55 protein-coding genes and 1 riboswitch (1 of these 56 running past the window's edge) are annotated in these 56,042 nt (G+C 70.4%); of the genes, 34 read left to right on the top strand and 21 right to left on the bottom strand.

Annotated features, from left to right (window positions below):
• From J5X86_RS45830 to J5X86_RS45800, 7 genes are all read left to right on the top strand, one after another.
• Positions 1-918: the 3' portion of an MFS transporter gene (locus tag J5X86_RS45830; protein ID WP_208522542.1), read on the top strand. The gene continues 309 nt to the left of window position 1, outside the view; the window shows 918 of its 1,227 coding nt (coding positions 310-1,227); the start codon falls outside the window, past its left edge; it ends in the stop codon at positions 916-918.
• Entirely contained in the window at positions 887-2,059 is a 1,173-nt protein-coding gene (locus tag J5X86_RS45825; protein ID WP_208522541.1) for an acetoin utilization protein AcuC, read from the top strand. Before J5X86_RS45830 ends, J5X86_RS45825 begins: the two co-directional genes overlap by 32 nt.
• A 136-nt stretch (positions 2,060-2,195) precedes the next feature.
• Positions 2,196-3,011, top strand: coding sequence for a phosphatase (locus tag J5X86_RS45820; RefSeq protein ID WP_208522540.1), 816 nt, complete (start codon positions 2,196-2,198; stop codon positions 3,009-3,011).
• A 131-nt stretch (positions 3,012-3,142) separates the two neighbouring features.
• Complete coding sequence (locus J5X86_RS45815; protein WP_014053989.1) at positions 3,143-3,352, top strand: helix-turn-helix domain-containing protein; 210 nt, start codon at positions 3,143-3,145, stop codon at positions 3,350-3,352.
• A gap of 128 nt (positions 3,353-3,480) precedes the next feature.
• On the top strand, positions 3,481-3,579 hold the full coding sequence (locus J5X86_RS45810; RefSeq protein ID WP_003948845.1) for a 30S ribosomal protein bS22: 99 nt from the start codon (positions 3,481-3,483) through the stop codon (positions 3,577-3,579).
• Between the two features lie 210 nt (positions 3,580-3,789).
• Positions 3,790-4,833: an NAD-dependent epimerase/dehydratase family protein gene (locus J5X86_RS45805; protein WP_043235281.1), complete on the top strand. Its 1,044-nt coding sequence runs from the start codon at positions 3,790-3,792 to the stop codon at positions 4,831-4,833.
• 14 nt (positions 4,834-4,847) lie between these two features.
• Positions 4,848-5,894, top strand: coding sequence for a lysophospholipid acyltransferase family protein (locus J5X86_RS45800; protein ID WP_119990559.1), 1,047 nt, complete (start codon positions 4,848-4,850; stop codon positions 5,892-5,894).
• A gap of 185 nt (positions 5,895-6,079) precedes the next feature.
• On the opposite strand, the gene J5X86_RS45795 is transcribed toward J5X86_RS45800, so the two are convergent.
• From J5X86_RS45795 to J5X86_RS45780, 4 genes are all read right to left on the bottom strand, one after another.
• Complete coding sequence (locus J5X86_RS45795; protein ID WP_208522539.1) at positions 6,080-7,318, bottom strand: DUF5667 domain-containing protein; 1,239 nt, start codon at positions 7,316-7,318, stop codon at positions 6,080-6,082.
• Between the two features lie 204 nt (positions 7,319-7,522).
• The gene (locus J5X86_RS45790) at positions 7,523-8,329 is read right to left on the bottom strand and encodes an ECF subfamily RNA polymerase sigma factor, BldN family (RefSeq protein ID WP_078642804.1); all 807 of its coding nucleotides are present in this window, start codon (positions 8,327-8,329) and stop codon (positions 7,523-7,525) included.
• Positions 8,330-8,824: 495 nt separating this feature from the next.
• The gene (locus J5X86_RS45785; RefSeq protein WP_208522538.1) at positions 8,825-9,748 is read right to left on the bottom strand and encodes an HAD family phosphatase; all 924 of its coding nucleotides are present in this window, start codon (positions 9,746-9,748) and stop codon (positions 8,825-8,827) included.
• A 142-nt stretch (positions 9,749-9,890) separates the two neighbouring features.
• Positions 9,891-10,169 carry a glutaredoxin family protein gene (locus J5X86_RS45780; RefSeq protein ID WP_208522537.1) on the bottom strand — a complete coding sequence of 93 codons (279 nt, stop codon included), beginning with the start codon at positions 10,167-10,169 and terminating at the stop codon, positions 9,891-9,893.
• A 351-nt stretch (positions 10,170-10,520) separates the two neighbouring features.
• On the opposite strand from J5X86_RS45780, the gene J5X86_RS45775 reads away from it, so the two are divergent.
• The 5 genes from J5X86_RS45775 to hemB are packed head-to-tail and all read left to right on the top strand — an operon-like array spanning position 10,521 to position 16,435.
• A complete protein-coding gene (locus tag J5X86_RS45775) occupies positions 10,521-11,321 on the top strand; it encodes a redox-sensing transcriptional repressor Rex (protein WP_078642807.1) in 801 nt (266 codons plus the stop codon).
• On the top strand, positions 11,318-12,787 hold the full coding sequence (locus J5X86_RS45770) for a glutamyl-tRNA reductase (RefSeq protein ID WP_208522536.1): 1,470 nt from the start codon (positions 11,318-11,320) through the stop codon (positions 12,785-12,787). The genes J5X86_RS45775 and J5X86_RS45770 overlap by 4 nt, the downstream gene beginning before the upstream one ends.
• A complete protein-coding gene (gene hemC, locus J5X86_RS45765) occupies positions 12,784-13,773 on the top strand; it encodes a hydroxymethylbilane synthase (RefSeq protein WP_119990563.1) in 990 nt (329 codons plus the stop codon). Before J5X86_RS45770 ends, hemC begins: the two co-directional genes overlap by 4 nt.
• Positions 13,770-15,434, top strand: a complete 1,665-nt coding sequence (locus J5X86_RS45760) for a uroporphyrinogen-III synthase (protein ID WP_208522535.1) — start codon at positions 13,770-13,772, stop codon at positions 15,432-15,434. Before hemC ends, J5X86_RS45760 begins: the two co-directional genes overlap by 4 nt.
• Positions 15,431-16,435 carry a porphobilinogen synthase gene (gene hemB / locus J5X86_RS45755; protein WP_208522534.1) on the top strand — a complete coding sequence of 335 codons (1,005 nt, stop codon included), beginning with the start codon at positions 15,431-15,433 and terminating at the stop codon, positions 16,433-16,435. The genes J5X86_RS45760 and hemB overlap by 4 nt, the downstream gene beginning before the upstream one ends.
• Before the next feature lie 9 nt (positions 16,436-16,444).
• Here hemB and J5X86_RS45750 read toward each other — a convergent pair whose 3' ends face one another.
• Positions 16,445-17,488 carry a LysR family transcriptional regulator gene (locus J5X86_RS45750; RefSeq protein WP_208522533.1) on the bottom strand — a complete coding sequence of 348 codons (1,044 nt, stop codon included), beginning with the start codon at positions 17,486-17,488 and terminating at the stop codon, positions 16,445-16,447.
• A gap of 141 nt (positions 17,489-17,629) precedes the next feature.
• On the opposite strand from J5X86_RS45750, the gene J5X86_RS45745 reads away from it, so the two are divergent.
• Positions 17,630-18,688, top strand: a complete 1,059-nt coding sequence (locus J5X86_RS45745) for a YncE family protein (protein ID WP_208522532.1) — start codon at positions 17,630-17,632, stop codon at positions 18,686-18,688.
• A gap of 100 nt (positions 18,689-18,788) precedes the next feature.
• On the opposite strand, the gene J5X86_RS45740 is transcribed toward J5X86_RS45745, so the two are convergent.
• Entirely contained in the window at positions 18,789-19,409 is a 621-nt protein-coding gene (locus tag J5X86_RS45740) for a nucleoside/nucleotide kinase family protein (protein WP_208522531.1), read from the bottom strand.
• A 231-nt stretch (positions 19,410-19,640) separates the two neighbouring features.
• On the opposite strand from J5X86_RS45740, the gene J5X86_RS45735 reads away from it, so the two are divergent.
• On the top strand, positions 19,641-20,522 hold the full coding sequence (locus tag J5X86_RS45735; RefSeq protein ID WP_208522530.1) for a D-alanyl-D-alanine carboxypeptidase family protein: 882 nt from the start codon (positions 19,641-19,643) through the stop codon (positions 20,520-20,522).
• Positions 20,523-20,593: 71 nt separating this feature from the next.
• On the opposite strand, the gene J5X86_RS45730 is transcribed toward J5X86_RS45735, so the two are convergent.
• Positions 20,594-21,202 carry a hypothetical protein gene (locus J5X86_RS45730; RefSeq protein ID WP_208522546.1) on the bottom strand — a complete coding sequence of 203 codons (609 nt, stop codon included), beginning with the start codon at positions 21,200-21,202 and terminating at the stop codon, positions 20,594-20,596.
• Between the two features lie 208 nt (positions 21,203-21,410).
• Here J5X86_RS45730 and J5X86_RS45725 point away from each other — a divergent pair, with 208 nt between their 5' ends.
• Complete coding sequence (locus tag J5X86_RS45725) at positions 21,411-22,907, top strand: alpha/beta hydrolase (RefSeq protein WP_208522529.1); 1,497 nt, start codon at positions 21,411-21,413, stop codon at positions 22,905-22,907.
• A 93-nt stretch (positions 22,908-23,000) separates the two neighbouring features.
• Here the strand turns inward: J5X86_RS45725 and argS are convergent, their stop codons facing one another.
• Positions 23,001-24,788, bottom strand: a complete 1,788-nt coding sequence (gene argS / locus J5X86_RS45720) for an arginine--tRNA ligase (RefSeq protein WP_208522528.1) — start codon at positions 24,786-24,788, stop codon at positions 23,001-23,003.
• A gap of 156 nt (positions 24,789-24,944) precedes the next feature.
• On the opposite strand from argS, the gene lysS reads away from it, so the two are divergent.
• Entirely contained in the window at positions 24,945-26,696 is a 1,752-nt protein-coding gene (gene lysS, locus J5X86_RS45715; protein WP_208522527.1) for a lysine--tRNA ligase, read from the top strand.
• Positions 26,697-26,755: 59 nt separating this feature from the next.
• Here the strand turns inward: lysS and J5X86_RS45710 are convergent, their stop codons facing one another.
• The 3 genes from J5X86_RS45710 to J5X86_RS45700 form a co-directional block, all read right to left on the bottom strand.
• Positions 26,756-28,213 carry a DUF2637 domain-containing protein gene (locus tag J5X86_RS45710; RefSeq protein ID WP_208522526.1) on the bottom strand — a complete coding sequence of 486 codons (1,458 nt, stop codon included), beginning with the start codon at positions 28,211-28,213 and terminating at the stop codon, positions 26,756-26,758.
• Positions 28,214-28,301: 88 nt separating this feature from the next.
• Positions 28,302-29,003 (bottom strand): hypothetical protein, encoded by a 702-nt coding sequence (locus J5X86_RS45705; protein WP_208522525.1) that lies wholly within the window; start codon positions 29,001-29,003, stop codon positions 28,302-28,304.
• A 135-nt stretch (positions 29,004-29,138) separates the two neighbouring features.
• Positions 29,139-30,071 carry a DUF3558 domain-containing protein gene (locus J5X86_RS45700; RefSeq protein WP_308124932.1) on the bottom strand — a complete coding sequence of 311 codons (933 nt, stop codon included), beginning with the start codon at positions 30,069-30,071 and terminating at the stop codon, positions 29,139-29,141.
• 163 nt (positions 30,072-30,234) lie between these two features.
• On the opposite strand from J5X86_RS45700, the gene J5X86_RS45695 reads away from it, so the two are divergent.
• A complete protein-coding gene (locus tag J5X86_RS45695; RefSeq protein ID WP_208522524.1) occupies positions 30,235-31,428 on the top strand; it encodes an RtcB family protein in 1,194 nt (397 codons plus the stop codon).
• Positions 31,429-31,536: 108 nt separating this feature from the next.
• Here J5X86_RS45695 and J5X86_RS45690 read toward each other — a convergent pair whose 3' ends face one another.
• The 4 genes from J5X86_RS45690 to J5X86_RS45675 form a co-directional block, all read right to left on the bottom strand.
• Complete coding sequence (locus J5X86_RS45690) at positions 31,537-32,775, bottom strand: cytochrome P450 (protein WP_208522523.1); 1,239 nt, start codon at positions 32,773-32,775, stop codon at positions 31,537-31,539.
• A gap of 64 nt (positions 32,776-32,839) precedes the next feature.
• Complete coding sequence (locus J5X86_RS45685) at positions 32,840-34,246, bottom strand: NAD(P)/FAD-dependent oxidoreductase (protein ID WP_208522522.1); 1,407 nt, start codon at positions 34,244-34,246, stop codon at positions 32,840-32,842.
• Positions 34,236-34,472, bottom strand: coding sequence for a ferredoxin (locus tag J5X86_RS45680; protein WP_208522521.1), 237 nt, complete (start codon positions 34,470-34,472; stop codon positions 34,236-34,238). The genes J5X86_RS45685 and J5X86_RS45680 overlap by 11 nt, the downstream gene beginning before the upstream one ends.
• A 185-nt stretch (positions 34,473-34,657) precedes the next feature.
• On the bottom strand, positions 34,658-35,413 hold the full coding sequence (locus J5X86_RS45675) for an SDR family NAD(P)-dependent oxidoreductase (RefSeq protein WP_208522519.1): 756 nt from the start codon (positions 35,411-35,413) through the stop codon (positions 34,658-34,660).
• Positions 35,414-35,668: 255 nt separating this feature from the next.
• Between J5X86_RS45675 and J5X86_RS45670 the strand changes: the two genes are divergently transcribed.
• On the top strand, positions 35,669-36,925 hold the full coding sequence (locus tag J5X86_RS45670; protein ID WP_208522517.1) for a PepSY domain-containing protein: 1,257 nt from the start codon (positions 35,669-35,671) through the stop codon (positions 36,923-36,925).
• Here the strand turns inward: J5X86_RS45670 and J5X86_RS45665 are convergent.
• A complete protein-coding gene (locus J5X86_RS45665) occupies positions 36,915-37,247 on the bottom strand; it encodes a YnfA family protein (RefSeq protein ID WP_078642826.1) in 333 nt (110 codons plus the stop codon). The two genes, J5X86_RS45670 and J5X86_RS45665, sit on opposite strands and share 11 nt — an antisense overlap.
• A gap of 117 nt (positions 37,248-37,364) precedes the next feature.
• Between J5X86_RS45665 and J5X86_RS45660 the strand changes: the two genes are divergently transcribed.
• Positions 37,365-37,901: a DinB family protein gene (locus J5X86_RS45660; RefSeq protein ID WP_208522516.1), complete on the top strand. Its 537-nt coding sequence runs from the start codon at positions 37,365-37,367 to the stop codon at positions 37,899-37,901.
• Between the two features lie 59 nt (positions 37,902-37,960).
• Here J5X86_RS45660 and J5X86_RS45655 read toward each other — a convergent pair whose 3' ends face one another.
• The gene (locus J5X86_RS45655) at positions 37,961-38,512 is read right to left on the bottom strand and encodes a hypothetical protein (protein ID WP_232546254.1); all 552 of its coding nucleotides are present in this window, start codon (positions 38,510-38,512) and stop codon (positions 37,961-37,963) included.
• Positions 38,513-38,628: 116 nt separating this feature from the next.
• Between J5X86_RS45655 and hemL the strand changes: the two genes are divergently transcribed.
• From hemL to ccsB, 7 genes are all read left to right on the top strand, one after another.
• Positions 38,629-39,945 (top strand): glutamate-1-semialdehyde 2,1-aminomutase, encoded by a 1,317-nt coding sequence (gene hemL, locus J5X86_RS45650; protein WP_119990596.1) that lies wholly within the window; start codon positions 38,629-38,631, stop codon positions 39,943-39,945.
• Between the two features lie 8 nt (positions 39,946-39,953).
• Complete coding sequence (locus J5X86_RS45645) at positions 39,954-40,640, top strand: histidine phosphatase family protein (protein ID WP_174893822.1); 687 nt, start codon at positions 39,954-39,956, stop codon at positions 40,638-40,640.
• A 235-nt stretch (positions 40,641-40,875) separates the two neighbouring features.
• Positions 40,876-42,060: a hypothetical protein gene (locus J5X86_RS45640; protein WP_208522515.1), complete on the top strand. Its 1,185-nt coding sequence runs from the start codon at positions 40,876-40,878 to the stop codon at positions 42,058-42,060.
• Between the two features lie 106 nt (positions 42,061-42,166).
• Positions 42,167-42,784: a TlpA disulfide reductase family protein gene (locus J5X86_RS45635; RefSeq protein WP_208522514.1), complete on the top strand. Its 618-nt coding sequence runs from the start codon at positions 42,167-42,169 to the stop codon at positions 42,782-42,784.
• Between the two features lie 5 nt (positions 42,785-42,789).
• The gene (locus J5X86_RS45630) at positions 42,790-43,554 is read left to right on the top strand and encodes a cytochrome c biogenesis CcdA family protein (RefSeq protein ID WP_078647574.1); all 765 of its coding nucleotides are present in this window, start codon (positions 42,790-42,792) and stop codon (positions 43,552-43,554) included.
• A gap of 3 nt (positions 43,555-43,557) precedes the next feature.
• Positions 43,558-45,399: a cytochrome c biogenesis protein ResB gene (locus J5X86_RS45625; RefSeq protein ID WP_208522513.1), complete on the top strand. Its 1,842-nt coding sequence runs from the start codon at positions 43,558-43,560 to the stop codon at positions 45,397-45,399.
• Positions 45,396-46,490, top strand: a complete 1,095-nt coding sequence (gene ccsB / locus J5X86_RS45620; protein WP_078642832.1) for a c-type cytochrome biogenesis protein CcsB — start codon at positions 45,396-45,398, stop codon at positions 46,488-46,490. The genes J5X86_RS45625 and ccsB overlap by 4 nt, the downstream gene beginning before the upstream one ends.
• Before the next feature lie 104 nt (positions 46,491-46,594).
• Here the strand turns inward: ccsB and J5X86_RS45615 are convergent, their stop codons facing one another.
• Entirely contained in the window at positions 46,595-47,080 is a 486-nt protein-coding gene (locus tag J5X86_RS45615) for a PLD nuclease N-terminal domain-containing protein (RefSeq protein ID WP_208522512.1), read from the bottom strand.
• A 90-nt stretch (positions 47,081-47,170) separates the two neighbouring features.
• Between J5X86_RS45615 and J5X86_RS45610 the strand changes: the two genes are divergently transcribed.
• The 3 genes from J5X86_RS45610 to J5X86_RS45600 all read left to right on the top strand — a co-directional run bounded on the left by J5X86_RS45610 (position 47,171) and on the right by J5X86_RS45600 (position 50,298).
• A complete protein-coding gene (locus tag J5X86_RS45610) occupies positions 47,171-48,622 on the top strand; it encodes a menaquinone biosynthesis decarboxylase (RefSeq protein WP_014054036.1) in 1,452 nt (483 codons plus the stop codon).
• The gene (gene mqnP, locus J5X86_RS45605) at positions 48,619-49,542 is read left to right on the top strand and encodes a menaquinone biosynthesis prenyltransferase MqnP (protein ID WP_208522511.1); all 924 of its coding nucleotides are present in this window, start codon (positions 48,619-48,621) and stop codon (positions 49,540-49,542) included. The genes J5X86_RS45610 and mqnP overlap by 4 nt, the downstream gene beginning before the upstream one ends.
• Before the next feature lie 81 nt (positions 49,543-49,623).
• Complete coding sequence (locus J5X86_RS45600; RefSeq protein WP_208522544.1) at positions 49,624-50,298, top strand: UbiX family flavin prenyltransferase; 675 nt, start codon at positions 49,624-49,626, stop codon at positions 50,296-50,298.
• Positions 50,299-50,309: 11 nt separating this feature from the next.
• Here J5X86_RS45600 and J5X86_RS45595 read toward each other — a convergent pair whose 3' ends face one another.
• On the bottom strand, positions 50,310-50,486 hold the full coding sequence (locus tag J5X86_RS45595) for a hypothetical protein (RefSeq protein WP_162953078.1): 177 nt from the start codon (positions 50,484-50,486) through the stop codon (positions 50,310-50,312).
• Positions 50,487-50,598: 112 nt separating this feature from the next.
• Here J5X86_RS45595 and J5X86_RS45590 point away from each other — a divergent pair, with 112 nt between their 5' ends.
• From J5X86_RS45590 to J5X86_RS45570, 5 genes are all read left to right on the top strand, one after another.
• Positions 50,599-51,060: an Lrp/AsnC family transcriptional regulator gene (locus tag J5X86_RS45590; RefSeq protein WP_014054040.1), complete on the top strand. Its 462-nt coding sequence runs from the start codon at positions 50,599-50,601 to the stop codon at positions 51,058-51,060.
• Positions 51,061-51,106: 46 nt separating this feature from the next.
• Positions 51,107-52,285, top strand: coding sequence for an aminofutalosine synthase MqnE (gene mqnE, locus J5X86_RS45585; RefSeq protein ID WP_078642837.1), 1,179 nt, complete (start codon positions 51,107-51,109; stop codon positions 52,283-52,285).
• 206 nt (positions 52,286-52,491) lie between these two features.
• Complete coding sequence (locus tag J5X86_RS45580; RefSeq protein WP_078647575.1) at positions 52,492-53,016, top strand: GNAT family N-acetyltransferase; 525 nt, start codon at positions 52,492-52,494, stop codon at positions 53,014-53,016.
• A gap of 115 nt (positions 53,017-53,131) precedes the next feature.
• The gene (locus tag J5X86_RS45575; protein ID WP_078642838.1) at positions 53,132-53,398 is read left to right on the top strand and encodes a DUF4229 domain-containing protein; all 267 of its coding nucleotides are present in this window, start codon (positions 53,132-53,134) and stop codon (positions 53,396-53,398) included.
• 377 nt (positions 53,399-53,775) lie between these two features.
• Positions 53,776-55,101, top strand: a complete 1,326-nt coding sequence (locus J5X86_RS45570; protein WP_107439117.1) for a dicarboxylate/amino acid:cation symporter — start codon at positions 53,776-53,778, stop codon at positions 55,099-55,101.
• Positions 55,102-55,162: 61 nt separating this feature from the next.
• On the opposite strand, the gene J5X86_RS45565 is transcribed toward J5X86_RS45570, so the two are convergent.
• Positions 55,163-55,483 (bottom strand): multidrug efflux SMR transporter, encoded by a 321-nt coding sequence (locus tag J5X86_RS45565; RefSeq protein WP_078642840.1) that lies wholly within the window; start codon positions 55,481-55,483, stop codon positions 55,163-55,165.
• 31 nt (positions 55,484-55,514) lie between these two features.
• Positions 55,515-55,584: riboswitch (guanidine-III (ykkC-III) riboswitch) on the bottom strand.
• 2 nt (positions 55,585-55,586) lie between these two features.
• Positions 55,587-56,042, bottom strand: a 456-nt coding sequence (locus J5X86_RS45560) for an alpha/beta hydrolase family protein (RefSeq protein ID WP_243983142.1), incomplete at its 5' end; no start/stop codon positions are given.

The following is a 56,042-nucleotide window of genomic DNA, read 5'->3' as shown; positions in this document are numbered from 1 at the left end:
GCGGCGGCCCTCGCGGTGTTCGGACTGACCGTCGGGGCGCTAGACGCGTCGATGAACATGCTCGGGGTGAGCCTGCAGCGCGCGTACGGCCGCAGCATCATGCTCGGCTTCCATGGCGCGTACAGCCTGGGCGGGATCGCCGGGGCCTCGCTGGCCTGGGTGGGCGCGCACTGGGACCTGCCACTGCCCACGCTCTACGCGCCGCTGGTGGCCACCCTGGTGCCCGTCGCACTGATCGCCAGCCGCTGGTACGTGGACCGCCAAGCCGACCACCTGGCCCCCCACCAAGCTGACGACCAAGCTGACGACCACGGCGCCGCCGTGAGCATGCGGGCGCTGCTGCCGCTCTGTCTCGTCATGGCCTTCGCCTATATCGGGGACTCCACCGTCTCCAACTGGAGCGCCAAGTATCTGGAGGACGTGCTGCACAGCTCCGAGCAGCTGGCCACGGTCCCGTACAACGTCTATATGGTCACCACGCTCCTCGGCCGCTCCTTCGGCGACTTCGGGGTGCGGCGCTTCGGCGCGGTCGCCGTGGTCCGGGCCGGCGCCCTGCTCGCGGGCGCCGGTTTCGCGGTGGTCGCGGCGGCGCCCAGCCCATGGGTGGGGATGGGCGGGTTCACGCTGCTGGGGCTGGGGTTGTGCGTCCTGGTGCCGCAGACCTTCGCGGCCGCGGGGCGGCTCTTCCCCGGGGCGTCCGATGCCGCCGTCGCCCGCCTCAATATCTTCAACTATGTGGGCTTCCTCATCGGCTCACCGCTCGTCGGCGCGCTGGGTGGTGCGTGGAACTATCGGGCGGCGATGCTGGTGCCGATGGCGCTCGTGCTGGTGACGATCCGGTACGCGAGGTCGTTCACCCCTGTACCAGCCGGATACGGTGACGGGCATGAGCGGCCGCGCACAGTTGATGTGGGATGAGGAAGTAACCGGATACGACTTCGGCGCCGGGCACCCGATGGACCCGGTGCGGCTCGCGCTGACCATGCGGTTGGTGCAGGCGTACGGGCTGGACCGGGCGGTCCAAGTGGTGGCGGCCAAGCCGGCCGGGGAGTCGACGCTGCGCCTGGTCCACGGGCAGGAGTACATCGAGGCCGTACGGCGGGCCTCGGCCGCCCCGGAATCGGCGGACGGTTCGTACGGCCTGGGGACGATCGACGATCCGGCCTTCGCGGGGATGCACGAGGCGTCCGCGCTGATCGCCGGGCAGTCGGTCGGCGCCGCCGAGGACGTATGGCGCGGCGAGGCGCTGCACGCGGTGAACTTCGCGGGCGGGCTGCACCATGCGATGCCCCGGGGCGCGTCCGGGTTCTGCATCTACAACGACGCGGCGCTGGCGGTCGCGCGGCTGCTGGAGCTGGGCGCGGAGCGGATCGCGTATGTGGATGTGGACGTCCATCACGGGGACGGGGTCCAGGCGGCCTTCTGGGACGATCCGCGGGTACTGACGATCTCGCTGCACGAGCACCCCCGGACCCTGTTCCCGCAGACCGGCTGGCCGGAGGAGGCGGGCGGGGAGGGCGCCGAGGGCTCGGCGGTCAATGTGGCGCTGCCGGCCGGGACCTCGGACGAGGGATGGCTGCGGGCCTTTCACGCGGTCGTGCCGGAGCTGCTGGCGGCGTTCCGTCCGCAGGTGCTGGTGACCCAGCATGGCGCGGACACCCATGTCGAGGACCCGCTGGCCCACTTGGCGGTGACGGTCGACGCACAGCGGGCGGTCGCCGAGAGCTGTCACCGGCTGGCGCACGACCACGCGGACGGGCGCTGGGTCGCGCTCGGGGGCGGCGGCTATGCGGTGGTGGACGTGGTGCCGCGGTCCTGGACGCATCTGGTCGCGATCGCGGCGGGGCGGCCGGTCGAGCCCGCCACGCCGGTGCCGGAGGAGTGGCGGCAGGAGGTGTACCGGCGGACCCGGATGGACGCGCCGCGGCGGATGACGGACGGGCGGGAGCCGAGCTGGCGGGAGTTCGCCGAGTCCGGGTACGACCCGGCGGACCGGTTGGACCAGGCGATCCTGGCGACGCGCCGGGCGGTTTTCCCGCACCACGGGCTGCTTCCGTGAATCGCGCCACGGAAAGCCTCTCCACGCCGATCGGGAACGCCCGGACGAGGCTCTGACCAAACGGGCGTTACGCCAACCGTGGGGTCTGCCGGCATAACGGGGCGGCCGGCGGGCCGCGTCCGTCAGCATCGGTGATGTGTTGAGTACTGCCGCGCTGCGCGCGCATCTGCTGGCGGCGCGGCTCGCCGGACCCGTGGCGACGAGCCGGGAGGAGAGCCTGCGCCGCTATCGGCTTTTCGCCGCCCGGGACCCTCGGGTGCTGCTCGGTCTGGAGCCCGAATACGACTGGTCCTTTACGGAATTGCTCAGCCTGATGGGCGCCAAATGCGGGGTTTCGGTCGACCCGGCCAACGTTTCGGGGCCGGATGTGATCGATCCAGAGCTGACGATCGCCGCGCTGCATGCCTTCGCGGACCGGCTGCGCGCCGCCGCCCAGGACCGGCTTCCCGTGCTCCTCGGCACCGGCCATCCCCACCGTCTCCTCGGGTTCTACGCCGCGTTGGCGTCGGCGCTCTCGGCGGCGGGCTGCCGTGTCCTCACTCCCGCGCACGGTAGATGTATCGACATAACGACGCGGTTCGGCGTACGTACCCACCGGCTCGCCTACGTACGAGGTATTGCGATGGTGCAGGCGCCCGGCGCTCGCCCGTCCGTGAGTGAGCCGGGCGCCCACACCCACTCGCCGCTCCCGGTTCGGGTCGCGCTCGGCTCTGCCGCGGAGTCCGGCGGCCCGCTGCCGGGACTGGTCATCGGGGACCACGGATGGGTCTGCGGTGCAGGTCAGCTAGGCTTTGAGGCCATCGGGCTCGGGGATACGGACGACCCCGCGCTGTTCGTCGGGGAGGCCGAGGGACGGGTGTCCGTCGCCGTTCCGCTTGATGACGCTGTGCGGTCTGGTTACTACCGGCCGCTTACTCGCTATGTACTCAATCGAGCGTGTCTGTCACAGTAGGCGTCCGATCGCTACTCCTCTTCCCCACTTGCATCACCCGCCCCTAATCTGGGGTGGAGCGCGCATGCGACCAGGAGTCACCGGAGGGGAAGCCGGTGCCCGACATGTGCGGAAGGTTCAGGTGTTGTGTCATGGCTGCTGGCGAACGGCCTCTGAACGAGGTTCAGTTTCTGACCGTGGCGGAAGTCGCCTCGGTGATGCGAGTGTCCAAGATGACCGTGTACCGCTTGGTGCACAGTGGTCATCTGCCGGCGATCCGGGTGGGCAGGTCTTTCCGGGTCCCAGAGCAAGCGGTTCATGAATACCTCCGCGAATCGTATGTGGGGGTGGAGTCCGCCTAGGCGCTTTCCGGGCCCGGGGAGGACCCTCGGATTACGTGGTTCGCTCGGCGCCGGGTAGGCTGGCCCGATGTAGGTCGTGTGGGCTCGGACGCCCCGCACCGAGTGAATCGAAGTGAGCGAGGGTAGTCGTGGGCTCTGTTATCAAGAAGCGGCGCAAGCGGATGGCGAAGAAGAAGCACCGCAAGCTGCTCAAGCGCACGCGCGTCCAGCGTCGCAACAAGAAGTAAGCAAGCGACGCTGTGTTCGTCCCGCAGCCCTTCCACCACCGGTGGAAGGGCTGCGGTGCGTATGTGGCACGGGTCTGAGCCATGGCGGCCCCTCCGGCCCCGGCTTAAAACGCGCAGCGCGCGGCGAGTGGTCATCACAGCGCAACGTCGAGCGGTTACGGTGTTCCGCACAGCCCAGCTCGGACGAGGGTGGGAAGGAAGGCGCTGATCTTGGGAAAGGTCGTGCTCGTCACCGGGGTCGCCCGCCGGCTGGGAGGCCGTTTCGTCCGGCGCATACAGCGCGAACCCGATGTGGAGCGGGTGATCGGCGTGGACGCCGTGCCGCCCGAACACCACCTCGGCGGCGCCGACTTCGTCCGGGCCGATATCCGTCACCCCACGATCGGGAAACTGCTCGCCGAATACGGTGTCCACACGGTCGTCCACATGGATATCAACGGGACTCCGCTGGGGGCGCGCGGCAATCGCGCCTCGATCAAGGAGACCAATGTCATCGGCACCATGCAGCTGCTCGGCGCCTGCCAGAAGGCCCCGTCGGTGCAGCGGCTGGTGGTGAAGTCCAGCACCAATGTGTACGGCTCCGCGCCCCGCGACCCCGCCGTCTTCAGCGAGACCACCCCGCCCAAATCCCTGCCGAGCGGCGGCTTCGCCAAGGACACCGTCGAGGTCGAGGGATATGTCCGCGGTTTCGCCCGGCGCCGCCCCGATGTCGCGGTGTGCGTGCTGCGCTTCGCCAACATCCTGGGGCCCTGCGCGGACTCACCGCTCGCCGAGTACTTCGCGCTGCCCGTGCTGCCCACCGTCATCGGCTACGACCCACGGCTGCAGTTCGTCCATGAGAAGGACGCCATCGAGGTGCTGCGGATCGGGGCCTCCGAACCGCGCCGGTCCACGCTCAACAGCGGCACGTTCAATATCGCCGGAGACGGGGTGCTGCTGCTCTCCCAGGCCGCCCGGCGGCTCGGCCGCCCGACCCTGCCGCTACTGCTGCCCACCCTGCGATGGGCCCGCACCGCGCTGCGGTCCCTCGGCATCACGGACTTCTCGCCCGAGCAGGTCCGGCTGCTCACCCACGGCCGGGTCGTGGCCACCAACCAGATGCGCGAGACCCTGGGATTCGAACCCGAGCACACCACCGCCGGTGCCCTCGCGGACTATGCGCACAGCCGCGGCCCCGGGCTGCTCCCGCCCGAGACCCTCGCCCGTACCATCGATCGGCTCGCCGCGCTGCTGCCCGCGGGCGCCCAGACGTGAGGAGCGCAACCACCATGGCGGACGCCAAGGTCATTCCGTTTGGTGAGGAGCCCCGGTCTTCCCGGAGGAAGGTCCCTCGGCTGGGGCGCGGCGGCCGCTCCCAGGGCTCGCTCAAGCCCGTACCGCAGCAGCGCGACGAGGCGCTCGAACAGCGCCCCCAGACGGCGGCCGCGGCCGTGCCGCCCCTGCCGCCCGGCCCGCCCAAGCAGGCCCCGGGCAGCGGCGACTGGGAGCGCAAGCTGGCCCACGGGCTGAGCTTTCTGCGCCGCCGGATCACCGGGGACTACGAGGTCGACGACTTCGGCTACGACCACGATCTGACCGAGCAGGTCCTGATGTCCCTGCTCCGCCCGCTGTACGAGAAGTACTTCCGGGTCGAGGTGAAGGGGATCGAGAACATCCCCGACAGCGGCGGTGCGCTCGTCGTCGCCAACCACTCCGGGGTGCTGCCGCTGGACGGGCTGATGCTCCAGGTCGCGGTGCACGACAACCACCCGGCCCAGCGCCATCTGCGGCTACTCGCGGCCGATCTCGTCTTCGTACTGCCGGTCGTCAACGAGCTGGCGCGCAAGGCGGGCCACACCCTCGCCTGCTCCGAGGACGCCCAGCTACTGCTGGAGCGCGGCGAGGTGGTCGGGGTGATGCCGGAGGGCTTCAAGGGGATCGGCAAGCCGTTCTCGGAGCGGTACAAGCTGCAGCGCTTCGGGCGGGGCGGCTTCGTCTCGACGGCGCTGCGCGCGGGGGCGCCGATCGTGCCGTGCTCGATCGTGGGCGCGGAGGAGATCTATCCGATGGTGGGGAACGCGAAGACCCTGGCCCGGCTGCTCGGCCTGCCGTACTTCCCGGTCACGCCGACCTTCCCGCTGCTGGGGCCGCTGGGCGCGGTGCCGCTGCCGACGAAGTGGACGATCCAGTTCGGCGAGCCCATCCCCACCGACGGGCATCCGCCGGAGGCGGCGGACGACCCGATGCTGATGTTCAACCTGACCGACCAGGTACGAGAAACGATCCAGCACACGCTCTACAAGCTGCTGGTGCAGCGGAGGTCGGTCTTCTTCTGAGGCTTGCTCCTGCGGGGGTCGTGATGCGGCGTGGCCACGCGGCCGGAAGAGGGGCCGAGCTGCTGGTGCGGCGGCGGTCGGTCCTTTTCTGAAGGCTCGCCCGGCGGGCGGTGCTTTCTGAGGCGTGGCGTGGTCTGAGGGCGGGTGGTGGGCGGTATCGCGCACCACCCGCCCTCAGGACGTCGTCACCTCGTGTCGTCGCCGTCGATGCTCAGGCCCGGCAGCAGGTCCGGCAGCAGCGGGGGGATGGTGATGTCCGGCTGGGACGACGTCTTGCCGCCCGGGTCGCCCTTGCCCGTGGACGGGCTGGGGCTCGCGCCGCCGAGCGGCGGGTCCAGCAGGCCCCCGGCCCCGCCCACCAGGCCGCCGCTCTGGTCGTGGGCGCTTGCCGAGGACGACGGGTGCGGGTGGGTGGCGGTCTCGCCGGTGCGGCTGCCGCTCGGGGTGGCCGAGGTGGACGCCGGACGGTCGCCCGGGGTCACCCCGTCGGCGCGTTCGGGCGCGTTGCCGGTCTGGCCGGACTGGCCTTGCTGCTCCTTCTTCGTGGGCAGCAACGCCCGCAGCGGGCCGACCTCTTGGTCTATGGCGTCGAAGACCGAGCTCACCTCGTCGCCGACGTCCATGAGCTGGACCGGCAGCTGATCGCGCAGTCGGCTCCAGCCGCCGCGATGGGCCTGGGAGAAGGTGGACAGCTGCTGGATCGGGCCGAGCGAGCCGTCGCGCTCGTAGACCTGATGCAGCAGCCGGTGGCCCTCGGAGGCGTCATGGCGCATACCGGCCAGGGCCCGGCGGATCTCACCCAGCGAGTCATGGTCCAGATCGCCGGTGCGGGTGCGCTCCATCAGGCGGCGCGCCTCGCTCATCCGCGTCGACGCCTGGTCCAGATAGATCCGGCCCCGGTCGGCGTCGCCGTCCGCCATCTCCAGCTTGAGGTCCTCCATGCCGCGCTTGAACCCGTAGAGGGTGTCGCCCGGCAGCGCGTCCGAGCTGGCCGCGGCGACGCCGCCGAAGGCACCCGCCGCGACGCCGACGGTGAGCCCCCCGGCCGCAAGCCCCTTGGACCAGCGGGAACGGGGGCGCAGTCTTGCCACCGGGGGTTTGGCGCGGTGGGCGCCGCCGGTGCGGCGGCGCTGCTCGGGTACGCGTGGCGCGCCCTCGGCGAAGGCCGCCTCCATGGCGGCGAGCAACTGCGCCCGCTGGGTGACGCGGACCTCCGGGTCCAATGTCGGTGCCGGCAGCTCGCCCAGCCCGCTCGCCAGGGCCAGCAGCCGTCTCCGCTCGGCGCTCTCCGCCGATGGGGAACCTGGCTGTTGCTGCGGCGTCTTGTCCTGGGCGGCCTGGTGGTTGCTCTCCAGGGCCTCCAGGGCCTCCAGGGCCTTGGCGAAGGCGTTCGCCCGCCGGTGTGCCGATACGTTCGCGATCACAGGCGGCACCTCCTCTCGTCGTGACGGTCGACTCCCCAGGACACCCGAGGGTTCCGTGCCATGCGCGCGTCCACCCGATCGAGTGAGTGGACTACGGGCAGGGTACGACCACGAGGCGCCTGCATCTCCCACAACGAGCGGCGCAGCACCCGGGTTACGCCCTACCCAAAGGCGGACGGTCCGTGGCCGGACGGCTACGGGTGGTCAGCGGGCGTCGTCCGGAAGAAGCCGGGCCAGAGTGCGCACGGCCCGATACTGAAGGGTTTTGATCGCGCCCTCGTTCTTCCCCATGACCCGGGCGGTCTCGGCGACCGAGAGGCCCTGGAGGAAGCGGAGCGTCACGCACTCCTGCTGCTGCGGGTTGAGTTTTCGCACCGCTTGCAGGAGGGCCGCGTTGGACAGCGATTCGAGGACGGAGTCCTCGGGGCTGCGCTCGACCTCGTTGGCGTCGAGCATCTCGCCGGTGGTGACCTCCAGCCGGAAGCGGCTGGACTTGAAGTGGTCGGCGACGAGGTTGCGCGCGATGGTCACCAGCCAGGCGCCGAAGTCGCGGCCCTGCCAGGTGAAGGTGCCGATGCGGCGCAGGGCGCGCAGGAACGTCTCGCTGGTGAGGTCCTCGGCCGTGGCCTTGCCGCCCACGCGGTAATAGATATAGCGGTAGACCGTGTCGGCGTACTGGTCGTAGAGCCTGCCGAACGCCTCGGCCTCTCCGGACTGGGCGCGCTCGACGAGGTCCATCATGCGACGGCTGTCGCTGTCGGCGCCGGGGCGCCGGGCGGTGGGGGTGGAGCCGCGGGAGCGTCTGCTGACCGCGGCGCCGCCGTCCGCCAGTGCGTAGCACGAACCGGCCTGGCCGGGGCGATTGACCGTGCCGACGGCTGGGCTGGCGGGCAGGGGGGCGGCGAGGCCGGGGACGGCATACGCGGTGGGGACGAAGCCGCGCAGACAGTCAAGGACCGTTGCGCGCAGCGTAGCCAGGCCCGAGGCGTCAACCCCGACGTGTGGGTACACGAGACTCCCAGAGGCAGAGCTTCCATCACGAGCAGTACGGGACCGTCACCCGCCGTAGGGACGTGTGGGTACCGGTTCGCGTCTAAGGAGAATAACGCTTCGTACAGGCTGCACTACACCCAGTTGTTCAAATCATCGTTTCCGTTCGCTCTGTTATGCATTGATGACCCATCAAGTATCGAACGTGCACCACTAATTGATCGAAATCGTTCGTGGATTGTGCGATTGCGTGGCGTGTTGTGACAAAGCGGCGGTAAGGGGACTGGCGGGAGCGCTGTGGGGTAAGACGCGCGGAATGACCGAAACAGGGCGGGCGCGTTCGGTTGGTGACGCTGCGTATCGATGGGCGCATTGTCACGGAGCGCGATCGATGGTCAGCCTTGACCGTCCTCGGTCACGGTCGTGCGCGAGCGGTCAACGCGGCCCGAGGGAAGAGCGCCGAAAAGGGCTCAGCGGGAGGTCAGAGGGGTGGAGTGGGTCCTCGGCTGCCTGTGGTCAGCGGCGCCGGCGGTGCAGGGCCACGGCGGCCGCCGTGCCGCCCGCCACCGCGCCCACTCCGGCCGCCGCCGGAATGCCGATCTTGGCCGCCTTACGGCCGGTGCGGTAGTCGCGCAGCCGCCAGCTGTTCTCACGGGCGTGCTTGCGCAGCCGGGTGTCCGGGTTCACCGCGTACGGATGGCCCACGATCGACAGCATCGGGATGTCGTTCGCGGAGTCGCTGTAGGCCGCGCAGCGGGAGAGGTCGAGCCCCTCGGCCGTCGCCAGCGCCCTTACCGCCTCGGCCTTGGCCGGGCCGTGCAGCGGTTCGCCGACCAGCCGGCCGGTGTAGACGCCGCCCACCGACTCGGCCACCGTGCCCAGTGCTCCGGTCAGGCCGAGCCGCCGGGCGATGATCGTCGCGGTCTCGACCGGCGCGGCGGTCACCAGCCAGACCCGCTGCCCGGCGTCCAGATGGGCCTGGGCGAGGGCGCGGGTGCCGGGCCAGATGCGGTCGGCCATGTACTCGTCGTAGATCTCCTCACCGATCGACATCAGCTCGGAGACCCGGTGGCCCTTGACGATGGACAGGGCGCTGCTGCGCACGTCCTCCATATGCGCCGGGTCCTCGACGCCGGCCACCCGGAACCAGGTCTGCTGCCACGCGAAGCGGGCGAGTTCGCGCTTGCGGAAGAAGTGCCGCTTGTAGAGGCCGCGGCCGAAGTGGAAGATCGCGGCGCCCTGCATGACCGTGTTGTCCAGGTCGAAGAAGGCGGCGGCCCGCTCGTCGCCGACGACGGGGAATTCCGGTTCGGCGGGGGGCTGCGCTGCGGGGGTCTCGGCCGACGACTTGCGCGCTGCCTCGGCCGATGCCTCTCCGGCGAGGACACTCCGCTCGGTGGCGGGTCGTCGACGTCGGGTGAACCATCCCAGTGCGGCCATGGAGCGAGCATAGCCAGCGCTCCGGCGCATCCCGTTACGCCCGGGTGTCGGGCCGATTCAGGTTACGCGAAAGGGAGGCCGCGCAGGGGGGCGGAATCAGCCGCCTAGCGGGCGCGGGATCAGCCGCCTCGCGGGCGCGGGATCAGCCGCCGAGCGCGGTGCGCAGCCGCTTGGGGTTCACCCGCCAGAAGTCGTGCTGTTCGCCGTCGATGAGCACCACCGGGATCTGCTCCCAGTAGGCGCGGTACAGCTCCTCGTCCTGGGTGATGTCCTTCTTCTCCCAGGGGGTGCCCAGTTCCCCGCAGACCTCTTTGACCACGGCCTCGGCGTCCTCGCACAGGTGGCAGTCGGGCTTGCCGATCAGCGTGACCGTGCGCTCGGCGGGCTTCTTCCGCGGGGTGCGGCGCAGCAACGGACTCATGCGGTTCATTGTGCCCGCCGGCGCGAGCGGGCCCGCTCCCACGAGTTCGGAAGTGGGCTCTCGGTCGATTACGATCGTGGGCGTTTTGTTGCTGTCCGGGGGTAAAAAGGTGAGGAGTGAGGGCCTGTGCTCCGGTCGGCGGCCCAGCGGTACGAGCGTGTCTGCCGGGAACGGTGTGACGCAGGTGGTGGTTCCGCGGCTGGCGCGAAAAGGCGCGTGACACCGGTCACTTTGCTCGGACAAAGCGGACACCATCTTTGTGCACGCGTTCACAAAGACATAGCCTGCTGTCGATGGGGCGGTCATGAAACACCCGGCCGCCCACAGCCTCGCTCTACCCGCAGGAGCACCGTGGCAACTGGCCGAACTCACCGACCGGCGACCCGCAGCCGAGGGATCCCCGAGGCCACCGTCGCCCGGCTACCGCTGTATCTGCGTGCGCTGACCGCTCTCTCCGAGCGCTCGGTGCCCACAGTGTCCTCGGAGGAGCTGGCCACCGCGGCCGGCGTCAATTCGGCCAAGCTGCGCAAGGACTTCTCCTATCTCGGTTCGTACGGCACCCGCGGTGTCGGCTACGACGTGGAGTACCTCGTCTACCAGATCTCGCGGGAGCTCGGGCTCACCCAGGACTGGCCGGTTGTGATCGTCGGTATCGGTAATCTCGGCGCCGCGCTCGCCAACTACGGCGGCTTCGCCTCCCGTGGCTTCCGGGTCGCCGCGCTGATCGACGCCGACCCCGCCATGGCCGGGAAGCCGGTCGCGGGCATCCCGGTGCAGCACACCGACGAGCTCGAGAAGATCATCACGGACAACGGCGTCTCGATCGGCGTCATCGCCACCCCGGCGGGCGCGGCCCAGCAGGTCTGCGACCGGCTCGTCGCCGCCGGGATCACCTCGATCCTCAACTTCGCGCCCACCGTGCTGACCGTTCCGGACGGGGTGGATGTGCGCAAGGTCGATCTCTCCATCGAGCTGCAGATCCTCGCCTTCCACGAGCAGCGCAAGGCGGGCGAGGAGGTCGCCGCGCCCGAGGAGGCCGCGGGAGCCGTACCACCGCCACCCGTGGCGCATCGCGCGCCCTCCGGCGGCCCCGGCGCCGACAGCGGACGGCAAGGACCTGACGGGGACGTGCCCGCCGTGATGCCGGCATGAGTCTCCTCGTCGTCGGACTGAGCCACCGCAGCGCGCCCGTGAGCGTGCTGGAGCGCGCCGCCCTGGTGGGGGACGAGCAGGCGAAGCTGGTGCAGGACACCCTCGCCGCCGAGCCCGCCACCGAGGCCGCGGTGCTGGCCACCTGCAACCGCATCGAGCTCTACGCCGACGTGGACAAGTTCCACGCCGGGGTCGCCGAGCTGTCCACGCTGCTCGCCCAGCACACCGGCGTCGGACTGGACGAGCTCACCCCGTATCTCTACGTCCACTACGAGGACCGGGCCGTCCACCACCTCTTCTCGGTGGCCTGCGGGCTGGACTCGATGGTCGTCGGCGAGGGCCAGATCCTCGGCCAGATCAAGGACGCGCTCGCGCTGGGGCAGGAGCTGCACACCGCCGGGCGGCTGCTGAACGATCTCTTCCAGCAGGCGCTGCGGGTCGGCAAGCGGGCTCACAGCGAGACCGGTATCGACCGGGCGGGCCAGTCGCTGGTCACCTTCGGCCTGGAGCAGCTCGCCCAGGGCGCGCCGGTGGCGGAGTGGGCCCGGGGCAAGCGGGCCCTGGTGATCGGCGCCGGTTCGATGTCCTCGCTGGCCGCGGCGACGCTCGCCCGCGCCGGTGTGGCAGAACTGGTGATCGCCAACAGGACGTTGGAGCGGGCGCTGCGCCTCGCCGAATCCCTGGTCCAGCAGCACGCGGGCACTCCGGCCGCGATCCCCGCCGAGGGTGATGAAACGTTGCGCGAGCCGCTGGTGGCCCGCGCCGTGCCGCGGGACCGGGTCTCCGCCGAGCTGCCGCACGCCGACATCGTCGTCTCCTGTACGGGCGCGACCGGCCTGGTGCTGACCGCCGCGGAGCTGCGCACCGCGCTCGCCCAGCGCGCGGCCTGCCCGCCCGGGGCCCACCGCGCGGGGACGGACGTCTCGCTGCTCGATCTGGCGATGCCGCGCGACATAGACGCGGCGGCGCACCGGATCGAGGGGCTGCACCTGGTCGACATCGAGTCCCTCGCCGAGGCGGCCGCCGAGCCGTCCGGGGCGCCGGGCTCGTCCGCCGGGGCGATGGCCGCCGACGTGGACAAGGTGCGGACCATCGTCTCCGCCGAGGTGGCCGCCTTCGGGGCGGCCCAGCGCGCCGCGCACATCACGCCGACAGTGGTCGCGCTGCGTACCATGGCGGCGGACGTCGTCGCCAGTGAGATCGCCCGGCTCGACGGGCGTCTTCCGGATCTGGACGACAAGCAGCGGTCCGAGATCACGCAGACCGTGCGCAGGGTCGTCGACAAGCTGCTGCACGCGCCCACCGTGCGGGTCAAGCAGCTCGCGAGCACTCCGGGTGGCGCCGGTTACGCCGACGCGCTGCGCGAGCTCTTCGACCTCGATCCGCAGGCGGTCGCCGCCGTCAGCCGCGCCGACGGCTCGGCCCGCGCGGCCGAACCGAACGACCCGAAGGGAGGCCGGCCATGAACGCCACCCCCTCACCCGCCGCCTCCGGCGGCGCTGCGCCGCTGCGTCTGGGCACCCGCCGCAGCGCGCTCGCCATGGCCCAGTCCGGCCTGGTCGCGGACCTGGTGCGCGAGGCCACCGGGCGCCCCGTCGAACTGGTCGAGATCACCACGTACGGTGACACCTCGCGCGAGCACCTCGCGCAGATCGGTGGCACCGGCGTCTTCGTCTCGGCGCTGCGCGAGGCGCTGCTGAGCGGTGAGATCGACCTGGCCGTGCACTCGCTGAAGGACCTTCCCACCGCGGAGCCCGAGGGGCTGACGCTGGCCGCGATACCGCGCCGCGAGGACCCGCGCGACGCGCTGATCGCCCGGGACGGACTCACCTTCGCCCAGCTTCCCCCGGGGTCCCGGATAGGCACCGGATCCCCGCGCCGCGCGGCCCAGCTCAACGCGTGGGCCCGGTCCTTCGGCCTCGACATCGAGACCGTGCCGATACGCGGCAATGTCGACACCCGCATCGGCTACGTCCGGTCGGGACGGCTGGACGCCGTGGTGCTCGCCGCCGCCGGCCTGATCCGTCTGGGGCGGATCGGCGAGGCGACCGAGCTGCTCGATGTCGGCCATGTTTTGCCCGCCCCCGGCCAGGGGGCCCTGGCAGTGGAGTGTGCCGCGTCCAACGTGGCGCTCACTGCCCGGCTCGCCGAGATCGACGACCCGTACACGCGGGTCGCCGTGACCGCCGAGCGATCCCTGCTCGCCGCCCTGGAGGCCGGCTGCAGCGCACCCGTGGGGGCGCTGGCCGACCTGCTGGCCGACGGTCAGGTTGTCACCGAAATGCGCCTGCGCGGCGTCGTCGGCTCCCTCGACGGCACGACGCTGGTGCAGCTGTCCACCACCGGTCCCGTACCCGCGTCGCCCAGTGAGGCCGGGGACCTCGGTCGCGAACTCGCCACCGAGATGCTCGCCAAGGGTGCGGCCGGTCTTATGGGGGAGCGAGCACTTTGAACCCCACCGTCCCGAATCACCCCGGCTGCGGACACGTCACCTTCCTCGGTGCGGGCCCCGGAGATCCGGGCCTGCTGACCTTGCGCGCCGTGGAGGCTCTGGCCACCGCGGACGTGCTGATCGCCGACCCGCAAGTGCTCGACGTGGTGCGCAAGCACGTCAGGCCGGGCGTGGCCGCGGACGCCCAGGGCGCGCCGCGGCAGGCGGACGCTGATGGGTCGTCAGTCACCGCCACCGTCCCGGTACTCCGGGACACCGCCAATCTTGTCATGACGGCCGCGCGCGGCGGCAAGCGGGTCGTCCGCGCGGTCGCGGGCGACCCCGGCCTCGACGGATACGCCGCCGACGAGATGGTCGCCTGCGCCGCCGAGGGCATCCTCTTCGAGGTGGTGCCCGGTGTGGCCGCCGCGGTGGGCGTGCCCGCCTACGCGGGGGTGCCGCTGCGGGACGCCCACAGCGCGGATGTGCGTTTCGTGGACGCCCTGGCCGCCGATGAGCGCTGCTGGAGCGAGGTCGGCTCGTCCGACGCGACCGCCGTGGTCTCCGCGACCCTGGAGACGGTGGCCGCCGCCGCGGGTGAGCTGGTGGCCGCGGGCCGCAAGCCGGACACCCCGCTCACCGTCACCGTCGGCGGCACCACCACCCGCCAGCGGACCTGGACCGCGACGCTGGGGACCATCGCCCAGGTGCTGAAGGCGGCCAAGGTGCTGCCGTCGCCGCAGGGCGCACAGCCGGTGATAGCCGTGGTCGGCGAGCAGAGCGCGGCCGGCCGGCGCGACCAGCTCTCCTGGTTCGAGTCCAAGCCGCTGTTCGGCTGGAAGGTCCTGGTGCCGCGCACCAAGGAGCAGGCCGCCTCGCTCTCGGACCAGTTGCGCAGCTACGGCGCGGTGCCCAGCGAGGTGCCGACGATCGCCGTGGAGCCGCCGCGTACCCCGCAGCAGATGGAGCGCGCGGTCAAGGGCCTGGTCACCGGGCGCTATGAGTGGATCGCCTTCACCTCGGTCAACGCGGTCAAGGCGGTGCGGGAGAAGTTCGAGGAGTACGGGCTCGACGCCCGCGCGTTCGCCGGGATCAAGGTCGCGGCGGTGGGCGAGCAGACCGCGAAGTCGCTGATCGACTTCGGGGTGAAGCCGGATCTGGTGCCCAGCGGTGAGCAGTCCGCGGCCGGGCTGCTGGAGGACTGGCCGCCCTACGACCCGGTCTTCGACCCGATCGACCGCGTCTTCCTGCCGCGGGCCGACATCGCCACCGAGACCCTGGTCGCCGGGCTGATCGAGCTGGGCTGGGAGGTCGACGACGTGACCGCGTACCGCACCGTACGCGCCTCGCCGCCGCCGGCCGAGACCCGTGAGGCCATCAAGGGCGGCGGGTTCGACGCGGTGCTCTTCACCTCGTCGTCCACCGTGCGGAACCTCGTCGGCATCGCGGGCAAGCCGCACAATGTCACTGTCATCGCCTGTATCGGCCCGGCCACCGCGAAGACCGCGGAGGAGCACGGGCTGCGGGTGGACGTGCTGTCGCCCGAGCCCTCGGTGCTCAAGCTCGCCGAGGCGCTCGCGGACTTCGGGGCGGCGCGGCGGCAAGCCGCGATCGAGGCCGGGGAACCGGTCACCCGCCCGAGCGAGCGACGGCCGGGATCACGGAGGAGGGCACGCTCTTGAGCACCACGTACGGCAGCTTCCCCGGTGCGCGACCGCGCCGGCTGCGGGTGAATCCGGCCATGCGCCGCATGGTCGCGGAGACCCGGCTGCATCCGGCCGAGCTGATCCTGCCCGCGTTCGTCCGCGAGGACGTGACCGAGCCGGTGCCGCTGCAGTCGATGCCGGGCGTTCTGCAGCACACCCGGGACTCCCTGCGGAAGGCGGCGGCCGACGCGGTCGCCGCGGGCCTCGGCGGGATCATGCTCTTCGGGGTGCCGGAGGAGTCCAAGAAGGACGCCGTCGGCACGCCCGGCACCGACCCGGACGGGATCCTCCAGGCGGCCATCCGCGATGTGCGCGCCGAGGTCGGCGACGACCTCGTGATCATGTCCGATCTCTGCCTGGACGAGCACACCGACCACGGCCACTGCGGGGTCCTGGACGCCGAGGGCCGGATCGACAACGACGCCACGCTGGAGCGGTACGCGGAGATGGCCCGCGTCCAGGCCGACGCGGGCGTCCACACGGTGGGCGCCAGCGGCATGATGGACGGGCAGGTCGGGGTGATCCGCGAAGCGCTGGACGGCGCCGGGCACCAGGACATCTCGATCCTCGCCTACACCGCGAAGTACGCCTCCGCCTTCTACGGTCCGTTCCGCGAGGCGGTGGGCTCCGCGCTGAAGGGCGACCGCAAGACGTACCAGCAGGACCCGCCCAACGCCCGGGAGTCGATGCGCGAGCTGGAGCTGGACCTGGCCGAGGGCGCGGACATGGTCATGGTGAAGCCTGCCCTGCCCTACCTGGACATCCTGCGGCAGATCGCCGACGCCGTGGACGTGCCGGTGGCCGCGTACCAGATCTCCGGTGAGTACGCGATGGTCGAGGCGGCGGCGGCCAACGGCTGGATCGACCGCGATCGCGCGATCATGGAGACGCTGACCTCGGTACGGCGCGCGGGCGCGGGGATGATCCTCACGTACTGGGCGGTCGAGGTCGCCCAGCGGCTGAACCGCGGGGAGTAGCCCGTCGGCTCACCCGGAGCCGCCGCCTTGCGTGGCTGCTCCGGGGGCCGCTTCCGTGCCCGAGGGGCCTGCTCCCGTGTCTGACGGGCCTGCTCCCGTGTCTGACGGGCCCGCTTCCGCGCCTGACGGGCCTGCTCCCGTGCCCGACGAGTCCGTTTCCGTGCCCGAGGGCGCGAGGACGGCGGCCGCCAGGTGGTCGCGGAACCAGCGGTGCCCCGGGTCGGCCGAGTGGCGCGGGTGCCAGGCCATGGCGAGGTCGATGGGCGCCAGGTCGAGGGGGATGCGGAAGGTGCGCAGCCCCAGCGCCGAGGTGGCGTCGGGGAGCCAGTCGGCCAGGGTGAGCGCGACGAGGTCGGTGTCCCGGGCGAGCATCATCGCGCTCGTATGGCTGGGGACGACGACCGCGATCCGGCGTCGCAGCCCGCGTTCGGCGAGCGCCCTGTCGATGGGGCCGAGGCGCCTGCCGTGCCGGGAGATGCCGATGTGGTCGGCGGCGGCGAAGCGGCGGGCGTCGATCCGCCCGTCGAAGAGGGGATGACCGCTGCGGGCTATGCCCGCCATCGTCATCCGGGTGAGCGGCCGGGTCCGGATCTCCGGGTCCAGGGGGCCGAGAACACCCAGTTCGACGTCCACCCAGCCCTGCCGCAGCCCGGGGCCGCCCTCCATCGCCTCCGGCAGGAAGACCACGTCCACGTCCGGGGCCTCCCGGTGGATCCGTTCGGCCAAGGTCCCGGCCAGCCCCACCAGGAGCACATCGGCGGCCTGCACGGTGAAGGTGCGCTGGAGACGCGCGGGGTCGAAACCGGCTCCGGGCCGCAGGACGTCGTCGCAGCCGCGCAGCAACGCGCTCACCTCGTCCCGGAGTTCCAGGGCGCGCGGGGTCGGCACCATCTCCTGGCCCGCGCGGACTAGCAGCGGGTCACCGACGGCACGGCGGAGCCGGGCCAGGGTGCGGCTGGCCGCAGCGGGGGAGGTGCCGAGCCGCTCGGCGGCGCGGGTCACGCTGTTCTCCTGGAGCAGGGCGTCCAGGGCTCGCAGCAGATTGAGGTCCATTGGCGCTCCTGAGCTGCATCTTTACGTATGAGTCAATAATTGAGTGCCAATCTTTGCATTGCCGCGGAAGTCCCCGGTGCCGAGAGTGGAGTTGTCCGCGAGACCGCGTGACCTCCCCTTCGCCCCTTTCAAGGAGCTTCCATGCAGCAGTCCCCGCGCGCCGGCCGGGAAGGCGACGTTTTGGCCGTGGTCAGTCAGAGCGGGCCGACGGTCTCGTTCTTCGACGCCGCCGTCGACCGGCACCTCGGTACGACGGAACTCCTCGCCGAACCGCACGAGTTGTGCTTCGACCCGACCCAGCGGCTGCTGTGGTGCACCACGGCGTACCACTCGGGCTACTACCACGCGAACAGCGGGCGGCGCACCGAGCTGACCGTCATCGACCCCGACACCCGCCGCGTCGTCGAGGTCATCGACCTCGCCCCGGAACACGGCCCGCACGGGCTGGCGCTGGACCCGGCGCGCGGGCGCCTCTACGTCAGCGTGGAGGGCGCGGCGGATCGGCCCGGCGGGGTCGTGGTGATCGACACGGCGACCCGACGTCCCCTGGGCAGGATCGACACGGACGCGCCCGGCCCGCACTGGTTCGCCATCGACCCGGCGGGCAGGACGGGGTACGCCACCAACAAGGAGGCGCCCTTCGTATCGGTGGTCGACCTCGAACGGGGCACCCTCACCGCGAAGGTCGAGGTACCGGGCAGCGAGGGACTCGCCGTCTCGGCCGACGGCGCGCGCGTCTACGTCGCCTCGCCCTACGCGGGTCACTTCTTCTCGCCCGGCGCCGAGGAGCCGCCTGCCACCGGAGTCCGGGTGATCGACACCCGGACGGCGTCCGTGGTCGAGACCCTGCCCACGGACGACGTCATCATCCCGATGCACCTGACCTCGACCGGGAAGCTGCTCGCGGGCGAAATGCGCATGGAGGCCGACCCGGAGTCCCAGCTCGGACGCCAGGCGCCGGGGCGCCTCACGGTGTTCTCCGCCGACACCCACAAGCGGCTGGGCGAGGTCGAGGTGGGGCACGCCCCGCTGACCATTACCTCCTCGCCAGACGGCCGGCTCGGCTACGTGGCCTGTGTCGCCTCCTCCACCGTCGACATCGTCGACCTGGAGACGCTGCGGGGCCTGGGCCGGCTGGACATCGCCAAGCGCGGTGAGCCCGGCGCCCACGGCCTGGCCTACCTCCCGCGCCCGGCCTGACCCCTGCCGAGCCCCGCCTCCGCCCACGCCGTGGACGGCCTCGGCGCGCGGGCGGGGGGCAGGAGCCGGCCGACGGCTCCGAGGCCGAGGGCGCCGGTCGTCACCGGCCCCTGACCACGAAATCGGCGGCCGCCCGCCCGGGGGCGACCAGCCGGGCGTTGGCCTCGTCGGAGGTGAGGACGAAGCGCTCGGCCACCTCGCGCGGCTTGCCGAACCGCTCATGGCGGTCGATCAGCCGGCGCACCCGCTCCTCGGTGTCCAGGTCGACCCACCAGGTCTCGTCCAGCAGCTCGCGGACCGGGAGCCAGGGCGCCTCGTCCAGCAGCAGATAGTTTCCCTCGGTGATCACCAGCGGGATCTCCGGCGCCACCGCGATGGTGCCGGCGACGGGCTGTTCCAGCTCGCGGTCGAACCCCGGCGCGTAGACGACCTCCTCGGCGCGCGGCGCCCGCAGCCGCCGCAGCAGCGCGGTGTAGCCGTACGGGTCGAAGGTCTCCGGCGCGCCCTTGCGGCCGATCAGGCCGAGTCGGCGCAGCTCGGCGTCGGCGAGGTGGAAGCCGTCCATCGGCACCAGGACGGCCCGGTCGGCGCCGAGGGCGTCGACCAGGTACTCGGCGAGGGTGGTCTTGCCGGCCCCGGGCGGTCCGGCGATTCCGAGCAGGCGGCGACCGCCCGCGTCGGCCAGGCGCTGGGCGCGGTCGAGGAGTTGCTGGGAAGTCATGGCGGGCGCTTTCGGTGGCTTTCGGGAAGGGGCACGATCCACTATTCCGGCCTGCGGCCCGCCCCCGCGGTCGGCGGTGAGGGGGAGGGCAGGCGGGCAGCCGGGCGAATTTCCAGAAATCTCGGCAGAGGGGCACATCCCTTGACCCCTTTCAGGCGTCACATGAGAGAGCGGCCCTGCGATGCGGCCGCACGCATGGGGCATTTGGAGATATTCACGTTGAAAACCGGCATGAAGGGTCTACGTCGCGTATCCGCGGTCGCGATCACCGCTGGAGCCGTGCTGACGGCGGGGGCGTTCACCGCCTCCGCGCAGGCCGCGACGACCGCTACTCCCACGATCGCCGCCAAGGGCGGGTTCGTGATGAACAACGGCACGGGAAAGAGCCTGTTCACCAAGGCCGCGGACACCCGTCGGTCCACCGGCTCCACCACCAAGATCATGACTGCCCGGGTGGTGCTCGCACAGCCGAATCTCAACCTGGACGCCAAGGTCACGGTCCAGAAGGCGTACAGCGACTACATCGTCGACAACAACTGGGCCTCCTCGGCCCGGCTGATCGTCGGCGACAAGGTCACCGTCCGCCAGCTGCTGTACGGGCTGATGCTCCCGTCCGGCTGCGACGCGGCGTACGCGCTGGCGGACAAGTTCGGCACCGGTTCCACCCGGGCCGCGCGGGTGAAGTCGTTCATCGGCAAGATGAACACCACGGCCAAGTCCCTCGGGCTGACGAACACCCACTTCGACTCGTTCGACGGCATCGGGCGCGGCGCCAACTACTCGACGCCGCGCGATCTGACGAAGCTGGCCAGCAGCGCGATGAAGTACTCCACGTTCCGCACGGTCGTGAAGACGAAGTCGACCAAGCAGAAGGTGACCACGAAGAGCGGCGGCTACCGCTACATGTCGTGGACCAACACCAACAATCTGCTGGGCAGCTATTCGGGCACCATCGGCGTCAAGACCGGCTCGGGTCCGGAGGCCAAGTACTGCCTGGTCTTCGCCGCCACCCGGAACGGGAAGACGGTCATCGGTACCGTCCTCGCCTCCTCCTCGGTGGACAACCGCACGGCGGACGCGAAGAAGATCATGGACTACGGCTTCAAGCAGTAGGCCGAGCCCGAGGTGGACAAGGGCCTGCCCCACGACCGTCCGGCCGTGGGGCAGGCCCTTCGCCGTCACCCTCAGCGCACCGCGTTCCAGGAGTGCGCCACGTCCACCACGACCCGCCCGTCCGTCTGGAAGACGCGGAACGGCAGCCGTGCGCGCACGCCCAGGCCGACCTGGGTCTCGCCCTCGAAGCTGGCGCCGAAGCGGGTGTCCCGGAAGGTCTGGTACCCGGCGACGTCCACCCCCGGCAGCGGCTTGCGCGCCCGCCCCGGATACGACTCCCCGCCGGTCCCCGGGTCATAGCTCGGCGCGGCTACATGGATGTCCAGAATCGCCCCGCCGCCGACCGGGATCTCCTCGCCCGAGCCGTCCTGGTACAGGGTGTCCACGTACGCCACGCGGTAGCCGACGCGATCGGCGGCCGTGGCGCCCTTCACGTCGAACACCATGCGGTCGTAGCAGGCGTGCCGGCCGGTCCTGATGCTCCCCAGCGGTGTGTGGCCCGCCGGCTGGGCCGTCTTCTCGCCGCTGCCCCAGCCGGTCTCACAGGCCGCTGCCTTGGCCGCCGACTTGGCCGCCGCCTTGGCCGCGGCCGGAGTGACGGCCCCCGCCGCCCCCGCCGTCGCCGCCAGCGCGCCGCCCGCGAGCACCATCGCCGCGAGTGCGGTCCCCCACCGTCGCATGGTCAAGCCCCCAATGTTCTGTTGATGACAGGTGATTCACGGGGTTGGACGGGCCGGGACGGCGAGAGGTTGTCCCGGTCCGGGAAATGTGTCGCGAATGCTACGTGCGCGGCGGTACGCCTGACGTTCCGTCGGGGGGTTATCCCCCGGACGGGTCGGCCGGTTGCCCGGATGGGAGGGAGGAGCCGGTTCGACAAGGCTTGTGCACATGAGACCGACGACCGGCAGAACCGCCGCGCTGGCCCTCGCCACCGCCACCACCGCATCCCTCCTCGGCATCGCGTCCGCGGACGCGACCCCGGGACCGCGGGCCGATCCGACCACCACCGCGCTCAGCTGGGGGGCCTGCGAGGGCACCGGGCTCGACCCCCGGCAGGAATGCGCCACGCTCAAGGTGCCGCTGGACCACCGCGACCCCGGCGGCAAGCGGATCTCCCTCGCCGTATCCCGCATCCCCAGCGAGCGGCCGCAGGCCCGCCGGGGCACCCTGCTGCTGATCCCGGGCGGCCCCGGATCGGCGGGGCTGAACAGGCCGACCACATACGGCAAACGGCTGCCGCAATCGGTGCGGGACGCCTATGACATCGTCAGCTTCGACCCGCGCGGCATGGGGCAGTCCACCCACACCGGATGCGGTCTGGACACCGCCGATCTGTCGCTGCTCGCCTCCCGCCCGTGGCCCGCCCCCGGCGGGGACATCACCCAGAACGTCACCACCGGCCGCCGCATCGCCGACACCTGCGCCCGCAACGGCGGTGAGCTGCTGCGCACCATCAGCACCGTCAACGGGGCGCGGGACATCGACAGCATCCGCCGGGCGCTGGGCGAGCGGAAGCTGTCCGCATGGGGCGTCTCCTACGGGACGTATGTGGGCTCCGTCTACGCGCAGATGTTCCCCGAGCACACCGACCGCTGGGTGCTGGACAGCAATGACGACCCGGACCCGGAGCGGGTGGAGCGCCGCTGGCTGGCGAACTACGCCGTCGGCGTCGAGGACACCTTCCCCGACTTCGCCGCCTGGGCCTCCGCCCCGAGCAGCCCCGTCCGGCTCGCCGAGACCCCCGACGGGGTGCGCCGGCGGGTGCTGGACCTCGCCGCCCGGCTGGACGAGAAGCCGCTGCCGTGGCCCGGCGCCAACCCGCCCGAGCTGAACGGCAACGCACTCCGCCAGAGCGTGCTGAACGCCCTGTACTCCCGGGACGGCTTCGAGGACCTTGCCAAGCTGATCGTCGACGCGGACGCCGGTAAGGCGCCCGGCGCGGCACCGGCCGACCCGCCCCAGGACGCGGCGGCCGTGTCCCTCGCGACCATCTGCAACGACGTGGAGTGGCCCACGTCCCTGCCGGGCTACGCGCGGGATGTGGCCGCCAGCCGTAAGAGCCACCCGCTCACCGCGGGCATGCCGGTGAACGTCACGCCCTGCGCGTTCTGGCATGACGCGCCGCGGGACAAGCCGGTGCGGATCACCGACCAGGGCCCGTCGAACGTCCTGCTGGTGCAGAACAAACGCGATGTGGCCACCCCGTACAGCGGGGCGCTGAATCTGCGGCGCGCCTACGGCGACCGGGCCCGGATGGTCAGCGTGGACGCGATGGGGCATGGCGCGGCCTATGTGGTGAACAACGGCAGCGCCTGCGCGGACCGGAAGGTCACGGACTTTCTGCTGAAGGGTGAGCGGCCGGAGCACGATGTGCTCTGCCGGTGAGGAACGCGCGGCTGAGGAACGCGATACGCCGCTGACGAATGCGAGGCGCCCCGCTCCCTGTCGCAGGGGCGGGGCGCTTCACGGTCGGCCGACTCAGAGGCGCTCGGGGGTGCGGATGCCCAGCAGGGTCATGCCCTGCCGCAGCGTCCGCGCCGTGATGTCGCACAGGAAGAGGCGGTTCTCCACCTGGGACGGGCCGCCCTCGGCCTTCAGGACCGGGCACTGGTCGTAGAAGGTCGTGTAGAGCGAGGCCAGCTGGTAGAGATACCCGGCCAGCTTGTGCGGCTCGAACCCGGCGGCCACCTCGCGCAGCGTCTCCCCGAACTGGTCGAGGTGCAGGCCCAGCGCCCGCTCGGCCTTGGTCAGCGGCAGCTCGGGGTGGGCCACCGTCCGCTGCCCCTCCTCGGCGCGGCGCAGGATCGACTGGATCCGGGCGTACGCGTACTGCAGATAGACCGAGGTGTCGCCGTTGAGCGAGACCATCTGGTCGAGGTCGAACTTGTAGTCACGCGAGGCGGAGGTGGACAGATCCGCGTACTTCACCGCGCCGACGCCGAGCTGGGCGCCGCGCTCGAGGATGTCCTCCTCGGTGAGGCCGAGCTTCTCGCTCTTCTCCCGGACCACGGCGGCGGCCCGCTCGGTGGCCTCGTCGAGCAGGTCCTCCAGCCGCACCGTCTCGCCCGCGCGGGTCTTGAACGGCTTGCCGTCCTTGCCCAGGACGGTGCCGAAGGCGAGCTGGACGGCGTGCACCTGGTCATTGAGCCAGCCGATCCGGCGGGCGGTCTCGAAGACCATCTTGAAGTGCAGCGACTGCCGGGCGTCCACCACATACAGCAGGGTGTCGGCCTTCAGATGCTGCACCCGGTCGCGGATCGCGGAGAGGTCGGTGGCCGCATAGCCGAAGCCGCCGTCGGACTTCTGGACGATCAGCGGCACCGGATTGCCCTCGGGGCCCTTGATGTCGTCGAAGAAGACGCACAGCGCACCCTCGGAGCGAACGGCGACGCCGGACTCCTCCAGCAGCCGGCAGGTCTCGGCCAGCATGTCGTTGTAACCCGACTCGCCGACCACATCGGGGTCGTGGATCTCGATGTCCAGCTTGTCGAAGACCGAGTAGAAGTAGATCTTCGACTCGTCCACGAACTTCCGCCACAGGGCGATGGTCTCCTCGTCGCCCGCCTGGAGATCCACCACCCGCCGCCGGGACCGCTCCTTGAACTCCGGGTCGGAGTCGAAGAGCGCCCGCGCGGCCTTGTACAGCCGGTTCAGATTGGACATGGCCTCCTGGCCGGAGGCGGCGTCCTTGTGGTCCAGCTCATGCGGGTGCTCGATCAGATACTGGATGAGCATGCCGAACTGGGTGCCCCAGTCGCCGATGTGGTGGCGGCGGACGACCTTCTCGCCCGCGAACTCCAGGATCCGCACCACCGCGTCGCCGATCACCGCCGAGCGCAGATGGCCGACGTGCATCTCCTTGGCCACATTGGGCTGGGCGTAGTCGATCACGGTGGTGCCGGGCGCCTGCGCGAACGGCACGCCGAGGCGGTCGTCGGCGGCGCGGGCGGCGAGGGTCGCGGTGATCGCGGAGTCGGCGATCGTGATGTTGAGGAAGCCGGGGCCGGAGACCTCGATGTCGGCGATCACCGGATCGGGGTCGGCCGAGGTGGCGGCGACCGGAAGGTGCGACACGACCTTGGAGGCCAGCTCACGGGGGTTTCCCTGGAGCTTCTTGGCCAGCGCCAGCATCCCGTTGGCCTGGAAATCGGCCCGGTCGCTTCGTCGCAGCAGCGGGTCCGCGGAGCCGGCCTCCGGCAGGGCAGCCGAGAGGGCGTCCACGACGCGCTGATGGACGGTGGCGGCGAGGGAAGGGACCGATGCCATAGATGAGGTGCCATTCCGATAGTGGTGGTATGGACAACCCAGTATTTCACGGCGGGTCCAACGATTTCCCCGGCCTGTGGATAACCCGGGCCCGCCCGGGAGGCCCTGTGGGCAACGCCGGAGGGCTCCGTTCCGTCTGGGACAATGGGCGGTGCCATGACCGCTAGGAAGGAAGTGCCGACCGTGGCTCAGAGCACCGAGACCGACTGGGTCTCCCGATTCGCCGACGAGGTCATTGCCGAGGCGGAGCGCCGCGCCCCGGGCAAACCTGTCGTCTGCGCCTCGGGTCTCAGCCCGTCCGGCCCGATCCACCTCGGCAATCTGCGCGAGGTCATGACCCCGCACCTGGTCGCCGACGAGATCCGGCGCCGGGGCTATGAATGCGTTCACATCCTGTCCTGGGACGACTACGACCGGTACCGCAAGGTCCCGGCCGGGATCGACCCCTCCTGGTCCGAGCACATCGGCAAGCCGCTCACCTCGGTCCCGGCCCCGCCCGGATCGCCGTATGCGAACTGGGCGGAGCACTTCAAGGTGCCGATGGCCGAGGCGCTGCGCGAGATGGGCATCGAGTTCCACCCCATCAGCCAGACCGAGATGTACACCTCGGGGGCGTACCGCGAGCAGATCCTGCACGCGATGCGCCATCGCCGGGAGATCGACGCCGTCCTGGACCGGTACCGCACCAAGGAGAAGGCCGGCGCGAAGAAGCCGGGCAAGCAGCAGCAGAAGCCGGTCGACGAGGCCGAGCTGGCCGCCGCCGAGGGCTCGGGCGCGGCCGCCGAGGACGACGGCAGCGCGGGCGGCGCGGGTTACTTCCCGTACAAGCCTTACTGCTCGGTCTGCGAGCGCGATCTGACCACGGTGACCTCGTACGACGAGGAGACCACCGAGCTGGCCTACACCTGCGCGTGCGGCCACGGCGAGACCGTCCTGCTCACCGAGCACAACCAGGGCAAGCTGGTCTGGAAGGTCGACTGGCCGATGCGCTGGGCGTACGAGGGCGTGGTCTTCGAGCCTTCGGGCGTCGACCACTCCTCGCCGGGCTCGTCCTATGTGGTCGGCGGCCAGATCGTCCGCGAGGTCTTCGGCGGGGAGCAGCCCATCGGCCCGATGTACGCCTTCGTGGGCATCAGCGGCATGGCCAAGATGTCCTCGTCCAAGGGCGGTGTGCCCACCCCGGCCGACGCCCTGGAGATCATGGAGGCGCCGCTGCTGCGCTGGCTGTACGCCCGCCGCCGGCCCAATCAGTCCTTCAAGATCGCCTTCGACCAGGAGATCCAGCGGACCTACGACGAGTGGGACGCGCTGGAGCGCAAGATCGCCGAGTCCACGGCCCAGCCCGCCGACGTGGCCGCCTATGGCCGCGCGACCCGCACCGCCACGGGCGAGCTGCCGAGCACCCCGCGCCCGCTGCCGTACCGCACGCTGGCCTCGGTGGTGGACATCACCACCGGCCATGACGAGCAGACGCTGCGCATCCTCAGCGACCTCGACCCGGGCAACCCGGTCACGTCCCTGGAGGAGACCCGGCCCCGGCTCGACAAGGCCGAGCGCTGGATCACCACCCAGGTCCCGGCCGACCAGCGCACCCGGGTCCGGGACGAGCCGGACACCGAGCGGCTGGCCGCGCTGGGCGACACCGAGCGGGAGTCGCTGCGGCTGCTGCTCGACGGCCTGGACGACCACTGGTCGCTGGACGGTCTCACCACGCTGGTCTACGGAGTGCCGAAGATCCAGGCGGGGCTGGCGCCGGACGCCAAGCCGACGCCGGAGCTGAAGGTCGCCCAGCGGTCGTTCTTCGCGCTGCTCTACACCCTGCTGGTCGGGCGGGACACCGGCCCCCGGCTGCCCACCCTGCTGCTGGCGGTGGGGGCGGACCGGGTGCGCAAGCTGCTCGCGGCCTGACCTCTCCGCTCCCGGGCGCCGGGCGGCGGCCTTACGGCTGTCGCCCGGCGCCCTCGGCTTTACGGGATGGCTTCCCGCTCCAGGCGGACGCGCTCCTTGAAGTCCTCGACGTACGCGGACAGCTCGCTGTTGCTGAGGTCGCTCACGCCGTACGTGTCGCGCAGCCGCTGCCCGAACTGGTACGCGGAGGGGTACCGGCTGTGGTCGGCGAGGAACTGACGGAAGGTCGCGTAGTAGACCTCCTCGCGCGGGACGTCGTCCGGTAGCTGGTTCACCGGCTGCCCCGGCTGCCCCGGCTGCTCCTCGTACGCGTACCGCTCCGGCTCGCGCTGCTCCGGTACGTACACGCCCTGATGGCTGCCCACGCCCTCACCGCCGAGTGGTCGCACCCGGCCGCCGGGCCCGACCGGCACGGTCAGCTGAGGCTGTTGCTGCTCGAGCTGCTGCTCGAACTGCGCCGCCTGGCCCGGGACCTGCTGGTACTGCGGCTGGGGGGCCTGCTCGTACTGCGGCTGCTGGGGCTGCTGCTCGACCGGCGCGGGATGGGCGGCGGCCGCCGGGTCGAACGGCACGGCGTTCCGGCCGTCGTGGCCCTGCCCGGCGGGCTGCTGGTAGACCGGCAGGGGCAGCGAGAGCGGCAGCTCCTGCGTCTGGGGCGGCTGGGGGTGCTGCTGCGGGGCGTCGGCGGCGCCGGCGCCGCCCGGACCCTCCAGGGCCCCGGGCGGGCCGTACGGGCCCGGCTGGGCCCCCGGGGAGGCGCTCTTGGCCCCCGTCCCGTCGGCCGCGTCGCTCCGGCCCCGCGGAAGCGCCGTCGCCGACACCGCGGACGGCTCCAGACCGGCCGCCGCGAGCCCCGCCGGGGCGGTCTCCGACAGCGGCACCCCGTACCGCGCCAGCCGCAGCGGCATCAGCGACTCCACGGGCGCCTTACGGCGCCAGGCGCGCCCATAGCGGGCGCGCAGCCGGGCCTGGTAGACCAGCCGGTCCTGCTCCAGCCTGATGACCTCCTCGTAACTGCGCAGCTCCCACAGCTTCATCCGGCGCCACAGCCGGAAGGTGGGCACCGGCGCGAGCAGCCAGCGGGTGATGCGGACCGACTCCATGTGCCGGTCGGCGGTGATGTCGGCGATCCGGCCGACCGCGTGCCGGGCGGCCTCGACGGAGACGACGAACAGGATCGGGATCACGGCGTGCATGCCGACGCCGATCGGGTCCGGCCAGGCGGCCGCGCCGTTGAAGGCGATGGTGGCCGCGGTCAGCAGCCAGGCCGTCTGGCGCAGCAGCGGGAAGGGGATCCGGATCCAGGTGAGCAGCAGATCCAGCGCGAGCAGGACCACGATCCCCGCGTCGATACCGATCGGAAAGACATTGGAGAACTTGCCGAAGCCCTTGTCGAGGGCGAGATCGCGCACCGCCGCGTAGGAACCGGCGAAGCCGATCCCCGCGATCACCACCGCCCCGGTGACGACCACCCCGGCCAGTATTCGGTGCGTCCGTGTCAGTTGCATCGCGGCCACCCGCGACCCCTCCCCGTCTTCAACAACAGCGGCCTCAGCGTCGCATACACGTCAAGGCCCGTGGGCGGGAAGGGGCCGTGTCGGGGGATCAGGTGCCGCTCTGGGAGCCCTTCGCGATGGCGCCGACGGCCTCCTTGGCGGCGGACTTGGCGTCCTTGAGCAGCGCGGCCGCGTCCGGGGTCTTCTCCTTCTCATAGCCCGCGCCGTCGTACTGGACGGTGATGACGACATTGGCGGTGCGGGTCACCACCGTCTGGTTGCGGAACTCGTCGCCGTCCTTCTTCTCCTTGGAGCTGACCGAGGTCGCCTCGTCGCCGATGCCCGCGACCTTCTCGGTCTTGGGGTCGGTCACCTTGCCGGTGGCGGCCCTGCTCGCCTGCTGGGCGGCGTACTCCCCGGCGCGCCGGTCGCCGGAGCCGAGCCCCGGGTCGGAGCGGAACAGCTTGAGGGAGACGGTCAGCGAGCGGTACTTGAAGCCGTCGAGGCCGGTCCACAGGCAGCTTGCGGACGTGTTGGTGTCGGCCGAGGGAAGGGCCTTGCCCTTCTTGTTCTGCGCCTTGGGGACGAGCTGGTCGACCGTCTTTCCGGAAAGGGCGGTGCACACATCGGGCAGCTTGCTGAACTTCGCGGCCGCGACGGTGGGTGAAGCGCTGGGCGAGCCGGGTCTCGCCGAGCCACCGGTGTTCTTTTCGTCCTTGTCGTCCGAGCCGGAGGAGCAGCCGGCGACGAGCACCATCGGTACGGTCGCGCAGGCGAGTATTCGGGCGAGTCGCGGGGCTGAACGGTGCATGGGTCCTTCGCTCATTCTCTGTCGATGGGCGGACGTACCGCCCGCGTCATTAGTCGGCACGGTACGCGGCCGACGCGCGGGCGTCCCAATTTCCGAGGTCTGAGCGGGGTGCCCGCAGGGGATGACCGGAACCCGCTATTCGTTGAGGCGACCGGTCAGCTCATCGGCCAAGTCCTGGGCGTTTTCCTGCAGTCCCTGGCTGTTGGGAATGTGCTTCTTGTCGGTCGTCCACTGGTCGTACTCAATGGTGGCAATCACATTCGAGGACCGGAACACGAGCGTGATATCGCGGTGGATACCAGAGTCCTTGGTGATCAGCTCGTCGTTGAGGAAGGCGTCGTCGCCGAGGTCGTCCAGCCGGCGCGGGGCGGTGTCGTCCGAGGCAGTGTCACTTTCGTCACTTTCGCCGCTCGCCTCGCCCCCCGCGGAGGGAGTATCGGTGCCTTTGCCCGTCTCGCCGGACTTGTCGCCCTCATCGCTCGTGCCGCCCTTACCGCTCTTGCCGGGCTCGTCGGAGCTCGTGCCGGGGGAGGCGGAGGAGCTGCTGTCGCCGCTCGTGCCGCCCTCGCTCTGCGAGCTGGAGGAGGGGGTCGAGGGGGCGGTCGGAGCATCCGGGATGTCGGCGGCGACGGCCTTCTTCTCGTAGGTCTCCTGCGCCCGGTCGTCATCGCTGACCGAGGGGTCGTACGAGACGACGCGCTGGAAGTCGATCGTGAGATAGCGCGTGCCGCTGGTGGTCTCCACCTTCCAGCGGCAGCCGTCCCGCCGGTCTATGTCATACGTCACGGCGGCCTGGCCGTCGTACACCTTGTCGTCCTGCTCGGCGCCCGGCAGCAGGGTCTGCAGGGTCTTGCGGCTGACCGCGCCGCATGCCTCGGGCAGGGTGCGGTAACGGCCGGGCTCGGCGGAGACGTTCGTCCCGGAGTCGCCGGAGGCGCCGTCATCCGGGCCGGACGACGAATCGGAGCCGGTGCATCCGCCGAGCCCCGCGGCGGCGAGCACGGTGATGAGCACGGCGACGGCCGGGGTGGCCCGCCGTCCGTACGCCCTTCGCTGCGCTGGCTGCACTGTCGGTGTCCCTTCGAACGACGGAAAACTCCTTGCCGCCCGCGGGCGGCGGCTGGAGACAATGTCTATCGCACGCACTGCCGTGCTTGCCGGTCGCCTGCCGCCTATGGCGCATTGGTCCGGCTTTTGCGTTTTCTGTCTTTTACGGGGGAATGAGTACATCATGTCGTATGTCGAGGTGCCCGGCGCTCAGGTGCCGATCCGGATGTGGACCGACCCCTCGACGGTCGAGGGCGTGGCCATGCAGCAGCTCCGGAATGTCGCCACGCTGCCCTGGATCAAGGGCCTCGCCGTGATGCCGGATGTGCATTACGGGAAGGGTGCCACGGTCGGCTCGGTGATCGCGATGGCGGGCGCGGTGTGCCCGGCGGCCGTCGGCGTGGACATCGGCTGCGGGATGTCGGCGGTCAAGACATCGCTGACCGCCGACGACCTTCCGGGGGATCTCTCGCGGCTGCGGTCCCGGATCGAGCAGACGATCCCGGTGGGGCGCGGAATGCACGACGACCCGGTGGACCCGGGGCGGCTGCACGCGTTTCCGACGGCGGGGTGGGACGACTTCTGGTGCCGGTTCGGGGGAGTGGCCGAGGCGGTCAAGTTCCGTCAGGAGCGGGCCGTCAAGCAGATGGGTTCGCTCGGGTCCGGTAACCACTTCATCGAGTTCTGCCTCGATGACGAGGGTTCGGTCTGGCTGATGCTGCACTCCGGCTCCCGCAACATCGGTAAGGAGCTCGCCGAATACCACATCGGCCAGGCCCGGAAGCTGCCGCACAACCAGGATCTGATCGACCGCGATCTGGCCGTCTTCATCGCGGACACCCCGCAGATGGCGGCGTACCGGCACGATCTCTTCTGGGCGCAGGAGTACGCGAAGTACAACCGCGCGATCATGATGGCGCTCTTCCAGGATGTGGTGCGCAAGGAGTTCAGGAAGGCCCGCCCGGTCTTCGAGCCGGTGATCAGCTGCCACCACAACTACGTCGCCGAGGAGCGCTACGAGCACATGGACCTTCTCGTGACCCGTAAGGGCGCCATCCGCGCCGGGAGCGGGGACTACGGGATCATCCCGGGCTCGATGGGCACCGGTTCGTACATCGTGCGCGGTCTGGGGAACGAGGCGTCGTTCAACTCGGCCTCGCACGGAGCGGGCCGGAAGATGAGCCGTAACGCGGCGAAGAAGCGCTTCTCGACCCGGGATCTGGAGGAGCAGACGCGGGGCGTGGAGTGCCGTAAGGACTCCGGCGTCGTGGACGAGATCCCGGGGGCGTACAAGCCGATCGAGAAGGTCATCGACCAGCAGCGGGACCTCGTCGAGGTGGTGGCGAGGCTCAAGCAGGTCGTGTGCGTGAAGGGCTGAGGCCCGGGACCCCGGGACCCCGGGGACCGCACATGATCAACGGCCCCCGGACCGGTGACGGTTCGGGGGCTTTGGAGCCTCGCGCCATCGGTTGCTGCGGGCCCCGCCCTATCGGCTGATGCCGTCGAAGGCGATGGGCAGATGGCGGGGGCCTCTGAGGACGGCGTTGTGGCGGTAGGGCGGCGGATCCTCGACCAGGCGGGGGTTGTCGAGCCGGCGGACGAGTTCGGCCAGGGCGGCCTGCGCCTCGAGGCGGGCCAGGGGCGAGCCGATGCAGTTGTGGATGCCGCTGCCGAAGCCGAAGTGCTGGTTGTCCGGGCGGTCGGGGATGAAGCGGTCGGGCTCGGGGAAGCGCTGGGGGTCCCGGTTCCCGGAGGCCGGGAAGAGCCACAGCGAGGCGCCCTGGGGAATGGTGGTACCGGCGATCTCGATGTCGTCGAGCGTGGTGCGCTCGGGCAGCAACTGCACGGGCGGTTCGAAGCGCAGCAGTTCTTCCACGAGCGGGATGACCAGGTCGGGGTCCGCACGTAGCTGCTTGAGGGTGTCGGGGTGGCGAAGCAGGGTGAGCATCCCGTTGGTGATGAGGTTGACGGTGGTCTCGTGGCCGGCGATCAGCAGCAGTGTCAGATTGCTGAGCATCTCGGGCAGGGACATCGGGCTCTCGTCGGCTCCGCGGTCGGTGGCCAGGGCGGAGATCATGTCCTCCCGGGGTGCGCGGCGGCGCTGGGCGATCAGGCCCGAGAGGTATTCGGCGAGCTGGTGGTGGGCCTCGCGGATGGCCCGCAAGTGGGCCTGCTGCTCCTCGGGCGTGCCGACGGGCGGCTCGATGGCGGTGGCGACGGTGTCGGCCCAGCCGTGGAAGCGCTGCTCGTCCTCCTGCGGGACGCCGAGCAGGCGGCAGATCACGGTGACGGGGAAGGGGTAGGAGAAGTCGTCGACGAGGTCGATCCGGTCCCGCCCCTCGAAGCGGTCGATGAGTTCGGAGACCATTCCGGAGATCTCGCCGTGCAGGCCGTAGACGCGCCGGGGGGCGTGCGGGGGGCCGTACGTCCGCATGATGAGCCGGCGCAGGCGGTCGTGGTCGGGAGGGTCGAGCCTGATGAAGCTCGGCGGCAGGTCGGGGTCCTCGATCGCGGGGGCGGTCTTGGCCTCGGGGGCGAGATTGCGGACGTCGGAGCTGACCCTGGGGTCGTGGAGGAGGCTGTGGATCTCCCAGTAGGTGCTGACCAGGTAGGGGCCTGATTCGTCCCGCACCACGGGGGTCCGGCGGAGTTCGGCATACAGCGGGTAGGGGTCGGCGCGGTTGGCGTAGTCGAGGATCTGGCCCAGGAGTGCGACCGACGTCATGGTGGTTTCCTTCCGGGATTGCCTTCCGGGCTGGCTGTCCTTCCGGGAGCCGGTGCTGCCCGCGTCAGGCGTGGCGTCCGTGTCCGGCGGGGGTGAACGTGACGCGCTGGTCGGTCGGGGAGTAGCCGCTCACGGTGACCTGGGGGCCGTGGGTGGGCACCGAGGGGTCGGGGAATCCGGCCGGCACCGGACGCATGCCTTCGGTCCGCCGGTCGACGGTGGCGAACGGCATCGGGAAGGGCGCGGCCTGTTCGATCTGCCGCTGGTAGAACTCCAGCCATTTCGCCTGGTCGAAGGTGACGGCGGCGATGACGCGGCCCTGGTAGCCATAGGCCGCGGTGAAGCGGTGTTCGCCCAGCGATCCCTGGCTGACGATGATCTGGTCGGCCATGTTCGGGACCCCGACGGACTTGATGTTGACGCCGAACTGGGCCGACCAGAAATACGGCGTCCACAGGTGCGGGCGGCGCTCCTCACCGCGGCAGATCATGTTGTGGGCCGCGACCTCGGCCTGCGCGACCGCGTTGCCCCAGTGCTCCAGGGACAGGAACCGGTAGCCGAACAGCGGATGCGGGGAGCGGGCGACGTCTCCCGCGACGAACACATCGTCGGCGACGATGCCCCGTACGTCGAAGGCCCGGCAGCCCGCGTCGCAGGCGATCCCGCGCGGCCCCGCGGCCAGCCCGGATCCCGCGAGCCATTCGGTGTTGCGCGTCGCCCCCAGGGCGACGACGGCCACCTCCGCGTCCACCGTGCCTCCATCCGAGAAGTGGGCCCGCCGCAGCCTTCCCGCGCCGTCGCCTTCGAGTCCGGTGACCATCACACCGCAGCGCAGGTCGACGCCGTGCTGGTGGTGCAGTTGGGCGGCCACGTCGCCGATCACGCTGCCCAGGGCGCCCGACAGGGGGGTCGGGCCGCGTTCGGCGACGGTGACCGGCAGGTCCCGCTCGCGGCAGACGGAGGCGATCTCCGAGCCGGTGAATCCGGCACCGATCACCAGCACCCGGCTGGGCCCGGCCTTCAGCCGGTGTCTCAACCGGGTGGCGTCGTCCCTGGTCCGCAGCACGAAGACGCCGTCCAGCCCGGCCTCCAGCTCGTTCGGCCACGGGCGGGAGCGCACCCCGGTGGCGATCAGCAGCCGGTCGTACTCCACCGACGTGCCATCGGCGAGAGCCACCCGCTTGGCCGTCGGATCCAGGCCGGTCGCGGCGGCACCCAGCCGCCACTGCGCCTCGATCGCGCGGCGCCGGGGAAGGGCCGTATGGTCGGCCGGCACCCTGCCGAGCAGCACCTGTTTGGACAGCGGCGGACGGTCGTACGGCTCGCACGGCTCGTCACCGATCATGGTGAGGGTGCCGGTGAAGCCCTCCTCCCGGAGCGTCTCGGCGGCCCGCAGCCCCGCCAGGGAGGCACCCACGACGACGATGCGGCCCTCGCGCCTGAGCCGCTCCAGGGAACCGTCAACCGCCATCGGAGACACCCGCCCCCTCCGCGGTCCACGCCGCGCCCGCGCCCTCCACGGTGATGGCCTTGACCGGACAGGCCGCCTCCGCCCGCAGGACGTCCCGGCGCCGCGTGTCGTCGGGCTGCCCGTCGTACAGCAGCGCTTCCTCACCGTGCATCGCGAACACATCCGGCGCGAGGAAGGCGCACTGCGCGTAGCCCTGGCACCGGTTGAGATCGACGACAACTCTCATGACGCCTCCGCTTCACCGCGAGGTGACGGTCTCTCCCAGCATCGGAGAGCCCCCGGGACGGCGCACATGCACCGGGTCAGACGGGCGGACGGCGGAACCGTCGGCCACCTGCCGCCCGTTCGCGGGCTCAGCGCTCGCGAACGGGCTCAGCAGCCGCGAAACGCGCTCAGCGCTCGCGAACGCGCTCAGCGCTCGCGGTGGACCTTGTGCTGGGCGGCCTGGGCGCGCGGGCGGATGACCATCATGTCGATGTTCACATGTGAGGGGCGGGTGACCGCCCACTCGACCGTGTCGGCCACGTCATCGGCGGTCAGCGGCTCGGCCACGCCCTCGTAGACGGCCGCGGCCTGGGCCTCGTCGCCGCGGAAGCGGTTCACCGCGAACTCGTCCGTCCTGACCATGCCCGGGGCGATCTCGATCACCCGCACCGGATCACCGCACAGCTCCAGGCGCAGGGTGGCCGCGATGGCGTGGGCGCCGTGCTTGGCCGCCACGTACCCGCCGCCGCCCTCGTACGCCACATGGCCCGCCGTGGAGGACAGCACGACGATCGTGCCGTCGCCGGAGGCGGTGAGGGCGGGCAGCAGCGCCTGGGTCACCTGGAGCACGCCCACCACATTGACCTCGTACATCGCCCGCCAGTCGGCCGGGTCGGCGGTGGCGACGGGGTCGGCGCCGATCGCGCCGCCCGCGTTGTTCACCAGGACGTCGCAGCGGTCCAGAGCGGCGGCGAAGGACTCCACGGCGGCACGGTCGGTGACGTCCAGGACGTACGCCTCGGCCTCGTGCCCCGCCTCGGTCAGCTCGGCGGCGAGCGCGTCGACGCGCTCCTTACGGCGGGCGGCGAGGACGACGCGGTATCCGGCGGCGGCCAGGCGGCGCGCGGTCGCGGCGCCGATCCCGCTGCTCGCGCCGGTGATGACTGCGGTACGGGTGGTCATCGGCCCTCCTATGACGACGTGGCGCAAACGGTGGTGCCTGCGCATGATCCATACGCAGGATATGACGGCCTGATTTACCTCCAACCGGGGGACTGAAGATCGGAATCCGCTAGCGGGTCCTGGGCTCGGGGAAGGGTGCAGTGCGTCCGGCGCGGCGCCGGCAATGGAGCACCCATGCCCAAGGAGTGAATTCAGGTAATGACGCAGCAGAGCAGATTCCTTCAGCGGTCTCGTCGTTCTTTCCGGCGCTGGGGCGTGGCCTCAGCGGGTGCCATCGCGGCTGCGGCCCTGGTCACCGGTGCTCCGGGGACGGCATGGGCCGCGGGCAGCACCCCCGAGCCGCACTCGTCGCCGAGCAACAAGTGCCACCAGGACCGGGCGCACGGCGACAGCAAGGGGCACCACGAGAACGGTCACCAGGACCCGAATGGCCGCCACGACGACAACGGGCATCAGGACCCGAACGGCCGCCACGACCACGTCCGGGACGACGAGGGCAGCCGTCACGACGAGGGCAGCCGTCACGACGAGGGCGGGCGGCACGAGGAGAGCGGCCAGCGCGAGGACAGCGGCCAGCGCGAGGACAGCGGCCGCTACGACGCGAACATGAACAGCGGTCGTGACGACCATGGGCGCCAGGAGGACAACGGCGGCCAGGAGAACAAGGAGAACAAGGAGAACAAGGAGAACAACGGCGGCCAGGAGGAGAGCGGCAGCCAGGACAACAGCCGGCGCGACGACAACGGGCGCCCGGAGATGAGCCACTACTTCCCCGGGAAGATCTGGCACGGCCCCCAGGGCCGCAGCGTGGCGCGCCCCGAGCAGGCCGCGCAGCCGCAGCAGGCGGCTCAGCCGGAGCAGGTCGCCCAGCCGCAGCAGGCGGCTCAGCCGGAGCAGGTCGCCCAGCCGCAGCAGGCAGCGCAGACCGAGCAGATGGCTCAGCCGCAGCAGGCTGCCCAGCCCGCTGAGGAGGCCCAGGACCGCGGCGCCGTGCGGCCCGTCACCGTTCCCGCCCACGAGGACGACCAGGCGCGCCACGGCCAGGAGAACAAGCAGAACAAGCAGAACAAGGAGAACAAGGAGCACCAGGACGCGAAGAAGAACGACCCGGTGACGATCGCCGAGGCGATCGAGATCGCCGAGTGCGAGGTCGGCGGCCGGGCCGTCACCGCCGAGCTGGTGGACTGCCCCGAGGACGACCCGCACCACAAGGGCAACCACCAGGACAAGCGCAAGGACGACCGTAAGGACGACCGTAAGGACGACCGTAAGGACCCGCAGCACCACGACGGTCAGCGCAAGGACCAGCAGCGCAAGGACGAGCACAAGGACCCGCACCAGAAGGAGGGCAAGAAGGTGTGGGTCGTGGAGGTCGAGTGCGACCACACCCTCACGACCGTCTTCATCGACCCGGAAACCGGCTGCGTCCTCGGTACGGAGCAGGAGCAGGACGACCACCACGGCGACCACGAGGGCAAGGGCGGCCACGGCCGGCCGATGGTTACCGCCTAGGCACGTACATGATCACGGCGACTCCGGCCAGGCAGATCAGCGCTCCGATGACATCGAAGCGGTCGGGCCGGTAGCCGTCGGCGACCATGCCCCAGGCGAGCGATCCGGCGACGAAAACGCCGCCGTACGCCGCGAGGATGCGGCCGAACTCCGCGTCCGGCTGGAGCGTGGCCACGAACCCGTAGGCGCCCAGGGAGATGACCCCTGCGCCGATCCACGCCCAACCCCTGTGCTCACGTACGCCCTGCCAGATGAGCCAGGCGCCTCCGATTTCCAGGAGCGCGGCCACTGCGAACAGAGCGATGGAACGTGCGGTGAGCATGGGGGAAGGGTACGGCCCGATCATGAAACCTGAACGGACACCCGTGGCCCGCCCGAGCCCCGGGCGTCGGCCGAAATTCCCTTTGCGCGCATCCGGCCGTGGTGCCAGGGTCGGCCGATGACGACGTCGACGACATCCCGATGTGCCTTACTGCGCTGGCAGTCCGACCTGACCTGGTCGCTCTTCGAGTACCACCTGGAGCGGTTGGAGCCCGGGGACTTCCTGTGGGAGCCCGTGGCCCACTGCTGGACGGTGCGGCAGGGCGCTGACGGGGCGTGGGTGCCGGACTGGGCGGAGACCGAGCCCGATCCCGTGCCCGTCCCCACCATCGGATGGCTGAGCTGGCATATCGGCTGGTGGTGGAGCGTGACCATCGACCACGCGGAGGGACGGAGGCCGCGGGAGCGGACCGACGTCACCTGGCCCGGCGACGGTAAGGCGGCCATCGAATGGCTGCGGGGTCTGCGGGCGGCGTGGACGGCCGTGCTGGATCGGCTCACCGAGGAGGACTTGGACGGCATCGCGCCGTTCCCCTGGGATCGGGACCCCGAGCACACCGTGGCCCACATGGCGGCCTGGGTGAACGCCGAGCTGATGAAGAACGCCACCGAGATCGGCCAACTCCGCCTGCTGCGCGCCGCGTCCGCGACGTAGGGGCCCGGCCTCAGGCCCACGGCCCCGGCCTTCAGAGCCCAGGCTTCAGGCCCCCGGCCTCAGGGCCACACCAAGCAGTACGCCTGGTGCCCCGCCTCGTGCAGCCGGTGGCTGAAGTCCTGCCACTCATGGAGCAGTTGATAGACCGTGAAGGCATCCCGGGGGCCGCCGCGGTCGGGGACCGTGGACCAGATGAAGGCCGCGGCGCCCACGGACTCCTCGCCCACGCCGCGCAGCGGGTCGACGACGGTCATCGGGAGCTTGACGACGGCGTAGTCCGGGTGGAGGACGACCAGTTCGAGCGGGGGGACCCGGTGGAGCGGGACGCCCTCGATGCCGGTGAGGACCATCGCCGCGACCGTCTCCGGCTTGATCTTCGTGAACATGCCTTGGCCGAGCTCATCGCCGCCGAGCTCCTCGGGGCGCATGGAGATGGGGACCCTGGCCGCGGTGGCGCCATCGGGCGCACCGAAGTACTTGTAGGTCACCCCCATGCGGCCCCCGCTTCTGCCTGCCCTGCCCGCCTCGTCCCGCCGATGGCGTCCGGGCCGGGCACGCTCGGGGCCGCCTCGGTCGTCAGTCCCTTCACCCAGTTCGCCACCGCGATGCATATCTCCACCCGACCACTCGCGGCCACTACCGCGCAACCCGATCTCTGTTACAGCAACCTCCCCCACGCTCGGGCTGTGAAACGCCCGGCCGCGGGAGTCTGTCCGGCTCTGACAACATGGCTTGCGTGAGCTATCCGTACGCAGCCCCAGTTTCGCAGACGCTTTTCGATCGCGCGGCCGCCGTGACCCCCGGCGGCGTGAACTCTCCGGTGCGGGCGTTCCGCGCCGTGGGAGGAACGCCCCGGTTCATGGTGTCCGGTGACGGTCCGTACCTCACCGATGCCGACGGACGCGAGTATGTGGACCTCGTGTGCTCGTGGGGACCGATGATCCTCGGCCATTCCCACCCCGAGGTCATCGCGGCCGTGCAGGCCGCCGTCGCTCGCGGTACGTCGTTCGGCACGCCCGGTGAGGGTGAGGTCGAGCTCGCCGAGGAGATCGTGGCGCGGGTCGCCCCCGTCGAGCAGGTGCGCCTGGTGTCGTCCGGCACCGAGGCGACGATGTCGGCGATCCGCCTGGCCCGCGGGTTCACCGGGCGGTCGAAGGTGATCAAGTTCGCCGGTTGCTACCACGGGCATGTGGACGCCCTGCTGGCCGCGGCCGGGTCCGGGGTGGCGACCTTCGGGCTGCCGGACACTCCGGGGGTGACGGGAGCGCAGGCGGGGGAGACCGTGGTGCTGCCGTACAACGACCTGGAGGCGGTCCGGGCGGCCTTTGTCGCGCACCCCGGGGAGATCGCCTGCGTGATCACCGAGGCATCGCCGGGCAACATGGGCGTGGTGCCGCCGCTGCCCGGGTTCAATGCGGGGCTGAAGCAGCTCTGCGCCGACCATGGCGCGCTCTACATCTCCGACGAGGTCATGACCGGCTTCCGGGTCTCCCGGGCCGGGTGGTTCGGGCTGGACGGCGTGGAGCCGGACCTGATGACCTTCGGCAAGGTCATGGGCGGCGGCTTCCCGGCCGCGGCCTTCGGCGGGCGCGCCGATGTGATGGAGCGCCTCGCCCCGGCCGGCCCGGTCTACCAGGCGGGCACGCTGTCCGGGAACCCGGTCGCCACGGCCGCGGGCGTCGCGCAGCTTCGGCTGCTGGACGACGCGGCGTACGGACAGGTCGACGCGGCCTCCGAGCGGCTGCGGGCGATGGCGACGGAGGCGCTCTCCAAGGCGGGCGTGGCCCACCGGGTGCAGGTCGCGGGCAACATGTTCTCGGTCTTCTTCACCGGCGACGAGGTCACCAACTACGAGCAGGCCAAGGCGCAGGAGTCGTTCCGCTTCACCGCCTTCTTCCACTCGATGCTGTCCCAGGGCGTCTATCTCCCGCCGTCCGCCTTCGAGTCGTGGTTCGTCTCCACGGCGCATGACGAGCGGGCGCTGGAGCGGGTGGCCGCGGCTCTGCCGGGGGCGGCGCGGGCCGCCGCCGAGGCCACTGAATGATGGGTGACATGACACAGAGCGAGAACGACATCACCGTCGTCCATGTGATGCGCCACGGCGAGGTCCACAACCCGGAGGGCGTGCTCTACGGCAGGCTGCCCGGCTACCACCTCTCGGACCTGGGGCGGCAGATGGCCGACCGGGTCGCCGAGCACCTCGCCGACCGTGACATCACCCATGTCGTCGCCTCCCCGCTGGAGCGGGCGCAGGAGACGGCGGGGCCGATCGCCAAGGCGCACGGCCTGGACGTGGCCTCGGACGAGCGGCTGATCGAGGCGGCGAACGTCTTCCAGGGCAAGACCTTCGGCGTCGGCGACGGCGCGCTGCGCAAACCGGCCAACTGGCGTCATCTCACCAACCCCTTCCGTCCGTCCTGGGGCGAGCCCTATGTCGACCAGGTGGTGCGGATGATGGCGGCGCTGGGCCGGGCGCGGGACGCCGCGCGCGGGCACGAGGCGGTGTGTGTCAGCCATCAGCTGCCCATCTGGATCGTGCGCAGCTTCGTGGAGCGGCGGCGGCTGTGGCACGACCCGCGCAAGCGGCAGTGCACCCTGGCCAGCCTCACCAGCTTCACCTACCGCGGCGACAGGATCGTCGCGGTGGGCTACAGCGAACCGGCCCGTGATCTTGTCCCGGCCCATCTGCGCGCGGGCGCCAAGCCGGTGAAGGGGGCCTCCAAGGGCTTCGGCGCCTGAGCGGCAGGGCTACGGCGCTTGAGCGGCAGGGCTACGGCGCCTGAGCCGCGGTGCGCGTGACCCGCACATGGCCGCACGGTGGCCGGCGCGTCACGGGGCGCGTTCCCGATTGGAGACATTGTGTTCGCTGTGTAATTGACCGCGTTCCTTCGGAACCTCGCTATTCGCTTCGCCATCTCCAGGGTTGTCCGGACACCCCGGGCAATCAGAACGGCGAGTGCGAATTGAGGACGTTATGCGTGAGGTCAGCCGGAGGGGGATCCTCGGTCTGGGTATGGGAACGGCGGCATCACTGGCCGTCGCCGGCTGTTCCTCGGGATCCGGGACGCCGAAGCCTGCGAAGAAGACCACTCAGGCGAAGCCGATCGGTGACGGTTCCACTTCGCAGGGTGAGCAGCGGCCGGCGGACCCGAAGCCCGAGCGGCTGGCACCGGGGCAGAAGCCGCCGCAGTTCGTGGTCTTCTCATGGGACGGCGCGGGAGAGGTCGGCAACGGTCTCTTCCCGCGGTTCCGCAAGCTGGCCAAGGACCACGGCGCGACCATGACCTTCTTCCTCTCCGGTATCTACTGCCTTCCGGAGTCGAAGAAGTCGCTGTACCGGCCGCCGAACAACCCGGTGGGCGCCTCCGACATCGGCTATCTCACCGATGAGCACATCAAGGAGACGCTGCGCAACGTGCGCGAGGCGTGGCTCGAGGGCCATGAGATCGGCACCCACTTCAATGGCCATTTCTGCTCCGGAAGCGGGTCGGTGGAGAACTGGACGTCCGCGCAGTGGAAGTCCGAGATCGACCAGGCCATGTCCTTCGTCACGGAGTGGCGGACGAATACGCGCTTCACCGATGTGGATCCGCTGCCGTTCGACTACCACAAGGAACTCGTCGGCGGCCGCACGCCCTGTCTGAAGGGCCAGAACAATTTGCTGCCGACCGCCCGGGAACTCGGCTGGCGCTATGACGCCAGTTCGCCCGGCGGACTCCAGGTATGGCCGTCGAAGAAGCAGGGCGTGTGGGACTTCCCGCTGCAGCAGATTCCCTTTCCGGGACACACCTTCGAGGTGCTCTCGATGGACTACAACATCCTGGCGAACCAGTCGCAGAATTCCACCAATGCCCCGCCCGCGAACTACCCGGGCTGGCGCAAGCAGGCCACCGAGGCGTACATAGCCGGCTTCAAGCGGGCCTATGAGACCAACCGCGCCCCGTTTTTCATCGGCAACCACTTCGAGCAGTGGAACGGCGGCATCTACATGGACGCCGTCGAAGAGGCGCTGAAGCATATGGCCGACGAGAAGCGGAAGGACGTCCGGTTGGTCTCCTTCAAGCAGTTCACCGACTGGATGGACGCACAGGACCCCGCGGTCCTGGCCGATCTGCGCGGGCTCGGCGTGGGCCAGGCGTGGAGCGCGAGCGGTCACTGACCGCGTCGGCGGGCCGTAAGGTCCGCGGAGGCCCTCCGGACCCCGGGCGGGGGTGCCCGGAGGGGGGTGGCGAAGATCCCCAAAAAGGCCATGCGAAACTTTTCACATGAGTGCCTGCCGTGCCCTTCGGGGCCTCGCGACCCGTCGTGGCGTAACCGTGCCGGCCATCGGGGCCGTGATCGCCGCGCTGTCCCTGACCGCCTGCGGCGGGGGCGGCACCTCGGGCGGCTCCGCCGACACCAAGTTCGTCCAGGGCAAGGGCGGCGTGGACACGGTCTCCGAGGAGAACCGTAAGGACGCCCCCAAGCTGTCGGGGAAGACCCTGGAGGACAAGCCGCTGGACGTGGCGGGCTACAAGGGCAAGATCGTGGTCCTGAACGTCTGGGGCTCGTGGTGCGCCCCCTGCCGGGCGGAGGCGGCGAACCTCGCCAAGGTCGCCAAGGACACCAAGGCCAAGGGCGTGCAGTTCGTCGGGATCAACACCCGTGACTCCAACCGCGCCCCCGCGCTCAGGTTCGAGAAGGAATACGGCGTCGACTACCCGAGCCTGTACGACCCGATCGGGAAGCTCATGCTGCGCTTCCCCAAGGGCAGCCTCAACCCGCAGGCCATCCCCTCGACGATCGTCCTGGACCGGGAGGGCAGGATCGCGGCCCGCGCTCTGACGCCGCTCAGCGAGGAGCGCCTGCGCTCGATGATCACCCCGCTGATCGCGGAGAAGTGACCTCCGTGAGCACGCTGGCCGCCGCCACCGATCCCAACCAGACCGTCCTGACCGGGGCGCTGCTGCTCGCGCTTCCGGTCGCCCTGCTCGGCGGCCTGGTCTCCTTCTTCTCCCCCTGTGTGCTGCCGCTGGTGCCCGGCTATATGTCGTATGTCACCGGGGTCACGGGGACGGATCTGGCCGAGGCCAAGCGCGGCCGGATGGTCGCGGGCGCCTCGCTCTTCGTGCTCGGCTTCACCGCGGTCTTCGTCTCCGGGGGCGCGCTCTTCGGCAACTTCGGCTGGACCCTCCAGGAGCACAAGGAGACCATCTCCAAGGTTCTCGGGGTTGTCACGATCGTGATGGGCCTCGCCTTCATGGGGGTGCTGGGGGGCTTCGGACAGCGGGAGTTCCGCTTCCACATCAAGCCCACGCTGGGGCTCGCGGGGGCGCCGGTGCTGGGCGCCCTGTTCGGCGTCGGCTGGACGCCGTGCCTGGGGCCGACGCTCACCGCCGTCAACGCCCTGGCGTTCAATGAGGCGAGCGCGGGGCGCGGGGCCCTGCTCACCGCCGCGTACTGCGTGGGGCTCGGGCTGCCGTTCGTGGTGGTCGCCGTGGCCTACCGCCGGGCCCTGGGTGCCTTCGGCTGGGTCAAGCGGCACTACGTCTGGGTGATGCGAGCCGGGGGCGGCATGCTCGTCGTCCTGGGGGTGCTGCTGCTCACGGGTATCTGGGACACCATGATGGGCTCCATGCAGACCTGGGCTCAGGGCTTCAACGTTGGGATCTGACTGATGTCCACCACCGATACCGACACCGCGGCCGGCCAGGAGGCGCCGCCCGAGAGCGGCGCGACCGCCGAGGAGCGCGAGCTCGGCGCCGCGGAGTCGCAGCTCTCCACCGCCCCGGCCGAGGAGATCAACGTCCCCTCGCTGGGGCCGCTCGGCTGGGCCCGGTGGTTCTGGCGGCAGTTGACCTCGATGCGGGTCGCGCTGCTGCTGCTCCTTCTGCTCTCCCTGGGCACGATCCCCGGCTCGCTGGTCCCGCAGACCAGCATCGACCAGCTCAAGGTGCAGGACTTCCAGGAGCGGCACCCGACACTCACGCCGATCTACGAGAAGCTGCAGCTCTTCCACGTCTACAGCTCGGTGTGGTTCTCGGCGATCTACCTCCTGCTGTTCATCTCCCTCATCGGCTGCATCGTGCCGCGCACCTGGCAGTTCATCGGCCAGCTGCGCGGCCGCCCGCCGGCCGCGCCCCGCCGGCTGACCCGGCTTCCCGCGTACACCACCTGGCGCAGTGAGGCCGAGCCGGAGCAGGTGCTCGAGGCCGCCCGCAAGATCATGAAGCGGCGCCGCTTCCGCATCCACGGCTCGGGTGACGCGGTGGCCGCGGAGAAGGGCTATCTGCGCGAGGTGGGCAATCTGCTCTTCCATATCGCGCTGATCGTGCTGCTGGTCTCCTTCGCCGCCGGCCAGTTGTGGAAGACCGAGGGCAGCACCCTGATCACCGAGGGCGGCGGCTTCTCCAACAGCGTCACCCAGTACGACGACATCAAGTCGGGGCAGCTGTTCAACAACGACGATCTCGCCCCCTTCGGCTTCCAGCTCGACCGCTTCACCGCGACCTATGAACGCAGCGGTCCGCAGATGCGCACCCCGCGCACCTTCCGCGCCGATGTGTCCTACTGGGACGGTGCCGACGGTGCCACCCGCAAGACCTCCATCGAGGTGAACGAGCCGCTGGAGATCTCGGGCTACAAGGTCTTCCTGCTGAACCACGGCTACTCGCCGGTCGTCACCATCCGGGACGGCAAGGGCAATGTGGTGCACCAGGGCCCGGTGGTCGGGCTGCCGATCGACGGGGCCAACCTCACCGAGAGCATGGTCATCAAGGTCCCGGACTACCGGGACAAGAACGGCAAGAAGGACCAGATCGGCTTCCAGGGGCAGTTCCTGCCGACCTGGGTGCGCAGCCAGGGCATGTTCTCCGTCTTCCCGGCGCTGGACAACCCGACGCTGGTCCTGACCGCCTACCACGGCAGCCTCGGCGTCGACGGCGGCACTCCGCAGAGCGTGTACCAGCTGGACAAGTCGCGGATGAAGCAGTTCATGGAGCCCGACGGCAAGACCAAGTTCGCCCGGGCGCTCAAGGTCGGCGACACCATGAAGCTGCCGAACGGCGCCGGAACGCTGTCGTTCGACGGCGTCAAGGAATGGGCCAGCTTCCAGATCTCGCACAAGCCGGGTGACCAGGGCGCCCTCATCGGCGCCGTCGCCGCCCTGGTGGGCCTGGCCGGCTCCCTGTTCATCCAGCGCCGCCGGGTGTGGGTGCGCGCGGTGAGGGGCGACGACGGCACCACCGTGGTCGAGATGGCGGGACTCGGCCGCAGTGAGTACGCCAAGCTCCCCGAAGAACTCGCCGATCTGGCCGTCCGTCTGCAGACGGACGCACCTCCGGCCCCGGAAGCGGAACCCGATCCGGAGCGCGGCCGGGACGCCGCCGAGGAGCCCGGCAAGGACTCCACCAAGGACGCCGGTAAGGACTCCGCCAAGGAGCCCACCAAGGACTCCGCCCCGGAATCCGCATCCGACACCGCAGATCCCGCAGATCCTGCCGAAGGAGCGCGCGCGTGAACCTCGCCGCCGAAGTCAACGAGAACCTGGCTCATTACAGCAACGTGCTGATCTACTCGGCGATGGCGGTCTACACGCTCGCCTTCCTCGCGCATATCGCCGAGTGGGTGTTCGGCAGCCGCAGCGCCGTCGGCCGCACCGCCGCCGCGATCACCGCCGACGCCGCGGCCGCCCAGCGCGCCAAGGTGACCGTGCAGGTCGGCGGGCAGAGCGGCGGCACCGCCGTACTGGAGCGACCGAAGATCGTCACCCGCTCCGCGGCGGGCAGCCGCGACGTGCCGGACGGGCCGGGCGCCGCGGGCGGCACCGAACAGGGCGATGTGTACGGCCGGATCGCGGTGGGCCTGACCGTACTGGCCTTCCTCTTTCATGCCGTGGGCGTCCTGTTCCGCGCGCTGTCGGTGCAGCGGGCGCCGTGGGGCAACATGTACGAGTTCTCCACGACCTTCGCCATGGTCGCGGTCGCCACATACCTCGTGCTGCTGGCGCTGAAGAAGAATGTGCGCTGGATCGGGCTGCCCCTCGTCACCACGGTCCTCCTCGACCTCGGTCTCGCCGTCTCTGTCTTGTACACCGACAGCGACCAGTTGGTTCCGGCCCTGCACTCGTACTGGCTGTGGATCCACGTCAGCTGCGCGATCGTCTCCGGCGCCTCGCTCTACATCGGGGCCGTCTCCACGCTGCTGTACCTCTTCCGCGACCGCTACGAGGCCCAACTGGAGAACCCGGAGGGCAAGCAGTACGGCCGGTTCGCCAAGTCCGTTCTGGAGCGGGTGCCCTCGGCGGCGTCGCTGGACAAGTTCGCGTACCGCATCAACGCCACGATCTTCCCGCTGTGGACCTTCACGATCATCGCGGGCGCGATCTGGGCCGAGGCGGCCTGGGGCCGCTACTGGGGCTGGGACCCCAAGGAGGTCTGGTCCTTCATCACCTGGGTCGCCTACGCCTGTTACCTGCACGCACGCGCCACCGCCGGCTGGAAGGGCCGCAAGGCCGCCTACCTCGCGCTGATCGCCTTCGGCTGCTACCTGTTCAACTACTACGGCGTCAACATCTTCATCACCGGCAAGCACTCCTACGCCGGGGTCTGACACCGGAACACCACAACGGCCGGTGCCCGTGACCGAGGTCACGGGCACCGGCCGTTGTGCGTGCGGACAGCCCCGGCCGCCGCGTCAGGCCGTCCGGTCCCTCCTCAGGACGCGGCCGGCGGCGGGGAGTCCTCGGGACCGGAGCCGGAGCCGGAACCGGAACCGGAGCCGGGCCCCTCGCCCTTGCGGCGCAGCTCCTCCTCGCGGCGGCGGAGGTCGGCCTCCCAGTCCTTCAGGCGCTCCTCGTCGCTCTCCTGGTCGTCCGGCGTGTCGGCCGGTGCGGCGTCCCCGTCGTCCTTACGGCTCGTGTCGTTCAGGGACTTGAGGAACTCGGGATTGTCGTCCGGCGCGACCCACCCGCCCCCGCCGCCCGCGCCGCGGGCAGCGCCCCGCCCGCCGCCTTGGGCGACGGCGCGCTTACGGCCCGCGATCAGCCAGGAGATGGAGCCCACAACGGGGAACAGCAGGACGAGGATTGCCCAGATGGGCTTGGGGATATAGCGGATGTCCTGTTCGTCGGTGGTGATGCAGTCGATGAACGCGTAGATGCTCAGTGCCAGCGGCACCAGGATCATCAGCACCCGTAGCATGAGGCGATTCCCCCTGCGTGTGGTGTTCGGGGCGGTGGCTCGGGCCCCCAGTTACGGGACCAGGGTAGTGCGTACCGGATACTGGGACGCATGGCTTATGACGATCTTCGTTCCTTTCTGCGGGCGCTCGACAAGGAAGGCGACCTCAAGAGGGTCAAGGCCGAAGTCGATCCGTACCTGGAGGTCGGGGAGATCGTCGACCGGGTCAACAAGGCGGGCGGCCCCGCGCTGCTCTTCGAGAACGTCAAGGGCTCGGCGATGCCGCTGGCCATGAATGTCTTCGGCACCGACCGCCGCCTCCTCAAGGCCCTCGGACTCCGCTCGTACGACGAGATCAGCGAGAAGATCGGCGGGCTGGTCAAACCCGAGCTGCCGCAGGGATTCGGCGGCATGCGCGAGGCGTTCGGGAAGCTGGGCTCGATGGCCCATGTGCCGCCGAAGAAGGTGAAGGACGCGCCCGTCCAGGAGGTGGTCCTCACCGGCGAGGACGTCGATCTGGACCAGCTTCCGGCGCTGTTCACCTGGCCCGAGGACGGCGGGTCGTTCTTCAACCTCGGCCTCACCCACACCAAGCACCCGGAGACCGGGGTGCGCAACCTCGGCCTCTACCGCCTCCAGCGCCATGACCGCCGCACCATCGGCATGCACTGGCAGATCCACAAGGACAGCCGCAACCACTACCAAGTGGCCGCCCGGCGCGGGGAGAAGCTCCCGGTGGCGATCGCCTTCGGCGCGCCGCCCGCCGTGACCTACGCCTCGACCGCGCCGCTGCCCGGCGACATCGACGAGTACCTCTTCGCGGGGTTCGTCCAGGGCCGGCGGGTCGAGATGGTCGACTGCAAGACGGTGCCGCTGCAGGTCCCGGCGGCGGCCGAGGTCGTCATCGAGGGCTGGCTGGAGCCCGGGAAGATGCTGCCCGAGGGCCCGTTCGGCGACCATACGGGCTTCTACACGCCCCAGGAGCCGTTCCCGGCCCTGACCATCGACTGTGTGACGATGCGGCGGCGGCCGCTGCTCCAGTCGATCGTGGTGGGCCGTCCGCCGACCGAGGACGGACCGCTGGGGCGGGCGACCGAGCGGTTCTTCCTCCCGCTGCTCAAGATCATCATCCCGGACATCGTGGACTACCACCTCCCCGAGTCCGGCGGATTCCACAACTGCGCGATCGTCTCGATCGACAAGAAGTACCCCAAGCACGCGCAGAAGGTGATGCACGCCATCTGGGGCGCCCACATGATGTCGCTCACCAAGCTGATCGTCGTGGTCGACGCCGACTGCGATGTACACGATCTGCACGAGGTCTCCTGGCGCGCCCTCGGGAACACCGACTACGGCCGCGATCTGACCGTGGTCGATGGCCCCGTCGACCACCTCGACCACGCCTCGTACCAGCAGTTCTGGGGCGGCAAGGCGGGCATCGACGCCACCGCGAAATGGCCCGAGGAGGGCTATACGCGCGACGGCGGATGGCCGCGCATGGTCATGTCCGACCCGGAGATCGCCGATCGGGTGACAAAGCGATGGAAGGAGTACGGGCTGTGAGCGCCGATTCCGCAACCTCTGATCTCTTCGGCCCGGAACCGGCGCCGCCCGGCCGGGTCCGCGCCTTTCTGCGGCTGGTGATGATCGAGCACTCGGTCTTCGCGCTGCCCTTCGCCTACACCGCCGCGCTCACCGCGATGCATCTGTGGGACGGCACCGTCCACTGGACGCGGCTGCTGCTGATCACGGTCGCCATGGTGGGCATGCGCACCTTCGCGATGGCCTGCAACCGGATCATCGACCGCGAGATCGACGCCCGTAACCCGCGCACCGCCGCGCGTGAGCTGGTCACCGGCGCCGTGTCGGTGCGCACTGCCTGGACCGGCGCGCTCATCGCGCTCGCCGTCTTCCTGGGCGCGGCGGCGCTCCTGGGTCCGCTCTGCCTGGCGCTGGCGCCGTTCGCGGTGGTGCCGATGGTGGTCTATCCGTACGGCAAGCGGTTCACCGACTATCCGCACGCCATCCTGGGGCTGGCCCAGGCCATCGGCCCGGTGGGCGCCTGGATCGGGGTCACCGGCGAGTGGTCGTGGGACGCGGTGATCCTCGGGCTCGCGATCGGCATCTGGATCGGCGGCTTCGACCTGATCTACGCCTGCCAGGACGTGGCGGCCGACCGGGCGCACGGGGTGCGGTCGGTGCCGGCCCGCTTCGGCATCGCGGGCGCGCTGTACGGGGCCCGCGTCTGCCATGTGGTCACCACGGCCCTGCTGGTCTGGTACGCGCTGGCCACGGACGCCGGGGCGTTCTTCTGGGTGGGGCTGGTGATCGTCGCGGTGGCGTTCGGGTACGAGCACACGATCGTGCGGCCCGGCGATCTGTCCCGGCTGAACCGCGCCTTCTTCACGGTCAACGGCTTCATCGGGATCGCCCTCTTCGCCTGCGCGCTCCTGGACCTCATGGTGCGGGGCCTCAGCCTGTGAGACCCGCCGGATAGGCTCGGTGACGTGGAGACGCCGCACGAGCCTTACGGACCGCACGAGCCGTACGGGGCGCACGAAGAAGTGAGCCGGCGCCGTCCCTGGGTGGTCGGTGTGTCCGGCGCGTCCGGGACGCCGTACGCCGCCTCGGTGCTGCGCGCGCTGTTGGCGGCGGGGGAGGCCGTCGACCTCGTGGTCAGCAGGGCGTCACGGCTGACGCTGCTGGACGAGACGGGGATCGGGTTCCGCGACGCCCACTGGCGCGAGGATCTGCGCCGCTGGCTGGCGCGGGGCGCGGACGGCAGGCCCGACGCCTTCGAGGTGCCCGCCGAGGTCGCGGACGTGGCCCACTGGGCGGCCGGGGACCTGGCGGCCGGGCCGTCCTCCGGCTCGTACCCGACCAAGGGGATGCTGATCGTCCCGGCGAGCACCGCGTGTGTGGCCGGGGTGGCGCTCGGACTGTCGAAGGATCTGCTCCAGCGGGCCGCGAGCGTCACGCTCAAGGAACGGCGCAAGCTCGTGGTGGCGGTGCGCGAGACGCCGCTGAGCGGGCAGACCCTCAAAGCCCTGGTGTCGCTGGACGAGGCGGGCGCGGTGGTGCTGCCCGCCTCGCCGGCGTTCTACGCGGGGGCGACGCATATCCAGGATCTGGTGGACTTCGTCGCGGGGCGGGTGCTGGACGCGGCGGGGGTGCCGCACAAGCTGTACCGCCGGTGGGAGGGGGAGCTCGGTGGGGACCGGGACCGGGGAACGGCCTAGGGGCGTCGGCCCTAGCGGGTCCAGCGCCTCCTGGTGCGCGCGGCGCGGGCCGCGACGACGGCCGCGCGGCGGGCCGCACGGGAGACGGGCCGGTCGGTGGCATGGGTTGCACGCGAGCGGTTGGCCAGGTCCCGCAGCTCGAGCATGCGGGCCTCTAGACCCTCGATCGTGTACACGGTGAGTCTCATCTCCTGAGGACAGGTGTATCGCCTAAAAGATTTACAGGGCTTGTGGCCCTGATGCCTTAGATTCTACATGTAATCTCACTCAATCCCTGAATAATGGAAGGCGTACGTGCTTATGGACGCGGTGGACAGGCAGCTCATCCAGGCCCTGCGGGAGAACGGCCGGGCCTCGTACGCGGAGCTGGGCAGGCTGGTCGGCCTCTCCGGGCCCAGCGTTACGGACCGGATCAACCGCCTGGAGGCCGCCGGGGTGATCACCGGTTATCGCGCGACCGTCGACGCCGCCTCCCTCGGGCTCGGCGTCACCGCCCTGATCGGCATCCAGCTCTCGGACGCCACCGACCACGAGGAGGTGGCCCACCGGATGCGCGAGCTCGCCGAGATCGAGGACTGCTGGTTCATCGCGGGCGACGACTCCTACATGCTCAAGGTGCGCGCCTCCGACGTGGACGGCCTGGAGCGGACCATCCGCCGGCTCTCCGGCACCAAGGGCGTCTCCCGCACCCGCACCACGATCGTGCTCTCCACCAAGTGGGAAAACCGGGTCGGCGAGCTTCCCGAGGACATCGAGGCGTAGTCTCGGCGAAGGCTGACATCAGCAGACGTATTGGGAGGCGACCGGGGTGACGGGGACCACACACGACGCGGGTTTCAAGCGGGAGTTGGAAGAGAAGGTCCGCGCGGGCGAGCGGCTCTCGCGGGAGGACGGCATCGCCCTCTACGAGTCCGACGACCTGGCCTGGCTGGGCGGTCTCGCCCATGAGGTGCGCACCCGTAAGAACGGCGACGTCGTGCACTTCAACGTCAATCGCCACCTCAACATGACGAACGTGTGCACCGCGTCCTGTGCGTACTGCTCCTTCCAGCGCAAGCCCGGCGAGAAGGACGCGTACACGATGCGCATCGAGGAGGCCGTCCGCCTCGCCAAGGCGATGGAGAACGAGAACCTCACCGAGCTCCACATCGTCAACGGCCTGCACCCGACCCTTCCCTGGCGCTACTACCCGCGCTCGCTCAAGGCGCTCAAGGAAGCCCTGCCGCAGGTCTCGCTCAAGGCGTTCACCGCCACCGAGATCCACCACTTCGAGAAGATCTCCGGCATGCCGGCCTCGGAGATCCTCGACGAGCTGATCGACGCCGGACTGGAGTCGCTCACCGGCGGCGGCGCCGAGATCTTCGACTGGGAGATCCGGCAGCACATCGTCGACCACGAAACCCACTGGGAGGACTGGTCGCGGATCCACCGGCTCGCGCACGAGAAGGGGCTCAAGACCCCCTGCACGATGCTCTACGGGCATATCGAGGAGCCCCGCCACCGGGTGGACCACGTGCTGCGCCTGCGTGAGCTCCAGGACGAGACCGGCGGCTTCCAGGTCTTCATCCCGCTGCGCTACCAGCACGACTTCGTGGACATGAAGGACGGCAAGATCCGCAACCGTCTTCAGGCCCGCACCACCATGGCGACCGGCGCCGAGGCGCTGAAGACCTTCGCGGTCTCGCGGCTGCTGTTCGACAACGTGCCGCACGTCAAGGTCTTCTGGGTGATGCACGGCGTGCAGACCGCACAGCTCGCGCTCAACCATGGCGCGGACGACATGGATGGCTCGGTCGTCGAGTACAAGATCACTCACGACGCCGACTCCTACGGGACGCCCAACAAGCTCACCCGTGACGACCTGCTCGAGCTGATCCGGGACGCCGGCTTCCGGCCGGTGGAGCGGAACACCCGCTACGAGATCATCCGCGAGTTCGAGGGTCCGGACGCGGCCCGCCGCGAGTCCCCGCAGCCGATGCGGGTGTGACCCGTCCTGCCCACCGCCCGGCGGCCGCTGTCTGGCGGCCGCCGAGCGGGGCACTCGGGGGCATGGCCGGTACGGAGAGCTCCGGGAGCTCTGCCGCCGTCGCGTCCAGGAGCCCTGCCGCCGTCGCGTAGGGGAGTCCGGCCGCCCTCGCGTACGGGGCCTGAGGCGCGTGAGCGCTGACAGTCCCGGTGGGTATCGTCGGCCGCATGCCCCTGCGTTTTGAACTCGATCCCGAGGCCACCCCCGAGCTGCTCGACTCCGTCTGTGCCCTCTGGGCCGACGTCTCGAACGCGGGCGGCGCCGTCGGCTTCGTACCGCCCGTGGCCAAGGACGACATACGCCCCGATCTGCTCAAGCACCTCGCCGCGATGACGGAGGGCCGGACCCGCCTGCTCATCGGCCGCGACGAGGACGGCGCCGTGGCCGCCACCGCCTTCTTCACCTTCAACGTCCACCGGCTGATGCGCCACTGGTGCTGGCTCTACACCGTGATGGTGCACCCTTCCCACCAGGGCAAGGGACACGGCCGCGCCCTTATGGCCGCCGCCGAGGACGCCGCGCGCGATATGGACGGCATCCGGGGGATACGGCTCACCTGCCGCGGCGGCACCGGGGCGGACCGCTTCTACGAGGCGTGCGGCTACAAGGAGGTCGGGCGGGCGCCCGGCGCGATCAGGGTCGCGGACGACGACTTCCGGGACGACGTCACCATGTGGCTGCCGCTGAATTGATCAGAAACCGGCCGTGGTTCACTGGGAGGACAGTTTTTCCCAGCACAAGTTCCGGCAGAACGCCCAGCAGAGTTCCCAGGAGAGAGGACGAGTCGTGTCCTTCACGCCGAGTGCCATGTTCCGCTACACCCTCATGCGCTTGGGAATCTTCGTCGGCTCGTTCCTGGCCATCTGGGGCCTGGTCTACGTCCGGGTGCTGCCCTCCGGCCTCGGCAGCTCCAACCTCTTCTGGGTGGCGCTGCTCGCGCTGGTCGTCTCCGCGCCGCTCAGCTGGGTGATGCTGCGCAGGCAGCGGGACGCCGTGGCCGTCCAGGTCGCCGAGAAGGTGGACCGTGCCAAGGAGCGGCTGGCGGCGAACCAGAGCCAGGAGGACGGCGTCTGACCCGCGCCGGACTGTAACCCTCCTCACACCACCCCGCACACTCCACCGACGCCCCTTGTGCCAGCTTCCGTTGGCACAGGGGGCGTTGATGTCTTTCGGCCCCTCAGGAGCCGTCAGGAGCCCTCGGAAGCCGTCAGAAGTCAAAGATTTCCTTTGGGTGCCCCAAAGCGGCGGTGTTAATGTACTTGTCATGAAGACAGCAGCCGCGCCCCTCATCTCCGCGAGCGTTCCGCTCGTGGCGCGCCTGCACATCGATCTTTGCCGCTGCCTGTCCGCGGCCTGTCGTCGCCGCTGATCGACCTCACGCACAGCGGCCGGAGATCCCGTACGGACTCCTGGCTTTCTCCCGCCCTCTTACCTCCACCGGAGTGTGTCCGTTGTCGTCCGCCCTCAAGGCGTCCCCCCAGGGGCCGTCGTCCTTCCGCCTGCCCAAGGTGCCCTTCTGGGCACAGATCCTGCTGGGCCTCGTCCTCGGTGTGGTGCTGGGCTGGATCGCCCGCAGCGGTGATGTCGGCTGGCTGGTCACCACGCTCGACAAGATCGGCTCGATCTTCGTCCAGCTACTGAAGCTGGCCGTCGCCCCGCTGGTGTTCTTCGCGATCCTGATCTCGATCACCAATCTGCGGAACGTCAACAACGCCGCCCGGCTGGCGACCCGCACCCTGCTGTGGTTCATGGCCACCTCGCTCATAGCCGTCGCCATCGGCCTCGCGATCGGCCTGATCACCAACCCGGGCGCCGGTACCGATCTGACCCCCAAGGACGGCGCCAAGCCCGACCACGCGGGCTCCTGGCTGGACTTCCTCACCGGGATCGTGCCGACCGACGTCATCACCCCGTTCACCGAGCTGAACGTCCTGCAGATCGTCTTCATCGCCGCCGTCGCGGGCGTCGCGGCCCTCCAGCTCGGCGAGAAGGCCCAGCCGATCCTCACCCTGAGCCAGTCGGTGCTCGAACTGCTCCAGAAGGCCCTGTGGTGGGTCATCCGCCTCGCCCCGCTGGGCACCCTCGGCCTCATCGGCACCGCCATCGCCGACTACGGCTGGAACCTGATCGGCAAGTACGCGACCTTCACCGCCGACATCTACATCGGCTGCGCGCTGGTGATGTTCGGCGTCTACCCGCTGCTGCTCGCGACGGTCGCCAAGGTCAACCCCCTGAGCTTCTTCAAGGGCGCCTGGCCCGCCATCCAGCTCGCCTTCGTCTCCCGCTCCTCGGTCGGCACCATGCCGCTGACCCAGAAGGTCACCGAGCGGCTGGGCGTTCCCAAGGAGTACGCCTCCTTCGCGGTGCCCTTCGGCTCGACGACGAAGATGGACGGCTGCGCCTCGATCTACCCGGCGATCGCCGCGATCTTCATCGCCCAGATCTTCGACGTCCACCTCGGCATCGGCGACTACCTCCTGATCGCCTTCGTCTCGGTCATCGGCTCCGCCGCCACCGCCGGCCTTACGGGCGCCACGGTCATGCTGACCCTGACCCTCTCCACCCTGGGCCTCCCCCTGGAGGGCGTCGGCCTGCTGATGGCCATCGACCCGGTGCTGGACATGATGCGGACCGCCACGAACGTGGCCGGCCAGGCGCTGATCCCGGTGATCGTCTCGGCCCGCGAGAAGATCCTCGACCACGAGGCGTACGCCCACGCCAGCGCCTCCCCGCTGGACGACTACGACGAGCCGGAGCGCCGGCTCGCCGCCGCGTAACCCCTGCACAGCGACAAACGGTGCCCCCGGACCTTACGAAGGTCCGGGGGCACCGCGTTGCTCACTCGCCCGCCGTGGCCTCCAGCCCCACGATGGCCACCACCAGCAGGAGCAGGAAGAAGATCCGGGCCGGGGTGACCGGTTCATGGAAGAGGATCATGCCCAGCAGTGCGGTGCCGACGGCGCCGATGCCGACCCAGACGCCGTAGGCCGTGCCGATGGGCAGGCTCTTCACCGCCACGCTCAGCAGCCCCATGCTCACGATCAGACCCGCGACTGTGAACACACTGGGCCACAGCCGGGTGAAGCCGTCGCTCAGCTTCATGCCGATCGACCAGCAGATTTCGAACAGTCCGGCGGTGAGCAGCAGGACCCATGCCATGACGGCACCTCCGTGAAGTCTCTCGTTACGGGGTGCGTCGTCTTTGCGGGGCCCGGTACGGCGCGTCTCGTCGGGTTGTTTTCGACCGTAGCAAACCCCGGCGTCAGGTGAGCGGGGCGGTGAGGAGGGGCAGGGCCCGGGTGAGCTCGCGCTCCCAGTAGGGCCAGGTGTGGGTGCCGGGGCCGTAGAGGTGGGCGGTGACGGCCAGGCCGTGGGCGCGGGCGCGGCGCACACAGCGCTGGGCCATTTCGCCGAGGCCGCGCTCCAGGGTGTCCTCGGGGCGGTCCGGTGGGTCGAGGGGGCCGGGGGTGCCGTTGCCGCAGGCGAGGTAGAGCGGGTAGCCGCGGGGGAGCCGGGGGATGAGGGCGTACGGGTTGTGGGCGTCCCAGAGCGCGGACTGGGCGGCGGGGTCTCCCCACAGGGCCGTCGGGTCGGCGCCCTGGCCCGTAAGGATGCCTTGGATGCCGGCGGGATCCAGGGTGGTGTGGATGACACCGCTGAAGGACGCCGCCGCGCGGAAGAGGCGGGGGTGGCGGGCGGCGTAGGACAGGGCGCCGAA

Origin of the sequence: Streptomyces sp. NEAU-YJ-81 (assembly GCF_017592595.1) — a bacterium.
GTDB classification, from domain to species: domain Bacteria; phylum Actinomycetota; class Actinomycetes; order Streptomycetales; family Streptomycetaceae; genus Streptomyces; species Streptomyces hygroscopicus_B.
This window is presented reverse-complemented; position numbering and strand designations above follow the sequence as displayed.

Bases quoted from the DNA above. Each gene is read 5' to 3' on its own strand.
- J5X86_RS45815 (WP_014053989.1), top strand. From the start codon at position 3,143: ATGGCTGCTGGCGAACGGCCTCTGAACGAGGTTCAGTTTCTGACCGTG.
- J5X86_RS45730 (WP_208522546.1), bottom strand. From the start codon at position 21,202: ATGCGACGGTGGGGGACCGCACTCGCGGCGATGGTGCTCGCGGGCGGC.
- J5X86_RS45690 (WP_208522523.1), bottom strand. From the start codon at position 32,775: ATGACGTCGGTCGCACTCCTGGGCCAGATCCTCGACTACGCCAACCGC.
- J5X86_RS45590 (WP_014054040.1), top strand. From the start codon at position 50,599: ATGGACGCGGTGGACAGGCAGCTCATCCAGGCCCTGCGGGAGAACGGC.
- J5X86_RS45800 (WP_119990559.1), top strand. From the start codon at position 4,848: ATGGCGGACGCCAAGGTCATTCCGTTTGGTGAGGAGCCCCGGTCTTCC.
- J5X86_RS45725 (WP_208522529.1), top strand. From the start codon at position 21,411: ATGAGACCGACGACCGGCAGAACCGCCGCGCTGGCCCTCGCCACCGCC.
- J5X86_RS45640 (WP_208522515.1), top strand. From the start codon at position 40,876: ATGCGTGAGGTCAGCCGGAGGGGGATCCTCGGTCTGGGTATGGGAACG.
- J5X86_RS45780 (WP_208522537.1), bottom strand. From the start codon at position 10,169: ATGAGTCCGTTGCTGCGCCGCACCCCGCGGAAGAAGCCCGCCGAGCGC.
- J5X86_RS45680 (WP_208522521.1), bottom strand. From the start codon at position 34,472: ATGAGAGTTGTCGTCGATCTCAACCGGTGCCAGGGCTACGCGCAGTGC.
- J5X86_RS45645 (WP_174893822.1), top strand. From the start codon at position 39,954: ATGACACAGAGCGAGAACGACATCACCGTCGTCCATGTGATGCGCCAC.
- J5X86_RS45825 (WP_208522541.1), top strand. From the start codon at position 887: ATGAGCGGCCGCGCACAGTTGATGTGGGATGAGGAAGTAACCGGATAC.
- J5X86_RS45675 (WP_208522519.1), bottom strand. From the start codon at position 35,413: ATGACCACCCGTACCGCAGTCATCACCGGCGCGAGCAGCGGGATCGGC.
- argS (WP_208522528.1), bottom strand. From the start codon at position 24,788: ATGGCATCGGTCCCTTCCCTCGCCGCCACCGTCCATCAGCGCGTCGTG.
- J5X86_RS45615 (WP_208522512.1), bottom strand. From the start codon at position 47,080: ATGCTACGGGTGCTGATGATCCTGGTGCCGCTGGCACTGAGCATCTAC.
- J5X86_RS45735 (WP_208522530.1), top strand. From the start codon at position 19,641: ATGAAGGGTCTACGTCGCGTATCCGCGGTCGCGATCACCGCTGGAGCC.
- J5X86_RS45595 (WP_162953078.1), bottom strand. From the start codon at position 50,486: ATGAGACTCACCGTGTACACGATCGAGGGTCTAGAGGCCCGCATGCTC.
- J5X86_RS45565 (WP_078642840.1), bottom strand. From the start codon at position 55,483: ATGGCATGGGTCCTGCTGCTCACCGCCGGACTGTTCGAAATCTGCTGG.
- J5X86_RS45610 (WP_014054036.1), top strand. From the start codon at position 47,171: ATGGCTTATGACGATCTTCGTTCCTTTCTGCGGGCGCTCGACAAGGAA.
- J5X86_RS45750 (WP_208522533.1), bottom strand. From the start codon at position 17,488: ATGGACCTCAATCTGCTGCGAGCCCTGGACGCCCTGCTCCAGGAGAAC.
- J5X86_RS45575 (WP_078642838.1), top strand. From the start codon at position 53,132: ATGTTCCGCTACACCCTCATGCGCTTGGGAATCTTCGTCGGCTCGTTC.
- J5X86_RS45635 (WP_208522514.1), top strand. From the start codon at position 42,167: ATGAGTGCCTGCCGTGCCCTTCGGGGCCTCGCGACCCGTCGTGGCGTA.
- J5X86_RS45685 (WP_208522522.1), bottom strand. From the start codon at position 34,246: ATGGCGGTTGACGGTTCCCTGGAGCGGCTCAGGCGCGAGGGCCGCATC.
- J5X86_RS45655 (WP_232546254.1), bottom strand. From the start codon at position 38,512: ATGCATCGCGGTGGCGAACTGGGTGAAGGGACTGACGACCGAGGCGGC.
- J5X86_RS45785 (WP_208522538.1), bottom strand. From the start codon at position 9,748: ATGGCCGCACTGGGATGGTTCACCCGACGTCGACGACCCGCCACCGAG.
- J5X86_RS45745 (WP_208522532.1), top strand. From the start codon at position 17,630: ATGCAGCAGTCCCCGCGCGCCGGCCGGGAAGGCGACGTTTTGGCCGTG.
- lysS (WP_208522527.1), top strand. From the start codon at position 24,945: ATGACCGCTAGGAAGGAAGTGCCGACCGTGGCTCAGAGCACCGAGACC.
- J5X86_RS45660 (WP_208522516.1), top strand. From the start codon at position 37,365: ATGACGACGTCGACGACATCCCGATGTGCCTTACTGCGCTGGCAGTCC.
- hemL (WP_119990596.1), top strand. From the start codon at position 38,629: ATGGCTTGCGTGAGCTATCCGTACGCAGCCCCAGTTTCGCAGACGCTT.
- J5X86_RS45580 (WP_078647575.1), top strand. From the start codon at position 52,492: ATGCCCCTGCGTTTTGAACTCGATCCCGAGGCCACCCCCGAGCTGCTC.
- hemC (WP_119990563.1), top strand. From the start codon at position 12,784: ATGAACGCCACCCCCTCACCCGCCGCCTCCGGCGGCGCTGCGCCGCTG.
- J5X86_RS45695 (WP_208522524.1), top strand. From the start codon at position 30,235: ATGTCGTATGTCGAGGTGCCCGGCGCTCAGGTGCCGATCCGGATGTGG.
- J5X86_RS45665 (WP_078642826.1), bottom strand. From the start codon at position 37,247: ATGCTCACCGCACGTTCCATCGCTCTGTTCGCAGTGGCCGCGCTCCTG.
- J5X86_RS45625 (WP_208522513.1), top strand. From the start codon at position 43,558: ATGTCCACCACCGATACCGACACCGCGGCCGGCCAGGAGGCGCCGCCC.
- J5X86_RS45705 (WP_208522525.1), bottom strand. From the start codon at position 29,003: ATGCACCGTTCAGCCCCGCGACTCGCCCGAATACTCGCCTGCGCGACC.
- J5X86_RS45770 (WP_208522536.1), top strand. From the start codon at position 11,318: ATGAGTCTCCTCGTCGTCGGACTGAGCCACCGCAGCGCGCCCGTGAGC.
- J5X86_RS45740 (WP_208522531.1), bottom strand. From the start codon at position 19,409: ATGACTTCCCAGCAACTCCTCGACCGCGCCCAGCGCCTGGCCGACGCG.